Here is a 56,354-nt window from a genome sequence, read left to right as displayed (position 1 = left end):
GCGGTTCGGGCGCCCGGCTCGAAGGTGACATGAGCACCGCTGGTCCGGCCGGGCTCCTCGGCGGCAAACAGCGGGTCAAGGCGCACCGTGCCGGTGAACCAGTCTTCGGGGCCCTTTGCGGAAGGGGCGGAACCTGAACGGATAATTTTCATCAGAAGTCTCCTTTCGAACACGTTCAATCGTGCAGTTTTTCAAATCGATAGGTCAGCGCGGCGCCGCCGGGCTGGCCATAGGCAAGTTCGGCGGTGACCATGGCGAAGGGTTCAACAAAACGCCCGGTCTTCAGCCCGCCCGCCTCCAGAGGCTCAAAGCCGATATCGCTGATCAGCGAGCCCGCGATCTCCTTGGCTTCCCGGTCATCGCCATAGACCAGAAGATGCGGTCGCGGCTTCTGTTCGCGGCGCGCGAAGACGCCGGAAAGGCTTTCCGAGGGCGACGTGTTGAAGCAGGAGACCCAACGAGCCCGCGGGCGTTTTCGGGCCAGTTCCTCGGCGCCGGACGTACTCATTCCGACCACGATCTCTCTGTCGCTCTCGTCCAGCGGAACACAGCAATTGAGCACGACGATCCCTGAAAGGTCACCTGCCTGATCGAGTACATCTTCCACCCGCGACCAGTGGACGGCGAGCAGAACGGCATCCGCGCCCGAAACGGCTTCGGCGACCGTCCCCGACGCCGCATTCGCCCTGCCGGCCAGGCGTCGCAGCCTGGCGGGGCTTCGCGAATAGGCAAAGGTCACGTCATGACCGCATTCGGCCCAAAGCGTGCCGAGCTTCGCCCCCATCAAGCCGGATCCGAGAATGGCGATTTTCATGTCGATCTCCTTGAAAGCCGATATAGAGCGGGGAACAGGGCGGAAAAAGGCCGGTAAATTCCTTGCGGCCATGAACCTTATTCATGAATGAAGAAGAGGGCGACATGCGCCCCCTTCCCATCCCGGCGAATGCGAGGACCTTCAGCCGGCCCGCGTCTCAAACACTTCCTTGGCTACCGGCATAGCGGAGAAGACCTTCGGCCAGCCGGTGTAGAAGGCAAGGTGAGACAGAACGGCACCCGCCTCTTCCTGCGTGAGGCCGTTATCCATGGCCTTGTTGAGATGGAAGCTCATCTGGTCGGGCTGACCGGCGGCAATCAGCGCGGCGACCGTCACCAGGCTGCGGTCACGCGGCTCAAGCGCAGGGCGCAGCCACAGGTCGAGGAAGAGGAGCTGCTCGGTGTTGTCAACCACGCCCTGGCTGACATTGCCATAGGTGCTGGAGACCATTTCCTGGCGGGCAGCCTCGGCCTCTTCGTTCAGCGGCAGAAGCTCGGGATCCAACGCAGGCAGGTCCTCTTCGGCCACGCCGCGTTCGGAGAAGACGGGCTCCATCGCGGTCGCTGCGGCCGTGGCGTTGCCCCAGCCGGTGTAGAAGGCGAGATGAGTGATGGTTTCCGCAAGTTCGGACGGCTCGACGCCGGCATCGAGCGCCAGCGCGGTGAATTGCTCAAGCTCTTCGGTCTGATGCATGGTCATCAGCGCGGCGAAGGTGACGAGCGCCCGATCGCGCTTCGAAAGCTCCTCGCCCTCCCAGACCGTGCCGATCAGGTCATTGCTCGAATAGGCCTGCAAGGCAGGCGCCACCTTGCCGACGGCATCGGGAATTGTGGTTGAGACATCCTGTGCGGCAGCGCCGGTCGTCATGAGGGCAAAGGCGGAGGCTGTGATCAGTTTCTTCATGTCCGGTCTCCTTCAAGATCCAGTGTCGGTCGATGCGACCGTTGTCGCACTTCATGATCTGGGGCAGGAACGGCCGGTAATAATACCCGGTTCCATGAAAGCACTCATGTGCCGGGTTCATGAATGAGGTCAGCTCCGGTATCGCAACGCGTCCAGCACGACCTGAAAGGCCGAAGACGGCCGCTCGCGGCTCGGGTAATAGAAATGAAAGCCCGGGAAAGAGGGACAATATGCCTCAAGGCAGAGCTCGAGCTGCCCCTCGGCGATTTCCCTGCTGACAAGCCCTTCCGGCACAAGCGCGAGGCCGTAGCCATCCAGAGCGGCCCGGGCGACAGGGTTGATCGTGTTGAAGCAGACCTGACCGTCGACCTTCACCCTGATATCCTTGCCGTCCTTATCCTCGAACTCCCAGGCATAGAGCGCGCCGTGGGTGGAAAGACGCAGATTGATGCAGCGATGCTCACTGAGTTGCTGCGGCGTTTCCGGCCGGCCGCAAGCGGCGAAATAGGACGGCGCGCCAACGCAGATCATGCGCTCGTCCGGACCGATCCGGATCGAGATCATGCCTTCGCTCACTTGCTCGCCATATCGCACGCCGGCGTCGCACTGGGCAGACGCCAGATCCGTATAGCCATAATCAACCACGAACTCGACATTGACCTTGGGATGTTCTTCAAGCACCGGCGCAAGCTTCGGCCACATCAGCGTGTCGATGGCATAATCCGTCGAGACGATGCGGACCGTGCCGGAGGGTTCGCCCCGGCTGTCGGTCAGCGCCTGAAGCCGTGCTTCGATCGTGTCGAAACAGGGGCCAAGCGTCGACAGCAAGTCCTCTCCCTCGATGGTGGGCGCCACGGAACGGGTCGTGCGGGTCAAAAGCCTCAGCCCGAGCCGTGTCTCCAGCGCCTTGATCGTGTGGCTGAGCGCCGATTGCGAGACGTTGAGGCGCGCCGCAGCGCGGGTGAAGCTGCGTTCCTCGGCAACGACAGAAAGGGCGATCAGATCATTGATGTTTTCGCGCAGCATCGCAAAACTCCGGCTCGTTCGATGACTTATCCGGAACCTATATATGCACACCGCTCATGAAAACTCACATTTATGTGCGGAGAAGAATGAATGCCGAAGCCGAATACGCACAGACGAGCGGCTGTTGCGTGAGATCGATGATCTTCCTTCATTCCAGCAATGAAGCGTGTGACGTGGTCCAAAGACCGCCGTCACGCTAGGTTGGATGAAGATCAGTTTCGCACGAAGACTGGCGCGTGACGAAAACCAAAGAACAAGGGGGGCAAGCATCATGCAGAAACGCAGGCTTGGCACCGGACTGGAAGTCTCCGCCCTGGCGCTTGGCGCCATGGGCTATGGCAAGGGCCGCGAGATCGACGACAGGGAAGAGATGATTGCCCTCCTCAGGGCCGCAGTCGAACGCGGTATGGACTTTTTCGATACGGCGGAGGTCTACGGTCCCTGGAGCAACGAGGAAATGGTCGGCGACGCCCTTGAAGGGATCCGCGAAAAGGTCAAGATCGCCACCAAGTTCGGCTGGGATATCGACCAGCAGACCGGCGAGCATCGCGGCGGCGTCAACAGCCGTCCCGAGCAGATCCGTTCGGTGGCGGAAAAGAGCCTGAAACGGCTCAAGACCGATTACATCGATCTTTTCTATCAGCACCGCGTTGATCCGGACGTGCCGATGGAAGACGTCGCCGGAACGGTGAAGGACCTGATTACCGAAGGCAAGGTCCGCTGGTTCGGCCTTTCCGAGGCTGGAGCCGGCTCAATCCACCGCGCCCATGCAGTCCAGCCGGTCGCAGCCCTCCAGAGCGAGTATTCCCTCTGGACCCGCGAGCCTGAAGACGAAATCATCCCAACCCTTGAAGAGCTTGGCATTGGCCTTGTGCCCTATTCGCCGCTCGGCAAGGGCTTTCTTACCGGCAAGATCGGCGCCGATACTGAGTTCAGCGAAAACGACCTGAGGGGCAAGATCCCCCGTTTCGAGCCGGAGGCCAGAAAGGCCAATCTGGAGCTTGTCGCGCATTTGCGGCGGATCGGCAACCGCCACGGCGCAACGCCCGCCCAAGTGGCGCTCGGCTGGCTGCTGGCGCAAAGACCCTGGATCGTGCCACTTTTTGGCACACGCCGGCTCGAGCGTTTTGAGGAAAATATCGGCGCGCTTGACGTCAAACTGACGGCTGTCGACCTCGCCGAGATCGACGCGGCAGGCTTCACGCCGAAGGGCGCCCGCTACCCCGATGCGATCCTCAAACGCTCGGGCCTGTAACGGCAGCTCTCATGAAAGCGCCGGCCGCCCCCGGCAGGACGGGCCGGCTTCAGCCTCAAAACGCTGTCAGCGCTTCCTCTTGCCGTCGAGGCTGAAGGCCCCGGGGCCGGCGAAGACCATGTAGAGGAACACGAAGCAGAACAGGATGGCCGCGTCACCGCCATTCAACGCCGGGAAGAAACTGTTGGGGGCGTGGAACATGAAATAGGCGACCGCCATCATGCCCGACAAAACAAAGGCCGAGATACGAGTGTATAGCCCGACAATGATCAGTGCCCCGCCCACGATTTCGAGAATGCCGCCGAACCAGAGCAGCGAAAACATCGGCGGGTGCATGTCGGACACCGGAAAATGCAGGATTTTCTGGGTGCCGTGTTCGAGGAAGAGCAAGCCCGACACGACCCTGAGCAGGGCCAGGAAATAGGGCGCCATCGGCTGCAGCATTTTATTCATTTGTGACTCCATACGGTCTTTGAAAACGATCGGCGTCTACGCGAGACCGCCTGGTCTTGACACCAGAATACCTGAAAATACGGGGAGTGGAACATCTGTTGCTGTGAACAGTCAGTCGCCGCACAGCAAGTCATGGCAGGCGACGCGGCATTTTCTCAAGTCCGGATCAAATCCGTCCACGGTGCGACAACGATGGATTGAAGTTCGTGATGCGCGCAAATATAGTCGCCCGGCGTTGAGGAGGCCGGGCACCGGCGCCGGACAAGGAGAGAACAAGATGAGCGAACCCAAAGAAACCAAGGGCGCCGGAGAAGACTTGCAGCAACAGGCGCTTTTCTACCACCGCTATCCGCGGGCCGGGAAACTCGAAATCCAGGCGATCAAGCCGCTCGGCAACCAGCGCGACCTGGCGCTTGCCTATTCGCCCGGCGTCGGCGCGCCCTGCATCGCCATCCATGACAATCCGTCCGATGCGGCCAAATACACATCGCGCAGCAATCTCGTTGCCGTCATTTCCAATGGCACCGCCGTGCTCGGCCTCGGCAATATCGGACCGCTCGCCTCCAAGCCGGTCATGGAAGGCAAGGCCGTCCTGTTCAAGAAGTTTGCCGGCGTCGACGTCTTCGACATCGAGATCGACGCGCCGACCATCGACGAGATGGTCTCGACGATTTCCGCGCTGGAGCCCACCTTCGGCGGCGTCAACCTTGAGGATATCAAGGCGCCGGAATGTTTCGAGGTCGAGCGCATCCTGCGCGAGAAGATGCAGATCCCGGTCTTCCACGACGACCAGCACGGCACCGCCATCATCGTCGCCGCCGCCATTCTGAACGGGCTGGAGCTTGCCGGAAAGTCGATCGAGAACGTCAAGATCGTCGCTTCCGGCGCGGGCGCCGCAGCGCTCGCCTGCCTCAACCTTCTGGTCTCGCTCGGGGCAAAGCGCGAGAACATCTGGGTCTTCGATATCGACGGCCTCGTCTATCCCGGTCGCGAGACCAACATGGACCAGTGGAAGGCGGTCTACGCCCAGGAAAGCGATGCCCATGCGCTTGCCGACCATATCGAGGGCGCCGACGTCTTCCTCGGCCTTTCGGTGGCGGGCGCGCTGAAGCCGGCGCTATTGAAACAGATGGCCGAAAAGCCGATGATCATGGCGCTGGCCAATCCCGTGCCGGAAATCATGCCGGACCTCGCGCGCGCCGAGCGCGAGGACGCGATGATCTGCACCGGACGGTCGGATTTCCCCAATCAGGTCAACAACGTTCTCTGCTTCCCCTACATCTTCCGCGGCGCGCTCGATTGCGGCGCGCGTACCATCAATGAAGAGATGAAGATGGCCGCCGTCCGCGCGATCGCCGGGCTTGCCAAGGAAGAGGTCTGGGAGGTGCCGCACTCCTCCACCGGCGAGCCGCTGATCTTCGGCCCGGACTATCTGATCCCCTCCCCCTTCGATCCGCGCCTCATCCTGCGCATCGCGCCGGCCGTGGCGAAGGCGGCGGCCGAAAGCGGCGTCGCCGAGCGGCCGATCGAGGACCATGAGGCCTATTACGACCATCTGAACCGTTTCGCCTTCCGCTCGGGCCTCGTGATGAAACCGGTCTTCGCCGCCGCCAAGGCCGCCGAACCGAAGCGCGTGATCTTCTCCGACGGCGAGGATGAGCGGGTGATGCGGGCAGCGCAGGTGCTGATCGAGGAAGGCATTTCCCGCCCCATCCTGATCGGACGCCCCAACGTGCTCGAAACCCGCATGAAGCGCTACGGGCTCAGAATGCGGCCTCAGGAGGATTATGACATCATCAACCCGGAAAGCGATTCGCGGTTCCGGGAATATGTCGATGAATATCTGAGTTTTGTTGCGCGCAAGGGCGTGACCCCGGACCGGGCACGCACCATCGTGCGCACCAACACCACGGTGATCGGCGCGCTGGCCGTCAAGCGCGGCGATGCCGATGCATTGCTGTGCGGCGTGGAAGGCCGGTTCGACCGGCATCTGCGCGACATCGGCAACATCATCGGCAAGCACGAGGACGTGCGCGATTTCTCCAGCCTGGGCCTGCTGATCTCCAACCGCGGCGCCACCTTCTTCGCCGACACCCATGTGACCTATTGCCCGACGCCCGAGGAGATCGCGGAGACGACGATCCAGTCGGCCCGCGCGGTCTCGCGCTTCGGCATGGCCGCCAAGGCGGCGCTCGTGTCGCATTCGAATTTCGGGTCGCGGGATTCGGAAAGTGCCACGCGCATGCGCGAAGCGCTCGCCATCATCCGCGAACGGATGCCGGATCTGGAGGTCGACGGCGAGATGCACGGCGACACGGCGATTTCCGATATCCTGCGCAAGCGCGTCATGCCCAACAGCACGCTCTCAGGCGAGGCGAATCTTCTGATCTTTCCCTCGCTCGATGCGGCCCACATCACCATGACAGTGGTTCAGAGCATGCTGGATGCGTTGCATGTGGGGCCGATCCTGCTCGGCAGCGCCCTTCCCGCCCATATTCTCTCGCCATCGGTCACTTCGCGCGGCATCGTCAACATGGCGACGCTTGCCGTTGTCGAGGCCGATCTGGCTCAGGAGGAGCGGCGCAATGCGGTGTAGGAAAACTCAGGAGGCGTGAACCGGCGCCTCGGGTCTCTGTTCAATGAAAACAAGGGAATAGAGCGGCGCTTCCAATCGCGGCCCAACCGCTTCATCCCGCCGCATCGCTGGTCGACTCGCAGCCGGAACCGAAGGTAGATTCAGAACTGCTGCATGAGCCGTCCCGGCCCCGTCGCGGACGGCTTTTTCATATCCCTCGCAAGGGCTTTCCCTACGGTTGAACTTCTCACCGTCGCCCCCTTTTGTCTTGCCGCGGGCAGGCATTTCCGACACGCAGATTGCTACTCGTAAAAAGAGAATTTTTTCATCATTGCAACTCGACAACATCTTACGCGTATGTATATTGCCAGAGAGAGTTGTAAAAAGGATTCTTTGCCTTACAGCATCTTCTGGCGCACTGACAAGCAATGCCATGACCGGAGAAAATCTTTAAGTGTATGTAAAACATCGATAAAAATCACCAGGACGAAGGCATGACATCTTCTGGCGAAGACAAGCCAATTCAATTTAAGCGCGAAATCGACTCCGCTATGGACGCCGGTGCGGTTTACCGCATACTCGCACCGATTGCACCGTATTTCGGTCTGGTTCACTTCACCGTCATGGAGATCCCAAGACCCAAGGCAGCCATCGTCCCTGCGCTCGTTCACTGCACAACACTGCCGCGTTCCTTCGTCGAGATCCATGATCACGTGGGCTTGCTGCGCTTCGTGCCCCTGACCGAGACCCATCGCCGTCCGGGCGCTCCGCTGCAATGGTCGCTCGCCGATATCGAAAATCCGGATGATCCGGGCCGGAGCGATTTCGCCCAGCGAATGCGCGCCTTGCAGATCACCATGGGCATCGTGTTCACCTTCGCCTTCGACGCCAACCGCCAGACGGGACTTCTTTTCTTTGGCGATCGCAAACCGCTCGGCAGCAAGGAAGAATTCGCCCTCACCCGCATCGCCCGGCGCGCCCTCAGGCGGCACGCGGAGCTGCACAATCATCCAGGGCGGCCGATCGGCAATCTTTCAGCGCGTGAAACCGAAGTGATCCGCTGGACGGCGGAAGGCAAGACCTCGCACGAGATCGGGGGCATACTGGGCCTGTCGGACCATACGGTGAATGCCTATCTCGCCAACGCCATCCGCAAGATGGATTGCGTTAACCGGGCCCAGCTCGTGGCCAAGGCGATCCGCTTCAACATCATTGACTGAAGCAACGCGAACGCGGATGGCGGTCACAGGCCTGCTGATCTCCAATCGGTGGCCGCGCCGCAACGACGCCCCGGATTGGCAGCGGGAGCAAAGGCGCGTCACTTTCGCCCGGTCTTGTCTTTCCAGTGCTTGCGGCAGAACGAGACATAGCGCTCATTGCCGCCCACCTCGATCTGAGGGCCGTCCAGCAGCACATTGCCCTCGCCATCCAGGCGCACGACCATGGTCGCCTTGCGGCCGCAATGACAGATCGTGCGCACCTCCCGAATCTCGTCGGCCAGCACGAAAAGCTCTCTGGAGGCCGGGAACAGTTCACCGCGAAAATCAGAGCGCAAGCCGTAAGCCATGACCGGCAGGCCGAGCTCATCGACGATACGGGCCAGTTGCCAGACGTGGTCGGACGTGGCGAAATTCGTCTCATCGACAAACAGGCAGTCGATCTTCTGTTCGTTGTTCAGCCGCCCCGCGAGTTCGAAGAGATCGGTTTCGGGGCCGAATGTCACCGCGTCGGCAGTCAGGCCAATGCGCGACGAGACAATGCCCCTGCCGGCCCTGTCATCGAGTTCGGCAAGCAGGATAACCGCATGCATGCCGCGCTCGCGGTAATTATAGGCGGCCTGCAGAAGCAGGGTGGATTTCCCCGCATTCATCGTGGCGTAATAAAAGTGAAGCTTGGCCATGTTCCCGATCCTTCCGGCTTCCTTTTGCCGAAAAGGACGGGCGATAATAAAGTGCAAAAAAAACCAAATCACAGGAAAGATAGATCAGACGACCGCAGGGAGCGGCGATCCGCTTCCCACCAGCAGCGTACCCTTGTCGCAAAGGCCGGTTTGTGGAAGAGATCGCGGCCGGGCGCCGCATTGCCCGCTTCTTCGTCATCCGCTTCGAAAGTCTTTATCCATGAACAAGGCCCTCGAGCTCCGCAATATCGACATCGTTTTCGGCAAGCGCCCCGAACGCACGCTGCCATTGATTGACGCCGGCCTTTCCCGCGACGACATATTGAAGAAGACCGGCAACCTGGTCGGCGTCAGCGATGCGTCACTTTCAGTCAACGAAGGTGAAATCGTCGTGTTGATGGGGCTTTCGGGTTCCGGAAAATCTACCCTGCTGCGTGCGGTCAACGGCCTGGCGCCGGTCACGCGCGGCAATGTGGTTGTTCATACCGAAAGGGGCGCGATCAACCCTTACACCGATGGCAGCCGCGCCCTTCGCACGCTCAGGAACCGTTCGGTGTCGATGGTCTTTCAGCAATTCGCCTTGCTGCCATGGCGCAGCGTGGCGGAAAATGTCGGCTTCGGGCTCGAACTTGCGGGCGTGACGAAGAGGGAAAGGCGCGATCGGATCGAAGAGCAACTGGAGCTTGTCGGCCTTTCCGACTGGGCCGGTCAGCCCGTCCATACCCTTTCCGGCGGCATGCAGCAGCGGGTCGGCCTCGCGCGCGCCTTCGCCACGGGCGCGCCGGTTCTGCTCATGGACGAGCCGTTCTCGGCGCTCGACCCTCTCATCCGGGCCCACCTTCAGGATGAGTTGCTGTCGCTGCAGCGACGGCTCAGGAAAACCATAGTGTTCGTCAGCCATGATCTGGACGAGGCTATCAAGCTCGGAAACCGTATCGCCATCATGCAGGCGGGAAAGCTTATCCAGACCGGCACGGCGCGCGAGATCGTCAACCACCCGGCCACAGACTATGTCGCCGACTTCGTCGCGCACGCAAACCGCTTTGCCTTTCTGACTGCCGCCGACATCATGCGGCCTGTAACCGACCGCGCCCAGCTCTCAGCACCCATTTCGGCGACGGTAAAGCCGGAAACCAACGCAGCGGCGCTGCTGCGCGCCCTCGCCGAACGCCCGGGCACGATCGGCGTCATCGACCGCGGGCGGATCGCCGGAACGATCACCGAGCAGGACCTGATGGCCCGTCTGGCCACTTCCCGCTCGCCCGAACCTCAGGAGAGCAATCGATGAAAGAAAATGTCCTGCGCGAAACCGATGAGGCGGCAAGAGCGCTGGCGCGAAAACTCATTCGCGAAGCGCCCTTTGCCGCGCTTGCCGTTAACGAACCGGAGACCGGCTTTCCACTGGCCAGCCGCGTGCTGCTTGCGACCGATATCGACGGCGCCCCGGCAATCCTGATCTCGAGGCTTTCCGTCCACACACGCGCCATCGAGGCCGATAGCCGCGTCTCGATCCTGACGGGAGAGCCGGCCAAGGGAGATCCGCTGGCCCATCCGCGCCTGACCACGCGCTGCCATGCGCATTTGCTTTCGCGCGAAGGCGAACACCATTCACGGTTGCGTGAACGTTTCCTCAGCCGCCACAAAAAAGCCAAGACCTACATTGATTTTCCGGATTTCAACCTCTTCCGGCTGGAACCGGTCTCGGCCAATCTCAATGGTGGTTTCGGCAGGGCCTATGCACTCGATAAGGACGACATCGTCCGCCCCGACGCTCTGTCGGGCTATCAGTGGCTCGACCTTCCTTTCGTAAAAAAACATGCCGAAAGCATATTGTCTCAAGTTCAAATACAAGGACTTGCTTTAATAGACATCGATCCTGAAGGTATATATGTCCGGAACGGTCAAGAAATCTTCCGCCACGACTTTGAAAAAGTAGCAACTAATAACGATGAATTGCTTTCTTTTTTCCACGAACTGGTCGGAAAATACCCAAAATTTAAGATTACTTTTTAATTATAACTTGTGTAAGTTATTTCTCGATAAGAAACGTATGTAGCGTCGCTGTCCAGCAAAGGAAACACCACCGTGACAACAAACACACAATCGGACAAAACCGCTGTAGCAGCAGGCCTTCTCTCGGCCATGGCCAATCCCAAACGCCTCCAGATTCTCTGCGTTCTGATCGAAAGCGAGATGCCGGTCGGCGCACTCGCCAACAGGGTAGGATTGAGTCAATCGGCACTATCTCAGCACCTCTCAAAGTTGCGTGCACAGAATCTGGTCGAGACGCGCCGTGAAGCGCAGACGATTTTCTACAGCACCCACGCGGAACCGGTGAAAAAGCTCCTCGACACGCTTGATGACATCTACGACCGCTCGGGCTGGCGCGACACGCTTGCCGGGTAAGCTCCGGCTCCGACCCATTCGCCGGACCGACCACAACCAAGACGGCGCGGCCAGATGGGCGCCCGTCGGGTCCTTTAACGATCCGATGCATCAGGATCGCAGCGGGAACCTCTGGCGGGTTTCCGCGTCTGGGGCAGAATGTCTCGGCATCTGCGAGGCAGTTCTGGTGCATGCCTGATACCCTCCCGCCTTCCAGCTTGACGGCGCTCCATCCGCTGATAACGTGCTCCTCCGTATAATTCCAAAAAAGCATGACCCGGCAAACGGGTCGCTTTCTTCTGTGGAGCAGCTTATGTCCGACCGCGTCGCCCCCAACAATCTCGAAGCCTTCTGGATGCCGTTTACCGCGAACCGGCAGTTCAAGAAGGCGCCACGCATGTTCGCCTCGGCCAAGGACATGTATTACAAGACCGTCGACGGCCGCACGGTGCTAGACGGCACGGCCGGGCTGTGGTGCGTCAATGCCGGCCATTGCCGCCCGAAGATCACCGAGGCGATCCGCGCCCAGGCGGGCGAGCTCGACTATGCGCCGGCCTTCCAGCTCGGCCATCCAAAGGCCTTCGAACTGGCCAACCGTCTGGTCGATCTGGCGCCTGAAGGCATGGGCCATGTCTTCTACACCAATTCCGGCTCCGAATCCGTTGATACCGCGCTGAAGATCGCGCTTGCCTATCACCGCGCGAACGGACAGGGCGAGCGCTTCCGCCTGATCGGCCGCGAGCGCGCCTATCACGGCATCAATTTCGGCGGCACCTCCGTTGGCGGCATCGTCTCGAACCGCAAGATGTTCGGCACGCTTCTGACCGGCGTCGACCACATTCCCCATACGCACCTGCCGGAAAAGAACGCCTTCACCAAGGGCCAGCCCGATCACGGCGCCGATCTCGCCGACACACTGGAGCGGATCGTCGCGCTGCATGATCCTTCCACCGTCGCCGCCGTGATCGTCGAGCCCGTGGCCGGCTCCACCGGCGTCCTCATTCCGCCGAAGGGCTATCTGCAGCGGCTGCGCGAAATCTGCGACAAGCACGGCATCCTGCTGATCTTCGATGAGGTGATCACCGGTTTCGGGCGCATCGGCGCGCCGTTTGCCGCCGAGTATTTCGGCGTGACGCCGGACATCATGACCACGGCCAAGGGCCTGACCAACGGCGTCATCCCGATGGGCGCGGTTTTCGTCAAGGACGAGATCCACGACGCCTTCATGAATGGCCCGGAGCACATGATCGAGTTCATGCACGGCTATACCTATTCGGGCAACCCGATCGCGTCCGCCGCCGGCCTCGCCACGCTTGAAACCTATCAGGACGAAGGGCTGCTGACCCGGGCAAAGGAGCTTTCGCCCTATTGGGAAGAGCAGCTTCACAGCCTGAAGGACTGCCCGCACGTCATCGATATCCGCAATCTCGGTCTGATCGGCGCAATCGAGCTGGAGCCGATCGCCGGCGAGCCGACCAAGCGCGCCTTCTCCGCCTTCCTGAAGGCCTATGAGGACGGTCTTCTGATCCGCACCACCGGCGACATCATCGCCCTGTCGCCGCCGCTGATCATCTCCAAGGCCGAGATCGACGAATTGTTCGACAAGCTGCGCAAGGTGTTGATGAGCAATATCTGAGCGCAACTGACCCGAGACGCAGATCCATGGGAGCCCGATCATGACCGACGCCATCCGCATCGCCAACGAAGCCCTTGCCGTCACCGTCTCGCCGCTCGGTGCCGAGACGCAATCGCTGAAGACTTCCGACGGAAAGGACTGGCTGTGGAACGGCGACCCGGAATTCTGGACCGGACGCGCGCCGATCCTGTTTCCGATCGTCGGCAAGGCGCCTGACGATCGAGTGGAAATCGATGGCAAGACCTTCGCCATGAAACAGCACGGCTTCGCCCGGAAGAGCCTGTTCACGCTCGAAGAGCAGAGGGCGGCGCTCTGCCGTTTCGTTCTGACCGACACGCATGAAACACGAAAGTCCTACCCTTTCGCCTTCCGCCTTGCGATCGAGCATGCGCTGGAAGGAAAGACGCTCACCGTTTCGGCGACGGTCGAGAACAGGAATGACCGACCGATGCCCTTCGGCTTCGGCTTCCACCCCGCCTTCTGCTGGCCCATGCCCGGCATGGTCAAGGGCCACGTCCACCACATCTCGTTGGCGAACCGCAACGAACCGGCGATGATCCGGCTGCGCGGCGGACTTCTGGACCTGGCCCCTCTGCCCTCGCCCTTCTCCGAGGGCATCCTGGCGCTCGACCATGATTATTTCGAGGACGACGCGATGATCTTCCCGGAAGGCGCGGGCGACCGTCTGACCTACAGCGCCGAAGACGGACCCACGCTCCATTTTGCCTTTGAGGGCCTTCCCAACCTGGCACTCTGGACCAAGCCCGGCGCGCCCTATATCTGCGTCGAGCCCTGGCACGGCATGGCCGCGGCCAACGGCAAGGGCGCAGCCCTTGAGGCGCGACCCTTTACCAAGGTTCTCCAGGCGGGAGAAAGCGCGCGCTTCTCGTGGTCGGTTGAAATAGAGGCGTAGGGAAAACGGGCACGGATACCGTGCATTATCCACAGCCCACTCCAGGAAATATCGACGTCGAAAGATTCCCATTGCCGAAATCCTGACAATGCTGCATAGGTCGAGAAAAATCGGGTCGCTCAACCAATCGTAGCAAACTTCGGTCGGCCCGCCGGACACCTGAGCGCGCCGCCGTTTTCAGGGATCTCCAGATGAAAAAATTGGTAGCGGAATTTGTCGGAACGGCAGTTCTGGTTCTTTTCGGCTGCGGCGCAGCAGTGCTCGGGGGCGATTCTATCGGCCAGACGGGAATTGCGTTTGCCTTTGGCCTCGCGATCGTCGCCATGGCCTACGGCATCGGCCCGGTCTCCGGCTGTCATGTCAATCCGGCCGTCAGTCTCGGCGTATTCATCAGCGGTCGCATGTCGGCTGGCGAAATGATCCGGTACTGGATCGCCCAGTTTGCAGGCGCGCTCGCAGGCGCAGCCATCCTCGCCGTCATCGCCGGCTCGACCGCAAATCTGGGTCAGAATGGCTGGGGTCCGGGCTATCTCGGAGAATATGCCCTGCCTGCCGCCCTCATCTTCGAAGTGGTCTTCACCGCGATATTCGTCGTCGTCATTCTCGGCTCGACGGGCAAGGCCGCAGCCGCCGGCTTTGCCGGGCTCGCCATCGGCCTGACCCTGACGGCGATCCACCTCGTCGGCATTCAGGTCACTGGCGTCTCTGTCAATCCTGCGCGAAGCTTCGGCCCTGCCCTGCTCGCCGGAGGCCAGGCCCTTTCCCAGCTCTGGCTGTTCATCGTCGCCCCGCTGGCCGGCGGCCTGCTCGGCGCCCTCTTCTTCCGCTTCAAGCTGCTTGAAGACTGATTGAAAGGCCGGACGCCGCCACGTGCTGCGTCCGGCCGGCCCTCTCAGAGGCGGGCGCAAAATCCGTCAAAGGCGCCGAGGTCGACATGGGCGCCATTCAGGACGCCGGTCATGCCCGGCAGGTCAAGACTGTCGACATGCTCGAGCGCGACTTGCAACGGCACGGATTTCGGCGTGTCGGCGAAATTATAGACGAACAGCAGCGTCTTTCCGTTCTTCTGACGGGTAAAGATCAGCACGTCGTCATCATCGCTGTCCATGAAGGCGATGTCGCCATCGAAGAGCACGTCGTGTTCGGCGCGGAAGGACAGCACGGCGCGGTAGTGGTTGTAGACCGTGTCCGGCTCAGGCGCCTGCTCGAACACCGAAAGCGGCAGATGCTCCGCCGGCACCGGCAGCCAGGGCTTGTCGGCCGTGGTGAAGCCGGCATGCGGGGCGACATTGCTCCACGGCATCGGCGTGCGGCAGCCGTCTCGCCCCTTGAAGGAGGGCCAGAATCGGATGCCATAGGGGTCCTGCAGATCCTCGAAGGCAATGTCGGCCTGGGGCAGCCCCAGTTCCTCGCCCTGATAGAGGCAGATGGAGCCGCGCAAACTCGCGAGCAGCGAAATGGCGAGTCGCGCCACCGGCTCCCGCTCCGCTTCCGTTTTGGCAAAGCGCGAGACATGGCGGTCGACATCGTGATTGGAAAATGCCCAGCACACCCAGCCATCCTTCACCGTGGCGAAGAAATTCTCCACGCAATCGCGGATGTGCGCGGGCGAGAAATTTGGTCCGAGAAAGTCGAACGTGTAGCACATATGCAGCTTGTCATTGCCGGAGGTATAGGCAGCGACAGTCTTCAGGGATCGCGCGCCGTCGCCTACTTCTCCCACCGATGAGCGATCGTCATACTCATCGAGCAGTGCCCGGAAGCGCTGCAGAAAGGCGATATTCTCCGGCCGCGTCTTGTCGTAGATATGCTGCTGGAATCCATAGGGGTTCACATCGGGCGCATCGAGGCCGGCCGGTCCAAGCTCGCCGTCGACCGCCGGATTGTCGCGCAGTTTCGCGTCGCAAAAATAATAGTTCACCGTGTCGAGACGGAAACCGTCAACGCCGAGGTCCAGCCAGAAGCGCACGGTCTCAAGAAGCGCGTCCTGGACGGCCTTGCAGTGGAAATTGAGGTCCGGCTGGCTCGCCAGGAAATTGTGCATGTAGTACTGCTTGCGCGTACCGTCCCATTCCCAGGCCGGTCCGCCGAAGATCGACAGCCAGTTGTTGGGTGCGGTCCCGTCCGGCTTGGCATCGGCCCAGACGAACCAGTCGGCCTTGTCATTCACCTTGCTCTTGCGGCTCTCCCTGAACCAGGCATGCTGGTCGGAGGTGTGGGAAAGCACCTGGTCGATGATGACCTTGAGGCCCAGCCGATGGGCCTCGGCCACGAGCGCCCGGAAATCATCGAGCGTGCCGAACATCGGATCGACATCGAGATAGTCGGAGACATCATAGCCCATGTCGGCCATCGGCGACTTGAAGAAGGGCGACAGCCAGATCGCGTCGACGCCGAGCTCGGCGACATAGGCAAGCCGGCGGGTGATGCCCGGCAGGTCGCCGATCCCGTCACCGGTCGTGTCCTGGAACGAGCGCGGATAGATCTGGTAGATGACGCCGCCGCGCCACCATGCGCCGTTTTCGCTTTTCTCGCCGGTCATTGGAAAATCCTTGCCTGAAATCGTCTGAATTCACTGGCCGCCAGCCTATCGTCGCGCCCGCGGCAGGTAAATGGAGATCGCTCTTTATCCGCATCTGGCTTTTGCGCCGTCAGAGCGGTGTAATACGGCTGTAACATCGCTTGGATAACAGGTCCGGACTGGCGGCACGAGCCTGCGGGAGAATCGGAAGACGGAAGTGAACGACAAGGCGCTCAAGAGACTGACCCTCGTATCCGATGCCTGGCATCCGCAGGTCAACGGCGTTGTTCGCTCGATCGAGAGCACCAACCGCGAACTGGAAAAGATGGGGGTCGCGGTGACAATGATCACGCCCGACCTCTTCCGCAGCATGCCGATGCCGACCTATCCCGAAATCCGCCTGGCGCTTGCCACCTATGGGCAGGTTGCCCGCAAGATTGCCAAAAGCGCGCCGGACTATGTCCATATCGCGACCGAAGGGCCGCTCGGCTTCAAGGCGCGCCGCTATTGCCTGAAGCGCGGCATGCGCTTTACGACCAGCTACCACACCCGCTTTCCCGAATATGTCGCGGCCCGCCTGCCGATCCCGAAAGACATGCTCTATGGCATCGTCCGCCGGTTCCACAACTCCGGCAATGGCTGCATGGTGGCGACCGACAGCCTGGCGCGCGAGCTGGAAGAGCGCGGCATCAAAAATCTGATGCGCTGGAGCAGGGGCATCGACAACAGACTGTTTCAACCCCGCCCGAAATCGGAGGCCCCGTTCGGCGGACTCAAACGCCCGGTTTTCCTCACCGTTGCCCGCGTCGCAGTGGAGAAGAACCTTCCCGCTTTGCTGGAGCTCAAGCTTCCGGGCAGTATCGTGGTTGTCGGTGACGGTCCGGCCCGCAAGGCGCTCGAGGAAAAGTTTCCCGAGGCTTATTTCGCCGGCATGCTGCGGGACGAGGCCCTTGCAAAGGCCTATGCGGAGGCGGATGTTTTCGTCTTCACCTCGAAAACCGACACCTTCGGCAACACCATCATAGAGGCGCTCTCAAGCGGCGTTCCCGTGGCAGCCTTTCCGGTGACCGGCCCGAGCGATATTCTTGGCGGGCATGATCAGGCCGGCGTGCTTGACGACGATCTCGAGGCGGCCTGTCTGAAAGCTCTCGAATGCGAACCGGAAAAAGCCCGCGAACTGGCGTTGTCCTATACCTGGGAGGCGGCGGCCAGGCAGTTCCACGACAATATGGTCGCCGCCCACGGCGACTAATCAGCGCTTCTTCTTGCGCTTGTGCTCGAACGGGTTGTCGCCGGCGCGGAAATGAATGCGGATCGGCACGCCCGGCATGTCGAAATCATTGCGAAGGCCGTTGGTCAGGTAGCGGATATAGCTCTCCGGAACGGCATCCGGCCTTGTGCAGGAAATCATGAAACCAGGCGGGCGGGTCTTCACCTGCGTCATGTATTTCATCCTGAGGCGCCGGCCGGAAACGGCGGGCGGCGGATGGCTGACGGTCTGACCATCGAGCCAGCGGTTGAGCCGGGCCGTGGAAATCCTGCGGTTCCACACCTTGTCGGTATCGGCGACCGCCTGCATCAGCTTGTCGAGGCCGGTGCCCCGCTCGCCGGAGATCGGCACGGCGCGAATGCCGCGGGCCTGCGGCAGCAACCGGTCGGTCTTTTCCCGCAGGTCCGCAAGCACCTGCTGGCGGTCCTCGATCATGTCCCACTTGTTGAAGGCGATGACAGCCGCCCTGCCCTCGCGCAGCACGAGATCGACAATCTGCAGGTCCTGCTTTTCGAACGGGATCGTCGCATCAAAGACGATCACCACGCATTCGGCGAAGCGGATGGCGCGCAAGGCGTCGGAAACGGAAAGCTTTTCCAGCTTCTCCACAACCCTTGCCTTGCGGCGCATGCCGGCAGTGTCGAACAGCTTGATGGCGCGGCCGCGCCATTCCCATTCAACAGAGATGGAATCACGCGTAATACCGGCTTCGGGACCGGTCAGAAGCCGCTCCTCGCCAAGATAGCGGTTGATCAGCGTCGATTTGCCGGCATTCGGGCGGCCGACGATTGCCACCCGCAAGGGCTTGCTGTCGTCGTAAGGTGCGACCTCTTCCGGGTTCTCGGCTTCCTCGCGCGTCAGCATCACATCGGTTTCGGCTTCCGCGCCGTCATCGTCCTTGCCGAAGGCACGGTCTTCGCCGATCGCCTCGATGATCGCTTCGCGCAGGTCGTTCATGCCCTGGCCATGTTCGGCCGAGATCGGGCAGGGTTCGCCGAGCCCAAGCGTGAAGGCGTCGTAAAAGCCGGCATCCGAACCGCGGGCTTCCGCCTTGTTGGCAACCAGCACAACGGGCTTGCCGCGGCGACGCAGCAGTTCGGCAAGGGTCGTATCGGCGGGCGTCAGTCCAGCCTTTGCGTCGATGAGAAACAGAGACAGGTCCGCTTCGTCGATCGCCGCTTCCGTCTGCGCGCGCATGCGCCCCGGCAGCGTGTCGGCGGCGGCCTCTTCGAGGCCGGCCGTGTCGATGATGGTGAAGCGGAGATCAAACAGCCGCGCATCGCCCGGCCGGCGGTCGCGGGTCACCCCCGGCGTGTCGTCGACAAGCGCCAGCTTCTGCCCGACCAGACGGTTGAACAGCGTGGACTTGCCGACATTCGGCCTTCCGACGATTGCGACCTTGAAACTCATCTATTCCTCTCGGGCCGGCTTAGCCGGCATCCTGGATTTCACCGTTGGCGGTCATCACCTCGAGCAGGATCTGCGCGCGGTTCAGCACATTGCGCGGCGCTTCCGGATCGTTGGCGATTTCCTCGAACCATTCCTGGGCACGAGGATAATCCTGGTGACCATAGGCGGAAAGACCGAGGATTTCGCGGGCGGAGAAGCGGAACGGGTTGCCGTCATTGGCAAGTTCCTCCACTTCCGCCGAAACCTGCTCATAGGTCCCGGTATCGACCAGAAGCCAGCCGGCGCGCAGCTTAGCGGCGTCGCGGATGGCTGCCGGCACGCTGCGGTCCTTGCCGATCGAGGAAAAGGCGGAGACGGCGGCGGCCGTATCACCGGCTTCCGACAGAAGCGTCGCCGAGCGCAGTTCGGCGAGAACGGGATAGGAGCCGTGCCCCTCGGCTTCGAGCTTGGAAAGCGTCTCTCCGGCAGCATCCAGATTGCCGGCCTCGATCTCGTTCAGAGCCGTCAGGAAGATATCGCCGGATTCGGCCGCCTTGCGGGCCTGCCAGTATTCATAACCGCGCCAACCGGCGGTTCCGATAACGAGCAGCACGGCAGCCGCGATGAGATAACGCCCGAAGCGCCGCCATGCGTCCTTCATTCTGTCGGAACGCAGCTCCTCATTGACCTCGCGGATAAAACTGTCGTCCTGATTAGCCATTCCGTCACTCCGGCATGAATTTCTTAAAGTCCAGTGCCGCGCCTTCTAGCCGTTTTTTCTTCCCGTTGTAAGGGAAAAAGCCGCATGCGCCGGGCGATATTGCACCGTTTTTCACTTTTCACGCGGCGAATGAAACCGGAACTCCGATCAGCCAGACGTGAAGCTTCCAGATGAACAGCCCCCAGAGCGCGATCCCGACGACGAAGGCATAGGCATCATAGCGCGCGGAAACGAAAGGCTTGCGGCTGTAATTGCCGGCCCGCTCGCGCTTCGCCAGCGAAATCCTGAGAATGACCGCCCAGACGAGCAGGCCGGCAAACAGGATGACGGAGGCCGCCTCGCCATTGGCCAGAAGGTGGGCCAGGGCCCAGATCTTCACCGACAGCACCAGCGGATGCTTGGCCATGGTCGTGATCCGCCCCGGCGGAAAGAAGCTCGCGGCAAGACAGATCATCGCGATCAGCATCAAGAGAATGGTGATATGCGCCATCCAGAAGGGCGGCGCGTAGAGGACGATGCCCTGCTGGCGGGCATGGCCGAAGGCCCAGATCATGAAGATGAGCGCGGCAAGGGCCGCGATCGAGAACACGCCCCTCCAGGCATTCTCCCCCAGCCGATCGATCATCGCCTGGCGAAAGCCCGGAGCGAAGGTGTGAATGAGATGAATGCCGGTGAAGATCAGAACGGCAATGATGAGCATGACCATGGCGCTATTCCCCTTGAAGGCGCGAAGACATGCGCACAATAATCCCGAACCGCAGCGTTTTGAAGCCGCTCAGTCCGGATGCGTATCGGCCACGGCTCCACCCGGCTCCTGATAGTCCTCGCGGTCGATTTCCGGCAGGTCCATGCCAAAGATCGCGGCTTCGAAGGCCTTCAGACGTTTGTAGATCGAGATCAGCTCGATGATCGTCGTCCAGGAAAGAACCAGATACTGGAACGAACTCGACACCTGACCAAAGGCTGTCAGGATCTGCTGGACGATACCGTAGGTGATCTTGCCGGCGACCATGGTCGGCACCAGAATGAAATAGGCGAAGATGTTGTCAGCCTGCAGATAGAGGCTGCGGAACAGGTTGAAATAGGTGTAGTGCAGGTAAAGCCGGAAATAGTTGCGGCGCACATTGGTGAAGAGTTCACGCAGCGTGATCGGGTCGGCGCGGTCTTCGTGGTCCTCGCCATAGACCAGTTCCTTACGATAGGCAGCCTCCACGCGCTGGTTGCGGAATTCCAGCCCCGGCAACTTGATGCCGACGACGGCGAGCAGCACCGTCCCGAACAGCGACCAGAAGATCGCGGCATTGAACAGCGGCGCCGGGATTTCGCCGATGATCGGCAGATGCGTCACATAGCTTGAAAGCGAGAACAGCACGGGCAGGAAGGCGATCAGCGTCATCACCGAATCGATGATGGAGACGCCGAGCCCCTCCATGATCGAGGCAAAGCGCATCGTGTCTTCCTGGACACGCTGGGAAGCGCCCTCGATATGGCGCACCCGCTCCCACATACCGGTGTAGTAGTCGTTCATCGCCGTGCGCCAGCGGAAAATGTAGTGGCTGATGAAGAAACGCGACAGGATGAAGATGATGACACTGAGCGAGGTGATCTGGAAGAAGATCAGCATCAGCGAATAGAAATCACCTTCAGTAATGCCCTGATTGCCCTCGAGCGCCGCCTGCAGCGTATCGCCGAAAGGCCGCCGCCAGTTGTTGATCGCGACGGAGACCTGCACCGAGAAATAGGTGATGAAGATGATCAGCGACGAGCCCCATACCGACCAGGCCTGCCATTTTCGATTGTCGCCGAAAAACCACCAGAAGACGCCGAAAGCGACGGTGAAAGCGGCGTAATAGATGTAGAACCAGAGGAAATCGGGGGTGATGAAGTGCGCAAGCCCGATGGGCTGCTCGCCCTGCGGATATGGGGCAAAGCCTATGCCGACCCCGACCTCGCGCATGACCGTGTACCAAAGCAGAATGCCGATGAGAGACCAGATGACGGCGGAGGCGAAAAACAGTTTCGGTTTCGGAAAAAACGACTGAAACAATGGGTTGGCCTTCCGGAAAAGTCACGAATGAAAGGGTTCTTCGCCCATCTATGGCAAAAAACGGTCGAAAGAGAAATTAAACATTGTTCAGGTCGGCAAATCGGTTGCGCGCACGCAAACCGGATCGTGGCCTATTCGCCCTCGGGAAGCGTCAGGATCAGCGGCCCGTTGCGGGTTGCCACCAGCGTGTGCTCGAACTGTACCGTCAGCGCCTTCGGGATCGAATAGAGCACCCAGTCCTGATCCTCTTCTTCCTCGGCGAATTCGCCGCCGAGCGAGAGGAACGGCTCGACCGTGAAGACATGCCCTTCGGCGATGCGCCGCCGCTCGCTCCTGTCCGGCCATGTGGAGATCTCAGACGGTTCCTCATGCAGCGAACGGCCGATGCCGTGGCTGGCGAGGTTGCGGATCAGCGAATAGCGGTTCTTCTTGGCAAAATCGCCGATGGCGTTGCCGATATCGGCGAAATCGCCGCCGGGCTTCACCTGGTTGATCCCCGTCCACATCGCCCGCTTGCCGTCCCGGCAGAGGCGTTTGATCTTCGACGTCACCGGCGGGACGGCGAAGGACGCGCCGGTATCGGAGAAGAAGCCGTTCTTCTCGGCCGAAACATCGATATTGACGAGGTCTCCGGCGGCAATCACCCGGTCGCCCGGAATGCCGTGGGCGACCTCCTCGTTGACGGAGATGCAGGTCGCGCCGGGAAACCGATAGGTCACTTCCGGCGCCGACTGCGCGCCATTGTCGTCGAGGAACTTGCGGCCGATCTGGTCGAGTTCAAGCGTGGTGATGCCGGGCTCCAGCGCCTTCGACATGATCTCGACCGCGCCCGCGCAGATGCGGCCGATGTCCTTCAGGGCCTGAAGCTCTTCTTCCGTGGTAACGATCATCCAGGCCCTCTTTTCAACTTTCGAATTCTAAACCGGTTCGCCGTCGGCGAGCATTTCGCGCACCATCGGCGCGACCCTTTTGCCGAACAGCTCGATGGCATGCAAGACCCGGTCTTGCGGCACAAGCCCGACGGCGAACTGAATCATGAACCGGTCGAGGCCGAAAATGCGCTGGTGGGCGACGATCTTCTTCGCCAGATCCTCCGGTCCGCCAACGAACAACGCGCCTTCCGGCCCCATCGAGGCATCGAATTGCGCCCGGCTTTGCGGGCCCCAGCCGCGCTCGCGTCCGAGCCGGTCCATGACGGCCTTTTGTGGCTCGAAGAAGATGTCGGCAGCCTCTTCCGCCGTATCGGCGAGAAAACCGTGGACGGAAATGCCGCGCTTCAGCTTTGCCGGATCATGACCGGCCTGAAGCCCCGCCTGGCGGTGGATGTCGAAGAGCGGCGCAAACCGGCGCGGCTGGCCGCCAAGGATGGCGATGATCAGCGGCAGGCCGAGAAAGCCGGCGCGCGCCATCGACTGCGGCGTGCCGCCGGCGGCGATCCAGACCGGCAGCGGGTTCTGCACCGGACGCGGATAGACCGGCTGATCCTTGAGCGGCGCGCGCGTATTGCCTTCCCACGTGACCCTTTCGTTCTCGCGGATCTTCAACAGGAGATCGAGTTTTTCCGAAAACAGCTCGTCATAGGCCTCCAGCGGGTAGCCGAACAGCGGAAAGCTCTCGATGAAGGAGCCGCGCCCGGCCATGATTTCCGCCCGACCCGAAGACAGCAAGTCGACGGAGGAGAACTGTTGGAACACGCGCACGGGATCATCGGAGGACAGAATCGAAACCGCGCTCGTCAGCCGGATATTCTTCGTCGTCGTGGCGGCGCCGGCCAGCACGGTTGCCGGCGAAGAGACCAGATAGTCGACGCGGTGATGCTCGCCGACGCCGAAGACGTCGAGCCCGACATCATCCGCCAGCCTGATCTCCTCCATCAGGTCCTTCATGCGACGTTCGGCCTCGCGCCCGCGATCGATGCCGTCGGACGGATCGACATCGGCAAATGTGAAGACACCCAGTTCCATCAGTTCGTCCTTTCAAGCCAGAAGCTGAATTGCGTCGGACCCTGATATGGAGCATCGCCTGCCGCAAGTCACGGGATCGGCCGTCACCGCTTGCGAAACGCTGTGTTCACACCTTCCTCCAGATCACCACAGGCCGGGTGCATTTCTTGCCATCTCCCCGCGTGCAAGCAATTGCATGGCTTCCGGTTTGCGCATAACCTTTCTGGCAAATCGCAAACAACAACAAGAACGGGAATGGCATACATATCATGGCGCGCACAGTAGTGGTGACCGGTTCCACCAGCGGGATCGGCCTCGGCATTGCCGAAGGCTTCGCGAAGGCCGGAGACAATCTCGTCATCAACGGTTTCGGATCGGAAGAGGCGATCAATCAGGCAGTCGAAAGCGTCGGCAGCCTCGGCGAGGGATCGGTAATCTACCACCCCGCCGACATGACCAAGCCAGACGAGATCGCGGATCTGATTGCGACTGCCGACCAGACCTTCGGCGGGCTCGACGTATTGGTCAACAATGCCGGCGTGCAGCATGTCAGCGCAATCGAGGATTTTCCGCCGGAAAAATGGGATCAGATCATCGCCATCAATCTGACGAGTTCCTTCCATACGATCCATAATGCGGTTCCGCTGATGAAGAAGGCGGGCCATGGCCGGATCATCAATCTGGTTTCCGCCCACGGGCTGGTCGCCTCGCCGTTCAAGTCCGCCTATGTCGCGGCGAAGCACGGCATGATGGGGCTGACCAAGACGGTCGCGCTGGAGCTTGCCCGCCACAACATCACGGTCAACGCCATCTGCCCCGGTTATGTGCTGACCCCGCTCGTGCAGAAACAGATCCCGGATACGGCCAAAGCGCGCGGCCTGACGGAAGAACAGGTGAAGACCGACGTTCTTCTCGCCGCCCAGCCGACCAAACAGTTCGTGACCGTCGAGCAGATCGCCGCCGCGGCGCTTTATCTTGCAAGCGACGCCGCCAGCCAGGTCACCGGTACGCATATTTCGATTGACGGCGGTTGGACCGCCCAATAACCCCCGCCTCCGGGGTATGCTGAAGGAATTTTGATGACGATACGGTTCATCCTGAACGACAGGGACGTAACGCGCGACAGGTTTTCGCCGTCGGAAACCCTGCTCGACTATCTGCGCATCAAGCGCCGCCTGACGGGCTCAAAGGAAGGCTGCGCCGAGGGCGATTGCGGCGCCTGCACCGTGCTGGTCGGCAGGCTGACGCGCGGAAGGCTTGTCTACGAGACGGTCAATTCCTGCATCCGCTTCACCGCATCGCTGAATGCCACCCATGTCGTCACCGTCGAGCATCTGGCCGCCAAGGACGGTGCGCTCCATCCCGTCCAGCAGGCCATGGTCGACATGAACGGCTCGCAATGCGGCTTCTGCACGCCGGGCTTCGTCATGTCGCTTTATGCGTTGTGGATGGAAAACGAAAAGCCGTCCCGACAGGCAATCGAGAAGGCATTGCAGGGCAATCTCTGTCGCTGCACCGGCTACGAGCCCATCATCAAGGCGGCGGAAAAGGCCTCTGCCATACGCCCGGATGCCGCTTTCGATGCGCTGGCGCGGGAACGCGAAAGCGTGATGGCAAGGCTTGCGGCAATGAAGACCGGCGAGACCATCACCATCGGCACCGAAAGCAAGCGCGGTATCATTCCGGGCTCCGCCGAGGCCCTTGCCGAGGTGCTCGCCGAATATCGCGACGCGACGATCGTAGCAGGCTCGACCGATGTCGGTCTTTGGGTCACCAAGCAGATGCGCGAACTGAACCCGATGGTGTTCATCAACCATCTGGAAGAGCTGCAGACGATCACCGAGACGGAGAAGAGCTTCATCATCGGCGCGGGCGTCACCTATACTGAAGCGTTCCCGGCGCTTTCCGGCAAGATCCCGGCGCTCTCCCGGCTGATCGACCGCATTGGCGGCGAGCAGGTGCGCAATATGGGCACGATCGGCGGCAATGTCGCCAATGGCTCGCCGATCGGCGATACGCCGCCCGCCCTGATCGCGCTCGGGGCGACGCTGACGCTGCAATCGAAGGACTGCACGCGCTCCATCGCGCTTGAGGATTATTTTCGCGACTACGGCAAGCAGGACCGGCGACCGGGCGAATTCGTCCTCTCGCTCACCGTTCCGAAGCCGGCCGAGGGCGCGCATTACGCGGTCTACAAGGTTTCCAAACGCCGCGAAGAGGATATTTCCGCCCTTTGCGGAGCCTTCTATCTTGAGCTTTCAGCCGACGGCACGGTCGACAAGATCCGCATCGCCTATGGCGGCATGGCCGGCATTCCGAAACGCGCGGCCCATGTGGAGGCCGCCCTTTCCGGCAAGCCGTGGACGACCGAGACCGTGGAAGCGGCCCGGCCCGCCTTTGAGAGCGACTACCAGCCGATGACCGATATGCGCGCGACAGCCGAATATCGCATGCTCGCGGCCAAGAACCTTCTCTCCCGCCTGCTCATGGAAACCGGGGGCAGCCCGCAGGAACTCTCACGCTTCGAACGCGAGGAGGCGTAAGATGGACAAGCAGACCAATGACGCGCTTTCCCTGAAGACCGAGATTTCCGGCGGCATGCACAAGCCCCGCGTTCACGATTCCGCCCACAAGCATGTGGCCGGCACCGCTGAATACATCGATGACATTCCGGAACCCGCAGGCCTTCTGCATGTCGGCCTCGGCCTTTCCGAACGTCCGCACGCGCGCATTGCCGGAATGGACCTGTCGGCGGTGGCGGAAGCCCCCGGCGTGGTCGCCGTGCTGTCGGCGAAGGATGTCCCAGGCACCAATGATATTTCCTCGGGCGGCAATCACGACGAGCCGCTCTTTGCCAATGAAGAGGTCGAGTATCACGGCCAGATCATGTTCGCGGTGATCGCCGAAACCCGGCATCAGGCCCGCGCGGCAGCCCGGCTGGCGAAGATCACCTATGATGACCTGCCCTTCTGGACCAATGTGCGTGACGCGATTGCCCATGACGCCCCCAATGTCATCACGCCAATGACGCTTCAGCGCGGCGATGCCAAAGCCGCGCTCGACAAGGCGCCGCGCAGGATCACCGGCGAGATGGAAATCGGCGGACAGGAACATTTCTACCTCGAAAGCCAGATCGCGCTCGCCATTCCCGGTGAGGATGACGAGGTGGCCGTCTGGTCATCAACCCAGCATCCAAGCGAGATCCAGCACATCGTCGGCCATGTGCTCGATATTCCGTCAAACGCCGTCACCGTCTATCAGCGGCGCATGGGCGGCGGTTTTGGCGGCAAGGAGACCCAGGGCAACGGCTTTGCCGCGATCGCGGCCCTTGCGGCCAAGAAGCTGAACCGCGCCATCAAGGTCCGTCCCGACCGCGACGAGGACATGGTGATCACCGGCAAGCGTCACGATTTCGTCGCCTTCTACGATATCGGCTTCGACGACGACGGCGTGATCGAAGGCGTGGACGCGACCTTTGCCGGGCGCTGCGGCTTTTCCTCCGACCTTTCCGGTCCGGTGACCGACCGCACGCTGTTTCACGCCGACAGTTCCTATTATTATCCGAACGTGCACATGGTCTCCCGACCGTTGAAGACGCATACCTGCTCGAATACCGCCTATCGCGGTTTCGGCGGGCCGCAGGGCATGCTGGCGGGCGAGCGCTTCATCGAGGAGATCGCCTACGCGCTGCAGAAAGACCCGCTCGATATCCGCAAGGCGAATTTCTACGGACCCAACGGCTCCGGCCGCGATGTGACGCCCTACCACCAGACGGTGGAGGACAACATCATCCTGCGCGTGGTCGAGGAACTGGAACAGACCTCGGACTATCGCGCCCGCAGGCAGGCAATCATCGACTTCAACAAGACCAGTCCGATCATCAAGAAGGGCATCGCGCTGACGCCGGTGAAATTCGGCATTTCCTTCACCATGACCGCCTTCAACCAGGCCGGCGCCCTCGTCCATGTCTATCAGGACGGCTCGGTGCAACTCAATCACGGCGGCACGGAGATGGGTCAGGGGCTCTACATCAAGGTTGCCCAGGTGGTCGCCGACGTCTTCCAGATCGACCTCGAACGGGTGAAGATCACCGCGACGACGACCGGCAAGGTGCCGAACACCTCGGCTACCGCCGCCTCGTCCGGCTCCGACCTCAACGGCATGGCAGCCTGGAACGGCGCGATGCAGATCCGCGACCGGCTGGTCGCCTTTGCCGCCGAACACTGGAATGTCGCGCCGGAGGAAATCGAGTTCCTGCCGAACCGGGTGCGCATCGGAAAGGAAGAAATTCCTTTCCCCGATCTGATCAAGGCCGCCTATTTTGCCCGTATCCAGCTTTCGGCCGCAGGCTTCTACAAGACGCCAAAGATCCACTGGGACCGCGCGGCAGGCAAGGGCCGACCGTTCTACTATTTCGCCTATGGCGCGGCCTGCACCGAGGTCTCGATCGATACGCTGACCGGCGAATACCTGTTCGACCGGACCGACATCCTCCACGATGCCGGGCGGTCGCTGAACCCGACCATCGATATCGGCCAGATCGAGGGCGGCTTCGTGCAGGGTCTCGGCTGGCTGACGACGGAGGAATTGTGGTGGGACGACAAGGGGCGGCTTCGCACCCATGCGCCGTCCACCTACAAGATCCCGCTTGCTTCCGATCGGCCGAAGATCTTCAACGTCAAGCTCACCGATTTTTCCGAAAATCTGGAACCGACTATCGGCCGTTCCAAGGCCGTCGGCGAACCGCCCTTCATGCTGGCAATCTCGGCGCTGGAGGCGATCTCCATGGCCGTTGCCAGCGTCGCCGACTACCGCGTCTGCCCGAGGCTTGATGCCCCGGCAACGCCCGAGCGCGTGCTGATGGCGGTGGAGCGGATGAAGAAGGCGTGAGGCATGAGCGAGGTCGCGACATTCCGGCGTTTTTTCGAGGCCCATCCGGCCGCCGTCATTGTCACGGTGACCGAGATCAAGGGCTCGACGCCGCGCGAGGCAGGCGCGGTGATGGTCGTTTCAAGTGACGCCACCTGCGGGACGATCGGCGGCGGCCAGCTCGAATATATCGCGATCGATCATGCCCGGCGTCTGCTGAAAGGACATGACGCACCGCTGCGGCTCGACATTCCCCTCGGCCCCGAGATCGGCCAATGCTGCGGCGGGCGGACGGTTCTCGGCTTTGAGGTCGCGGAAACCGGCACAGTCGATCGCCTGCTGAACTTGCTTGCGGAGAAGGCGGCATCCAACCCTTCGGTCTATATTTTCGGCGGCGGGCATGTCGGCGTGGCGCTCGCGCAGGCGCTTGCTCCTCTACCCTTCAACACGACTGTGATCGAGACCCGCCCGGAAATGGATGGGCCGCTGCCGGAGACCGTCGCGCTTCGCCTCTCGCCGATGCCGGAGGCCGAAGTCGCACGCCTGCCGTCCGGCAGTGCCGCCGTCATCCTTACCCATGACCATGCGCTTGATTTTCTGATCGCGACGGAAGCGCTGAAACGCGACGATCTTTCCTATTGCGGCATGATCGGCTCGAAGACCAAGCGGGCGACGTTCCTGAATTTTGCGCGGAAGGAGGGCTTGAGTGAAACAGAGCTCTCGCGGCTGACCATGCCGATCGGCGCCGGCGTTGCCGACAAGCGTCCGGCCGTGATTGCCGCCCTGGTTGCAAGTGAACTTATCCACGTCATTTCTGCCGCAAAAGCAGGCAGGCTGCCCGCAGAACGAGCAAAGAACTGAAAAGGCTCAACTAATTTGTCTTCTTTGCGCTCCGGCACTTTTTTTTCGCGGCAAAATTTCGCATCATTCCCGCATCTGACGTTTGGGGGCACAATTTATGTTTGAACTGGCCATTTTCTGGGAATGGGCGCAATTTGCCGTGCGCTGGCTGCATGTCGTCACGGCAATTGCCTGGATCGGCTCATCCTTCTATTTCATCGCGCTGGACCTGGGACTGATCGCGCGTCCCGGCATGCCGGAAGGGGTGAGCGGCGAGGAGTGGCAGGTCCACGGCGGCGGCTTCTACCACCTGCAGAAATACATGGTCGCGCCTTCGAACATGCCGGAGCATCTGGTGTGGTTCAAATGGGAATCCTACATGACGTGGGTTTCCGGCTTCCTGATGCTGGTTCTGGTCTATTACGGCGGCGCGGATCTGTTCCTGGTCAATCGCAGCGTCCTCGATGTCTCCGCCCCGGTCGCCATCCTGATCTCGCTCGCCTCGCTGTCGATCGGCTGGCTGTTCTATCACTATCTGTGCAAATCGCCGCTCGGCAAGCACACGGTCGGGCTGATGCTGCTGCTTTACGTGCTGCTGATCCTGATGGCCTGGGGCTATACCCATGTCTTCACCGGCCGCGCCGCCTTCCTGCATATGGGCGCGTTCACCGCGACGATCATGACGGCGAACGTGTTCTTCGTCATCATCCCGAACCAGAAGATCGTGGTCGCCGATCTGAAGGCGGGCAAGATCCCTGATCCCAAGCTCGGCAAGGAGGCCAAGCAGCGTTCGACGCATAACAACTACCTGACCCTGCCGGTCATCTTCTTCATGCTGTCGAACCACTACCCGCTGGCCTTTGCCACCACCTTCAACTGGGTGATCGCGGCCCTCGTCTTCCTCATGGGCGTCACGATCCGGCACTATTTCAACACCATGCATGCCCGCAAAGGCCAGCCGAACTGGACATGGCTGCTGACGGCGATCATCTTCATCCTGATGATGTGGCTTTCGACATCGCCGAAACTGTTTACGGCAGAGGATCCGAACATGGCCGTCGCACCCGCCTTCGAGAAGTTCGCGCAGGACCCGCACTTCGCCTCGGCGAAGGAGATCGTCTCCTCGCGCTGTTCCATGTGCCATGCGGCGGAACCCGTATGGGAAGGCATTCACCGTCCGCCGCTCAACGTCCGCTTCGAGACCGATGCGGAAATTGCCTCGCGCGCCGGACAGATTTACCTGCAGGCTGCCCGCAGCCATGCCATGCCGCCCGGCAACGTTACCAGCATGACGGATGACGAGCGGGAAAAACTGGTGGCCTGGTACAGATCCAGCACCAGCGGAAAGAAGGCTGAATGACCCCACCACGCATCCTGAGGGGCCGGCTCCTGAGCTTCAACCGCCGGCCTCTGTCGATTTCGGACACCGAAAGCTATGTGTATGAGGACGATGGCGGCCTGCTGATTTCAGGGGGCCGCATTTTGGCGTTCGGCCCGTTCGAAACCATCCTGCTCGATGCGCCGGAGGGCGCGGAAATCGTCGACCATCGCCCAAACCTGATCCTGCCGGGCCTGATCGACACGCATCTTCACTTTCCGCAGATGCAGGTGGTCGGCTCCTATGCCGCCAATCTTCTGGAATGGCTCAACACCTACACCTTCGTCGAGGAGCAGCGCTTCGCCGATCCCGCCCATGGCGCCCGCATTGCCGTTTCCTTTTTTGACGAGATGATCCGCCAGGGTACCACTACGGCGGTTGCCTATTGCTCGGTGCACAAGGCCTCGGCAGATGCCTATTTCGCCGAAGCTTCGAAGCGCAACATGCTGATGCTCGGCGGCAAGGTGCTGATGGATTGCAATGCGCCGGAAGTGCTGACTGACACGCCGCAATCAGCCTATGACGACACCAAGGCGGTGATTGCCGACTGGCACGGCAAGGCGCGCAACCACGTGGTCATCTCGCCGCGTTTCGCGCTGACCTCCTCGCACGAACAGATGGAAGTGACCGGAGCGCTGGCGCGGGAATTTCCCGACCTGCATATCCAGACGCATCTTTCCGAAAACACGGCGGAAATCGAACGCGCGCTGGAGCTTTATCCGGAAGCGCAGGACTATACCGATATCTACGCCCGCTATGACCTTCTGGGCGCAAAGACCCTTCTCGGCCACGCGATCCACCTTTCCGAACGTGAACGCGACGTGCTCAACGAGACCGGCGCGGTCGCCGTCCACTGCCCGACCTCCAACCTCTTCCTCGGCTCGGGCCTGTTCCCGTTCAAGGATTACGAGACCCGCGAAAAGCCGGTGCGCATCGCCGTTGCGACCGATATTGGCGGCGGCACCAGCTATTCCATGCTGAAGACCATGGACGAGGCCTACAAGATCCAGCAATTGCGCGGCGAACGCCTCAACCCGCTGGAGAGCTTTTTCGCGATGACGCTGGGCAATGCCGAGGCGCTTTCGCTTGCAGACCGGATCGGGACGCTGGATCCTGACAGCGATGCCGACCTGGTGGTGCTCGATGCGCGCGCGACGCCCGCCATGGCGCTCAAAATGGACGCCGTCTCCACCCTTGCGGAGGAGCTGTTCCTGTTGCAGACAATGGGCGACGACAGGGCGATCGCGGAGACCTATGTGGCCGGCAACCCGGTCAAATCCGGTTTGTAGGTGCATCGCGCAAAAGCCGGTTGGCAGATATATATTCATATGTAATAAGAGCATTCATATTTGATGTGGGAGGAGCTCATGTTTTCAGAGCCGTTGACCATTGCCGACCTGAAGAAGCGCGCGAAATGGCGCGTGCCGAAGATGTTTTACGACTATGCCGACAGCGGTGCCTGGACGGAAAGCACCTACCGCGCCAACGAGACGGATTTTGCCAGGATCAACCTTCGCCAGCGCGTGCTGGTCGACATGACCGACCGCTCGCTGGAAACGACGATGATCGGCCGCAAGGTGTCGATGCCGGTTGCGCTGGCGCCGACCGGCCTTTGCGGCATGCAGCATGCCGACGGCGAGATTCTGGCGGCACAGGCGGCGGAAGAGGCCGGCGTTCCCTTCACGCTCTCGACCATGAGCGTCTGCTCGATCGAGGATGTGGCAGAGCACACCAAGGAGCCCTTCTGGTTCCAGCTTTACGTAATGAAGGATCGCGGCTTCGTCGGCGATCTGATCGACCGGGCAAAGGCTGCCAATTGCGGCGCGCTGGTGCTGACGCTTGACCTGCAGATCCTCGGCCAGCGTCACAAGGACCTCGTCAACGGCCTGTCGACTCCGCCGAAATTCACGCCCAAACATGTCTGGCAGGTCGGCACGCGGCCCTTCTGGGCGCTGGAGATGCTTCAGACCAAGCGCCGCACCTTCCGCAACATCGTCGGCCATGCGCCGGCCTCGTCCGACCTTTCCTCGCTTGCCGTCTGGACGGCCGAACAGTTCGATCCGAAGCTTTCCTGGGCCGATGTCGACTGGATCAAGGAACGCTGGGGCGGCCCGCTGATCCTGAAGGGCGTGCTCGATGCCGAGGACGCGAAGATGGCGGCAAAGACCGGCGCGGATGCGATCATCGTCTCCAACCACGGCGGTCGCCAGCTCGACGGCGCACGGTCCTCGATCTCGGTTCTGCCGGAAATCGTCGATGCGGTTCAGGGCGATATCGAAATCCACATGGATGGCGGCATCCGCTCCGGCCAGGATGTGCTGAAGGCCCGCGCGCTCGGCGCCAAGGGCACCTATATCGGCCGCCCTTATCTTTACGGCCTCGGCGCCATGGGCAAGAAAGGCGTCACCCGCGCCCTCGACATCATCCGCAAGGAGCTCGACGTGACCATGGCCCTTTGCGGCAAGCGCGACATCGAGGAGATCGATCGGGAGATTATCGCGAAGGTGGGGTTCTAGGACGGAAAAACCGCTTGAAAAACAAACCCGACGCCGGCGATAAAGCTTAGGATCGATAGAAAAAAGAGAAGAAAGCCCGCCGCAGCAAAAAAGGCTTCACGCCGGTATTTTTCATTCGCGAACGATTGAGCTGCTGCGGCGGCGGTAGCCCAAGCCAATAGCCCCAACACAATACCTGCTACCCAGCAAATGAAAGAGGCTTTTAAGCAAGGCCCATTCGATGGGTCTTTGAGGCTTGAGAGTTGCGAGACAAGAGCAACCAAGGCCCCGGAATTTACGGTAACTACGGCCGTGAGCCCCCCACGCGCGAAGCTTCTATAACCTTCATTGTCCGCATCTTTCATTTTACGATGCCCCAACCAGCGTGGCAGCCAATCTGTTATTCCACCCGCCCCGTCCCGATCACGCGCGCCCAGTCCTCATAACCCGCCTCGCGCGCCAGCGCGGCCATGCGGGTCGTGTCGTAGCGCACCTGATGGAAGGTCGGCTGCCAGCCGTCGCTGGTTTTCTCGATGATGGCGTAGCAGGCGAACGGGTGTGCCGTTTCCAGCTTGTGGTCGACAGGAACGTGGTAGGTAAAGCCGGGACAGCCGACGGAGCCTGGATTGACGAGGATCCGGTTGCCGGAAAGCAACACCGAGCGGGCAATGTGGGAGTGGCCGCACAGGATCAGCGGATAGGAAATGCCTTCCCCGAGCGCCTCAACCTCCGCCTGTTCCTTCAGCGCGAAATGTCCGGACGGCAGCAGTTCCTCGGTCCACATCACGTCGTCCTGCTGCGGCGTGGCGTGGCAGAGATAAACTTCGCCCTCGACCACCAGAGCGCTGGGCATATCGCGGATCCACTGCAGGTGTGCGGGCGAAAGCTGACGAAAGGCCGGAGCCTCCCAGTCGCCCATCTCGCTTTCCGGACGGTCGACGAGACAACGGTCATGATTGCCGCGCACCGTGGGCAGCGACATCGGCAGAAGCCGCTCGGCCGTCTCGCCGGCGGCGAGCGGCGATGACAGGCTGTCGCCGAGATTGACGATCGTGTCCGGCTTGTGGCGCTCAAGATCGGCCAGCACCGCCTCCAGCGCATCGATATTGCCATGGATATCGGCGAGTGCTGCGATCTTCATCGGATCAGCTTCCGCGATAGGTCGAAAAGGCGTGGGCGGACAGCAGCAGCGGCACGTGATAATGCGCCGTTACATCGGCGATGGCGAAACGCAGCGGAATATCTTCCAGGAAGGCCGGCTCCGTCAGCGTCGCGCCGCTGCGCCTGAGATATTCGCCGGCGTGGAAGACCAGTTCATACTGCCCGACCTCCAGGTCATTCCCGGCAATGATCGGTCCGCCGTCGACGCGGCCGTCATCATTGGTATAGACCGTCTTGATGAAGTCTCGTTTCTCGCCGTGCAGACGGTAAAGATCGATCTTCATATCCGAAGCAGGCTGCCCAAGTGCGGTGTCGAGAACATGTGTTGTCAGGCCGGTCAAAACGCAGTCTCCTCGATGGTGAACAAAGCGGGATAGATATATTCCTCCAGATTGTCGCCGGGACCGCCCCGGTCGACAACCAGAAAATCGCTCGTTTCGCCAAGCGCCATCAGCGGATGATGCCAGACATTGGCGCGGTAATTGGCCCCCTGCCCGTTCTCAGCGAGAAAAACGCGCGGCTTGGCCGGCGTGCCGCCATGATCCTCGGCAACGATGACGAGGAAGGGCCGCGGCGAAAGCGGCGAAAAGCTCTGGCTGCCGAGCGGGTGCCGCTCCATCATGTCGACCTGATAGGGGAAACGGCGCGGGCTCCCGCGGAAGATATTGATGATCACCTCGGCATCCGTGCCAAGCGCCTCGCAGGTCGCCAGCGCATGGAAGCGCGTGGTCGTACCGCCGTTGATCGACTTCGCCGTCGCCGGATCGGGCGCGATCACCGTGCCGAAGGGCGCGAAGGCTTCCGGGGTCAGTTTCTCGACGGGCAGCCTGATGCTCATCTTATGCCTTCACTCCGTAAAGCCGCAGGCGGCTGATCCCGCCATCGGGGAAGATCGCCAGCCGGACATGCGTTACCGGACCGATATTGTTCACCGAAGCGCCGGAGAACTCATGGATATTGTCGGCCTGGAGCTTGGTCTGTTCCAGGATCGGTTCCCAGTTCTCCGAAGCGGCAAGGTCTTCCGCGCTGAACACGTCATTCTGCTCCGGCAGGTTGGCGCCGAGCAGCATGCAGGTATCGGGGAAATTGCCCTTGAAATGCGCGGTATCGACGACGATCCGGCGGATGATGCCCGGATGGCCGAGCTTCAGGATCATCCAGTCATGGCCGGGACCGCGCCGGCGGGCGGTCTCCCAGCCGTCGCCCATGTTGACGCCGCGTCCGGGCGCAAGGGTGCGATCGGGATGGCCGTAATGGGCATCCGACCAGTGCAGCGCGTGGGTGCCGCCGAAGATATAGGCGAGATCAACCTCCTCGCCGTCGCCGACCTTGTCCCAGTTGAAATAGGCCGAGCCGTAGGCGCGCAGCCGGGCAATGCCGCCATCGGGATAGATATGAACCCTGAGATGCGTGAAGACCCTCTGACGGGTATCCTGATCCATCTCGAAATAATGATGGCTGTTCGGCCCGAGGTCGCACTTTGCCAGCACTTCCTGCCAATCGGCATTCTCGTCCGGATCGCCGCTCTCCATGTAGCAGCCCTCGATCGAACACTGCGGCGGGTAGTTGCCGGTGAAGTGCGAGGTATCGACATCGAAGCCGCGAATACGGCCCGGCATGGCAAGGCGGATAATCGCCCAGTCATGGCCCGGCACGCGTTTTCTGCGGCTTTCCCAGCCGTCCATCCATTTGCCGTGCTCGTCATATTCGCCGGGCAGGAAGACGGGCGAATCATCCTTCAGCATGCGCGCCAGCGGCGCGAAGAACTGGTCTGTTGCGTAGATCGCGCGCGCGCCAAGGCGCGCCGAGGCAAGGTTGATGGCGCCCACGGCAAAATCGGGCAGGGCCACACTCGTTTCTTGTTCGGACATCAATTACTCCGCGAGAAGGGATTGCAGGCGGAACCCGGCGATCTTCTCCACCTGTAAACAGGCGGTAGCCAGCTCCTCCTCGGCGGAATTGTCGATCCGGCTTCTGAAGGCGGCGAGAATATCGTCCTTATTGAGCCCGCTGACTGCAATAATGAAAGGAAATTGGAATTTCCCTATATAGGCGGAATTGAGTCTCGTAAACTCCGCATGCTCGTCCGGGCTCAACCGGTCCAGCCCGGCGCCGGCCTGCTCGCGCCTGCTTTCCTCCGTCAGTTCGCCGGAAACGGCGAGTTTCCCTGCAAGATCCGGATGCTCGCGCAAGACGCCGAGGCGCTCCTCATCGCTTGCCGCGCGAAACACCGTGCATAGCGCCTGATGCACGCCATCGGCCGTCAACGGCTCTGAGACAAGGCCCTGATCATAGGCGCGTTCGGCGATGAAGGGGGAATATTCGAAAACGCCGCCGAACCGGCTGACAAATTCTTCGCGGGCGATCATGGGGCGTCTTCCTTCGGCAAATGATGGTCGTACCAGTGGCGGGCGATGTCGATGCGACGGGGTATCCACACCTTGTCATGGGTCTCGATATATTCGAGGAAGCGTTTCAGCGCCGCAGCCCGGCCCGGCTTGCCGACGAGACGGCAATGCAGGCCGACCGACATCATCTTTGCTGCCCCCTCCCGCCCTTCGGCATAAAGCGTATCGAAGGCGTCCTTCAGATAGGCGAAGAACTGCTCGCCGGAATTGAAGCCCTGCGGCGTGGCAAAGCGCATGTCGTTATTGTCGAGCGTATAGGGAATGCGCAGGAAGGGCTTGCCGTCCGGCGTCCGCATCCAATAGGGCAAGTCATCGGCATAGGTGTCGGAGGAGTAGAGAAAGCCCCCCTCCTCCATCACCAGATCGAGCGTGTTGACCGAGGGCTTGCCCTGGTAAAGCCCGTAGGGCCGTTCGCCCGTCAGTTCCGTATGCAGCCGCACTGCCTCGCGGATGTGGGCGCGCTCGGTCTCGATATCGAAATCCTTGTATTCGAGCCAGCGCAAGCCGTGGCTGGCGATCTCCCAGCCCGCTTCCTTCATCGCGGCGACGGCTTCCGGATTGCGCTCCATGGCGCGCGTGACGCCATAGACCGTGACCGGGATCTTCAACCCCGTAAACAGCCGGTAAAGCCGCCAGAAGCCGGCGCGCGACCCGTATTCGTAGAGCGATTCCATGTTGAGATTGCGTTGGCCGGGCCAGCGTTCGGCGCCGACGATCTCCGACAGCAGGTTCTCCGATGCGGGATCGCCATCAAGAATGCAGCTCTCGCCGCCTTCCTCGTAATTGATGACGAATTGCACCGCGATGCGGGCATCTCCGGGCCATTTCGGGTCTGGCGCATTGCGCCCATAGCCAACCAGTTCGCGCGGATACCCGCTCGTTACAGCACTCATGCAAGCCTCATTTCCAGTATCGCCCGACGGTACTCCACCGGCCGGGATACAGAAAGAGGAAAGGTATAAAAGTCACAGAAATCAAGTCTCTCAGGCGATCCGCCGGGCCGGAAGCGCGCCCATGGGGTGAAGCGAATGGACACAGAACGGCGCGCCCGGCTCCTCCTCGACGAAGAGCGCGATGTTCTCGAACTCCACGGGTTCGGCGAGGATCGGGCCGAAGAACTCCAGCGCCGCGCGTTCCATCCGCTCCATGTCGCGCGGCTGAAGCGGGCCGGTGAGCGGCATATGGAAGGCGAAGGCCGACATCACGTCCGGCTCTCCCCAGCGGTGGAGATTGGCAAACTGCACCGGCGACAAGCTGCCGGCGTCGCGCCGCTCCAACTCCGCCTCGCTCAAAGGCGCGCGGAACGGATCGAACTCGCAAACCACGGCGGCGGCGAGCTCATCGAGCGCGGGCACGGCAATGGCGGGGGCAAAGGCCAGGCTGTCGCGCCGCCGCACGACCTTCAGAGGCGGCAGAAAGAACGGCTTCCAGCCCGTGGCGAACCGCATCAACGCATTCAGCAGCTGCGCCTCGCTCGTACCTTCGGCAAGATGAAACGGCGATTTCAGCATGCCCTGGAAGCCGTAGCGTCGCGGAAGCGCGGTGTGAAAGGCAATTTCCGACAGCGACATGCCGCCAATCATCGGCGGCTCGATCGACTGGCCGGAATAGGCATTGCGGCCGATCCAGTTGGCCCCGACAATGCCGAGCGCCTCATGCGGCGCCGGGGTGAAGCTGATGGCATAACGTGGCTGGTCGGAGGGCATCGGGATCACGCGAGAATACAGATGAACATGACCTGCGATACGTGATTCCGATGACACTGATACGACGAAAACCCGGCCTTTACTGAATTAACCGAGGTTTTTATTGGCGCGCTGCAAGTAGATTTCAAGGTTATAAATGTCCGGCAAGTCCTGCGCGCAAGGGGTGTTACCGCTGGCAAGACCGATCGCATGGCCGGCAAGCCGGTTTGCCACGCCGAAACTCGTCTTGAAGCCGCCGCCAAGCGCAATCACGTCGGGCACGGATTGCAGCGCCCCGATCATCGGTTCGCGATGGACGCCGCGCGGGCGAAGCCCCGCCCAGCGCTCGATGACCGGAGCATCGCGGAGTGCGGGGATGGCGGCGCGGGCAGCGGCGATCAGGGCTTCAAGCTTGTCATCCGTCGCGTAAGCCGCGTCGAATTCATCTTCCGAGGTGGAGCCGATCGCGACCCGGCCACCTGGATGGGCGATGACATAAAGGCCGTTGTCGAAGAAAATCGGCAGTGCCGGATCGCAATCGGCGGCAAGCAGCGCCGCCTGCCCCTTGACCGGACGACCGAGCGGCTGGCCTTCAGGCGCCCACAAAGGCTGTAATAGCGAAAACGCTTCCACGCCGGCCGAGACGATGGCCTTGCCGAAACCAATGCGCTCCCCGTCCGAAAGCACGATGCCATTCGCTCCGGCATCGATTGCGGCGACCTCTGCGCGGATGATCCGGATATGGCGGGCGGTCGCGAGAAAGGCCTTGAGAGCGGCAACGACGCCGCGCGGGGCGACATGGGCGGCAAGCGTTTCATGGACATAGGCGAGCGCTCCCTCGCTCCATGACGGCCAGTCCGGATCCGGCGGTTCCTCGATCACTTTCCATTCGAAGCGATGATCGCCGAGCCGCCAGTTAATCGCCGCCTCGTCGGCGCGAAGCTGCGCCGTCTTCAACTGCCGCTCCTGATAGAGCGGCATGACCCGGCCCGAACGGCGATACCCCGTTTCCAGCCCCGTCTCCTCTTCCAGCAGCCGGAGTTGATCCTCAAGCGCCGCCAGCGCCTCGAACTGGAACTGCTTCTTCTCGTCCCACTGGTCCGGCATATAGGCCATCAGCGCGCCGAGAAGCCCGTTGCTGGCGCCGCGACCGGGGGCGTCGCGATCGATCAGTAGCGTCTCGATTCCCGCCTTCTCTGCGTGATAGGCCGCCCAGAGCCCCATGATTCCGCCGCCGATGATCACAAGATCTGCGGATGTCTTTTGACGCGCGGTCATATTCGTATTATCGCCATTCATCATGGGCGATGCGGACCACAAACACGACGCTGATGCAAGCAAAACCGGCGCGGAGACGCTTGTCTGGCACGAAAGCGACATGCCGTTTTCGAATGCCTTCCAGGACCATTTCTATTCGAAGGCCGACGGACGGGCCGAGTGCGATCATGTCTTCATCGCCGCGAACCGCCTTGCGGAGCGGTGGCAGGCGGGCGGAACCTTTGCCATCGGCGAACTCGGCTTCGGCACGGGGCTCAATTTCTGCGAAACCCTGCGCCAGTGGAAGCGCCTCCGCCCGGCTGACGCGCGGCTCTCCTTCACCTCGTTCGAGCTCTACCCGATGAAGCCCTCCGAGATTGACCGCGCCCTTTCGCACTGGCCGGAAATCGGGGAAGAGCGGCGCGCGCTCGTCTCGCGCTGGCCGGACGAGCCTTCGGATACAATCGTGATCGACTTTGACCCGCAGACGCGGCTTGCCGTCCATTGCGGCGACGCGCTCACCTCGCTCACCGCATCTGCCGGGCGTATCGATGCCTGGTATCTGGACGGCTTCGCGCCATCGCGCAATCCCGACATGTGGTCTGCCGCGCTGCTGCAGGCTGTCTTCGACCATACGCGACCTAGCGGCACGTTCGGCACCTACACGGCAGCCGGTTTCGTGCGCCGCAACCTTCAGGCTGCGGGTTTTTCGGTCACCCGCGCGCCCGGTTTCGCGGACAAACGGGAGATGCTTTGCGGCAGACGGCCGGACGCGCCCTGATTTCCGGCCAAACCAACTTGCAGCTTGACTTTTGCCAGACCAGGCCTCATGTACTGCCTAGGCTTTCCACCTGTTCGCATGCCGCGTGAGCATGCCCGCCACAATGAACCTGAACGGTTCGGGCAAGGTCAGGTCAAGCGCTTGATGAAAGACCGGGCTCCCACCCGGCGCGCGGAAGGCATTTTCCACCCATAAGATCCCACTTCACGCGGGGTTCTTGAAACCGAAATCACCGGCTGTGGCCATGAGGGCCAGGCTCAGGTGGCGTTTCGGCATGCCTTGAAAGGCGCACTTGATTTGACAGATTTTTCCGCACTCGGCCTCTCCGCCCAGATCGTTTCCCGCATCGCCAGGGAAGGCTATGAAAAGCCGACCCCGATCCAGGAGAAGGCGATCCCGCTGGTGCTTGAGGGCCGTGATGTCATGGGCCTTGCCCAGACCGGCACCGGCAAGACGGCCGCCTTCGGCCTGCCGCTGATCGACATGCTGCTGCAGAACGGCAAGAAGCCCGATCCGAAGACGGTCAAGACGCTGATCCTCGCCCCGACGCGCGAACTGGTGAACCAGATCGCCGAGAACCTGCGCATCTTCGCGCGCAAGACGCCGCTGAAGGTCAACATCGTCGTCGGCGGTGCCTCCATCAACCGCCAGCAGCACCAGCTTGCCGCCGGCACCGACATTCTCGTCGCCACCCCCGGCCGCCTGCTCGACCTTCTGGACCGCCGCGCGCTCCGGCTTGACGCCGTGCGCTTCCTGGTCCTCGACGAGGCCGACCAGATGCTGGACCTCGGCTTCATCCACGATCTGAAGAAGATCGCCTCGCTGGTTCCCGACGAGCGCCAGACCATGCTGTTTTCGGCCACCATGCCGAAATCGATCGCCGATCTGTCGCAGCGCTTCCTCACCAATCCGCAGCGCGTCGAGGTTTCGCCCCCCGGCAAGACCGCCGACAAGGTGGACCAGGCGGTTCATTTCGTCGCCGGCAAGGCCGACAAGGTCGAGCTCCTGCGTCAGGAACTGACCAGCCATCCGGAAGGCCGGGCCATCGTCTTCCTGCGCACCAAGCACGGCGCGGAAAAGCTGATGAAGCATCTCGACAGCCGCGGCTTTGCCACCGCTTCGATCCACGGCAACAAGAGCCAGGGCCAGCGCGAGCGCGCGCTGAAGGCCTTCAAGACCGGCGAGATCAACGTTCTGGTGGCAACGGACGTCGCCGCGCGCGGCATCGACGTGCCCGGCGTCACCCATGTCTACAATTACGACCTGCCGGAAGTAGCGGACGCCTATGTCCACCGTATCGGCCGCACCGCGCGCGCCGGCAATGACGGCAAGGCAATCGCCTTCTGCACGCCCGAGGAATCGGGTCTCCTGCGCGATATCCAGCGCCTCACCGGCATCGAGATCGCGATTGCCTCCGGCGAGCCGCATGCCCATGCCGACCGTCCGGCAAAGGGTCGCGGCGGCCGCGGTCGCGGCGGCAATGCCTCCGGCAAGCCGGCACGTCGCGCACGCCCCTCCGGCGGCAATGGCGGCCAGCGCCACGCAGGTGATGCCCGCGACGGCGGTCATCGCGACAGCGCCAACCGCAACGGCCCCGGCCGCGACGGTCAGGCGAAATCGCGTCCGCGCCGCCAGCGCAACCGCCAGAATGATCGTCGCCAGAGCGCCTGATCACACGGCAAGGAACTGATGCGAAAGCCCCGCCGGCAAAACCGGCGGGGCTTTTTTCTTTTGGGCCAGGGGACAGCCTGAACGAACCAGCCCATTCATGAACCTCAGCGATAAGTGCATCCCGTCTGCCGGCATAGTCGGCGGGAACAACGGCCCTACCTAAAATGTTGTGTTTTATCAAAGCAATCAGGCACGGCCCCAATGACGGTCGCTCCACAGCCGGCAGGAGAGACGAGAGAATGACCCCACCCATTGACTTTGAAATCCGCAGACGCACCCTGATGGTGGGCACGGCTGCATCCGCCCTCAGCGCTGCTTTGCCACCGGGAGCGGCCGCCCAAACCACCCCGCAAGAGGCGCCCATTCCCACGCCACGGGGAGCAATGACGTCAAACGTCAGCTTCACCGTCAACGGCAACCAGACGGATCTGGAACTCGACAACCGCGTCACCCTGCTTGACGCCATGCGCGAGCACCTGAAGCTCACCGGCACCAAGAAGGGCTGCGACCACGGCCAGTGCGGTGCCTGCACGGTGATGGTCAATGGCGAACGCATCAATTCCTGTCTCTCCCTCGCCGTCATGCATGAGGGCGACGAGATCACGACGATCGAAGGCGTGGGCACGCCCGACGAACTCGATCCGATGCAGCAGGCCTTTCTCGATCACGACGGCTTCCAGTGCGGCTATTGCACGCCGGGCCAGATCTGTTCCGCCAAGTCGGTTCTGGAGGAAATTGCGGCCGGCATCCCCTCTCATGTGACCGGCGACCTGACGGGACCGATCGCGCTTTCCGACGCGGAAATCCGCGAACGCATGAGCGGCAATATCTGTCGCTGCGGGGCCTATTCCAACATCCTGGCAGCCATTCACCAGGTCGCGGAGGAACGGGCATGAGACAGTTTTCCTATGAACGGGCAAACAATCCCGCAGAAGCCGCAAGCCGCGCCGCCGAAATAGAGGGCGCGAAATTCCTCGCCGGCGGCACCAATCTGCTCGACCTGATGAAGCTTGAGATCGAAACGCCGGTGCACATCATCGATGTCAACGGCCTCGGTCTTGATGAAATCACCGAGACGGATGACGGCGGCCTCAGGATCGGCGCGCTGGTCAGCAATACCGATCTGGCCGCCGACGCGCGCATTCGCCGCGACTATGGCGTTCTGACGCGCGCGCTCGTTGCCGGCGCCTCCGGCCAGTTGCGCAACAAGGCGACAACGGGCGGCAATCTCCTGCAGCGCACCCGCTGTCCCTATTTTTACGACACGGCTCAGGCCTGCAACAAGCGGGTTCCGGGTTCGGGCTGTTCCGCCTTGTCGGAGGGGGCGTTCTCGCGTCAGCTCGGCATTATCGGCACCTCGGAGAGCTGTATCGCCACCCACCCGTCCGACATGGCCGTTGCCATGCGCGCGCTCGACGCGGAGGTGGAAACGGTGATGCCTTCGGGCGAGACGCGTACGATCGCGCTTGAAGATTTCCACCGTCTTCCGGGCGAAACGCCGCATATCGAGACCGTGCTTGAACCAGGCGAGATCATCACGGCAGTGAAACTTCCCGCTCCCGTCGGCGGACGCCAGGCCTATTACAAGGCCCGCGACCGCGCATCCTATGCCTTCGCCCTCGTCTCCGTCGCCCTCATCCGCCAGCCCGACGGCACGGGCAGCGTCGCGCTCGGCGGCGTCGCGCCGAAACCCTGGCGCTCGGCCGAAGCCGATGCCGAACTGCCGAACGGAGCGCGCGCCGTCATCGCCAAACTGCTCGATGGCGCAACGCCCACGGAAGAAAACGTCTTCAAGATCGCGCTTGCCGAACGCACGCTTGCGTCCATGCTGAAGGAGGAATGACCGATGGAGTTCAACAAGCCAGCAGGCGAGAACGTCTTCGACAACGGCAAGATCGTCGGCAAGCCGATGAAGCGGATCGACGGTCCGCTGAAGGTCACCGGCACCGCCCCTTACGCCTATGAACGCAATGACGCGGCACCGGATGCCCTTTACGGCTATCCGTTGGCCGCCGGCATCGGCCACGGCCGCATCATCTCCATGGATGCGGAGGCTGCCCGCGAAGCGCCCGGCGTGCGCGCCATCGTGACCACGCTCGAGATCGATCCGCTGGAAAAGGGCATGAACAATGTCGCCCGCCTGTTCGGCGGCGCCGATATCCAGCATTATCATCAGGCGATTGCTGTGGTTGTCGCCGATACGTTCGAACAGGCCCGGGCCGCCGCAGCAATGATTACGGTCGAGTACGAGGACGGCGCGGAGGTCAATCTCGACCTCGACGAAGCCTTCCGCAATGTCGAGGGAACCGGCGAGCCGGATACACTGGTCGGCGACATCGAAGCCGCCTTCCGCGATGCGGCCGCCGTGATCGACAACATGTACCACACGCCCGGCGAAAGCCATACGATGATGGAGCCGCACACCTCGACCGTCGACTGGTCGGATGGCGAGGACATGACGGTGTGGACCTCGAACCAGATGATCAACTGGAACCACGGCTCGATCGCCACCACCTTCGGCATCGATGCCGAACGCATCCGGGTGGAAAGCCCCTATGTCGGCGGCGGTTTCGGCGCCAAGCTCTGGCTTCGGGCGGATGCCGTGCTGGCAGCGCTCGGCTCGCGCGCGGCTGGCGCGCCGGTCAAGCTGGCCCTGCCCCGCCCGATGGTGATGAACAACACCACGCATCGCTCGGCGACCGTCCAGCGCATCCGGCTTGCAGCCGACAGCGACGGCCGGCTGAAAGGTATCTGGCACGAGGCGGCATCCTACTGCCTGCCGGGCGGACGCGGCGAGAACGCAACCGCCCAGACCCCGATCTTCTATGCCGGCGAAACCCGGCGGGTGAAAAACCATGTCATCGACATGCCGCTGCCGGAAACCGCCGACATGCGCGCGCCGGGCGAGGCCTCCGGGCTGATGGCGCTGGAAATCGCCATGGATGAGATGGCCGAGGCGCTCGACATGGACCCCGTCCAATTCCGCATCGTCAACGACACGCAAGTGAACCCGTCGAACCCGGATATTCCCTTCAGCGACCGCCACTTCGTCGAATGTCTGGAACGCGGCGCGGAAGCGTTCGGCTGGGAGGACCGCAACAGAACCCCGGGCGGCATGCGTGACGGCGACTGGCTGATCGGCCATGGCGTTGCCGGCGCCTATCGCGGCGCGCTGGTGCTGCCCTCGGGCGCACGCGCCATCCTGTCCGGCGGCAAGCTGATCATCGAGACCGACATGACCGATATCGGCACTGGCTCCTACACCATTCTGGCGCAGACGGCGGCAGAGACCATGGGCATGGATGTCGATGATGTGGAAATGCGGCTTGCCAACAGCGCCTATCCGGTTTCCTCCGGTTCCGGCGGCCAGTTCGGCGCGCCGAGCTCGACCTCCGGCGTCTATGCGGCCTGCATGGCGCTGCGGGAAAAGATCGCCGGCAATCTTGGCGTCGAAAATCCGTCATTTGCAGGAGGCCGCATTACCGCAGGCGACACCGATATCGCCATTGCCGACGTCAATGAGGAAGTCTCCGCCGAAGACGCGATCCAGTGGGGCGATTTCCAGAAGGGCTATGCCATGGGCACATTCGGCGCCCATTTCGTCGAGGTCGGGGTTCATGCCTATACTGGCGAGACCCGCGTGCGCCGCATGGTCGCCGTCTGTGACGCGGGCAGGATCATCAACCCGATCACCGCGCGCAGCCAGGTGATCGGCGGCATGGCGATGGGCATTGGCGCCGCCTTGTCCGAGGACATGGCGCTCGACAGGGCGCGCGGTTTCTTCGCCAACCACGACATGGCGGGCTACGAGGTCGCCGTCCATGCCGATATCCCGGAGCAGACCGTGATCTTCCTCGACACCACCGATGCCGTGGCGACGCCGCTGAAAGCCAAGGGCGTCGGCGAGCTCGGGCTTTGCGGCGTGGCGGCGGCGATTGCCAATGCGGCCTATAACGCCACCGGCATCCGCGTACGGGACTATCCGGTCACCCTTGACCGCATGATCGACCGCCTGCCGGCGATCTGAAGCTTCGGAGACAGCGTATGAATGACATGCTGAGCAACCACCGGAGCGCGACCAGATTGGCCTCAACACTGACATCGGTGCAGGTGTCGGAAACGGATTTCCCGCTTGACGCCGCCCTTGACCGGGAAGGCTGCTCCATCGCCGTGATCACGGCGGTGGAGGGCGCCTCCTATCGCCCGCTCGGCGCGGCGATGGTCATCGGTCCCGATGGCGAAACGACAGGAAGCCTTTCCTCCGGCTGCATCGAGCGCGACGTGGTGACCCACGCCCGCAAAGCGGCACGGACCGACCGCCCGAAGAAGCTGCGCTACGGCAAGGGCTCGCCCTTCATGGACCTGCAACTGCCCTGCGGCGGCGGCCTCGAAGTCACGCTGATCCCCAATCCCTCGCAGACCGTGCTGAAACGCGCGGACGCGGCCCTTCGGGATCGCCGCAATGCCGGGATCGCGATCGGCGAGGACGGCCGGTTGACCGACATGCTGAAGGACGGCGATCTCATGATCCAGGTGGTGCCGCGCCTGCGCTTCCTCGTCTTCGGCAAGGGGCCGGAACCGAAAACCTTCGCGAGGCTTGCAAGGGCAGCCGGACAATCCGTAGAGCTTCACTCCCCCGATGCCGAAACGCGCGAAGGCATCGACAATGCCCGGCCGATGACGGCGCCCGAATGGCCCGAAGACGTTGCGCTCGACCACCGCACGGCGGTCGTCCTGTTCTTCCACGATCATGACTGGGAACCGCCGCTGATCAGCCATGCGCTTGCAAGCCCGGCCTTCTATATCGGCGCGCAGGGCAGCGCGGGCGCGCATGAAAAGCGCATCGCGGCGCTTGAAGCGATCGGTGTGCGTCGCGGCGCTATCGATCGCATGGCCCGCCCCTTCGGTCTCGTGACCCGTGCGCGCGACCCGCATTCGCTGGCCTCGGGCGTGCTCGCCCAGATCCTCGATGATGCCCGCCTTGCGTGAGAAGCGTGCCGTCATCGTCCTTGCCGCCGGCGCGTCACGGCGTTTCGGCGACAACAACAAGCTTTTGGCGGACCTTGGCGGCGAACCGCTCGTCGCCCGCGCCTTTCGCCTTGCCGCGGGACTTTGCCTTGCAGACCGGCTTGCGGTCGTCTCGGATCCCAAGGTGGCGGAGCTTGCCGAGGCAGTCGGACTGAGGTCGGTCACGATCGAGGCAGGCGGCACGCAATCCGAGAGCCTGAAAGCCGGCATTGTCGCGCTGTCGCCGGCCTGCCGCGCGGCGCTGGTGATGCTCGGCGACATGCCGCATCTTGACCCGCGCCGTCTGGCAGAGCTTGCGCAAGGCCCCTGCCCCTCGGCGGCAAGCCTTAACGGGCAGACCATGCCGCCGGCGCTGTTGCCGGCGGAGTGGTTTGCCGAGATCATGAGGATTTCCGGCGATCGCGGCGCGGGCGCGCTGCTGAAACGCATCCCCGGTGAAAACCGTCATGCCTTCCCGGCGGAAAGCCTTGCCGACATTGACAGCCGCGACGACCTTGCCGCCCTGCGGAACGATTGATGAGCAGGGCTCATCAACGCCAGTTTCAAAACCGCCTTTCGCCGGACGGCGCCCGTTCCCAAATCATGGAGAGGGTCAACGAGCCAAGGAGAACATGATGAACTGGACACCGGAAGAGCTGAGCGAAATCGCCGCCGCGGATGATTTCCGCATCGCCCCTTTCAGGGAAGACGGCAAGACCTATGGCACGCCGACCTTCATCTGGTCGGTGGTCGCCGATGACGCGCTTTACGTGCGCGCATACAATGGAACACGATCGCGCTGGTATCAGGCCGCACTTGAGCAGAAGGCGGGGCGCATCAGCGTCGCCGGCAAGACGCACGAGGTCCGCTTCGAGCCCGTGTCCGACGATGCCACAAACGATGCCGTCGATGATGCCTATCGCGCCAAATACGCCAGAAGCAGCTACCTCGCGCCGATGATATCGTCGCGAACGCGCGCGGCGACCGTCAGGGTCACGCCGCGCGAAGGATAGGCATCCACGGTCAAAGCCGGCCGCAACAGTGCTTGTATTTCAGGCCACTGCCGCAGGGACAGCGGTCGTTGCGACCGGGTCTGGCCGATGCCGCCGACGGGCCGGCAAGCCTGCCCGTACGCCGCAACTCCATGATGTCCGATGCCGGCCGTCCTGAACGGACAAGATCGGCCATCACCTTCATGGCAGGACCTGCATGTTTCACAAAACGAGAGGTTGAGCGGCAGTAATAGTTCAGCCCCGGTTCCCCGTCCTTCGTCCTGGCGAAGCGGTGTTTCGGACAGCCGCCATTGCAGGCGAAACGGATATCGCAGTTCCTGCACTGGCCGGGCAGCGCATCGCGCTTGTCCAGCCCGAACTGCCATTGCGCATCGGACCCCATCATCTCAGCAATCGGCGTTTCCATGATATTGCCGAGCCGGTATTCGGGATAAACATAGTGGTCGCAGGCATAAAGGTCGCCATTGTGCTCCAGCGCCGGTCCCTGGCCGCAGGTTTCCGCGAACCAGCACATGGTCGCCGGAGCGCCCATCCACAGGCCAAGCTGAAGGTCGAAGAACTGGACGAAGACGCGGCCGACATCCTCTCTGATCCACTCATCGAAAACGCCGCAGAGGAAATCCCCATAGCCGCGCGGCAGCACGCTCCAGGGCGTCACGTCATAGGAAACGCCGTCCTCGTCGATCTGCGGCGCAGGCGCCAGCGAATGGCCGTCGGCGGTGCGCTCGACGATCGGGATGAATTGCAGATAGGTGGAGCCGATGTCCTTGAGGAAGCGATAGACTTCTTTCGGGTGGGCCGCATTCTCGCGGTTGACGACGGAAAGCGTGTTGAACTCGACGCCATGCGCCTTCATCCGCTTAATCCCCGCCATCACGGCATCATGGCTCGGCCGACCATTGCGATAGGTGCGGAAACGGTCGTGGAGTCGCGGAGGGCCGTCAATGCTGACGCCAACGAGAAAATCATTGTCCTTCAGGAAGGCGCACCATGCGTCGTCAATCAGCGTGCCGTTGGTCTGGATGGTGTTGGCGACCGTCTTGCCGCGCGGCAGATATTTTCGCTGCAATTCAACGATGCGGCGGAAATAGTCGAGGCCGAGCATGGTCGGCTCGCCGCCCTGCCAGTTGAAGCGGATTTCCCGGGCGGGAAAGCCGGCCTGCGAGGCGAGGTAGTCGCGGATATAGGTCTCAAGCACCGCATCGGACATATTGAAGCGCTTGGTATCCGGATAGAGATTTTCCTTCTCCAGATAATAGCAATAGGTGCAGTCCAGATTGCAGCGCGGACCGATCGGCTTGCCCATGACCTGAAACGGCAAATGTTCGGTCATCCGCTTTCCTCTCCCTCAAACCGCCGGCGCGGCCAGGAACCGGGAAGATGCGCCGCTCATGGACCCGAATAGAATGTCGCCGAAGACCTTTCCTTGATCGAAATCATTTTTGCGGACGGCCTGCGCGCCCTGGTTGCTGGGAATGCCGCATCTCACTCTTCCTCAGCGGAAGCTGTCGCGGTAGCGGCGGCGAGCTTCACGCTGAATGTCCTGGTAGGTTTCGAAAATGTCGTGAATGCCGTGGGCCAGACGAACAAGGGGATTGTGTGCGCGAATGGCCTCCGTCGCACGCCTGCCTACTCGTCCAAACGCTTGCACAAGACGCAACAGTAATACCATTATTTGCATTATCCTCACCCGTTATCCTGTTCTATCATCCCCGCGGTACTGAGGAGAGGTGCCGAAAGGGAGGAACAGATGACATATTTCAAGAAAAGCGCGTTTCTTGCGGCGGGGCTGATGGCCAGCGTCGCCTTCACCGCGCCCGCTTTTGCCGGCAAGGCCGACGATACGCTGAACGTCGCCATGGCCGAGGAAATTCTCAATCTCGACTATAACTACACGACCAAGCGCGAATACATCATCCTCGCGCAATTGACCGACACGACGCTGTTCGATCTCGATCCGGCGACCCAGGAGTTCAAGCCGGCGGTCGCGACCGGCTATGAATTTCTCGATGACAAGACTGTGGACATCACCCTGCGCGATGACGTCAAATTCCACGACGGTTCGACCCTGACGGCGGAAGACGTTGCCTACACCTATAACTGGATCATCAATCCCGAGAGCGAATCCAATGCCAGCGGCACGATCGGGCGCTGGCTCGACAATGCCGAGGTGACGGGGCCGAATACGGTGCGCTTTCACCTGAAATCGGTCTATCCGCTCGTCCTGCGCGACATGGCACAGCGGATCATGCTGCGCAAGGCCGGCACCTATGACGAGGGCGGCGTTATCGACCGCGATGCCATGGCAAGCGACCTGATCGGCACCGGCCCCTACAAGGTCGTTTCCTTCGAGCCGGGCCAGGAACTCGTGCTGGAACGCTTCGAGGACTATTTCGGCGAGAAGCCCGCAATCGAGAAGATCGTGGTGCGCAGTCTGCCGGACATGGGCACGCAGCAGGCCGAACTGATGTCCGGCGGCGTCGACTGGATGTTCAAGGTGCCGCTCGAGCTCGCCGAAAACCTCGGCTCCACGCCGATGGCGGAGCATCTGAGCGGGCCGGATCTGCGGATCGGCTTCCTGGTGCTTGACGCCGGCGGCCTCACCGATCCCGACGGACCGCTGACCAAGCTGAAGGTGCGCCAGGCCATCAACCATGCGCTGAACAAGGGCGACATGGCCGAATATCTGATCGGCGGCTCGGCTGAGGCGATCCACACCGCCTGCCATCCGGCGCAATTCGGCTGCGACCAGACCGTGACGGACTATCCCTACGACCCGGAACAGGCCAAGGCGCTTCTGGCCGAGGCCGGCTATCCGGACGGTTTTCCGCTCGAGATCTGGGCCTATCGCGACAAGCCCGCGGCCGAAGCGATCGCAGCCGACCTTGAAGCCATCGGCATCGACGTCGACCTGCGCTATGTGAAGCTTGCAAGCCTCAACCAGGCGCGCGCCGACCAGGATATCCCCGCCTATTTCGGCACATGGGGCTCCGGCGGCACGGCAGATACGGCCGCCATCGCCCGCATCCATTTCTCCATGGACACCGACCGCAACCTCTCCGGCGACGAAGCGCTGGCCGAGACGGTTCTGGCCGCCGAGCAGACGGTGGACCAGGAAAAGCGCAAGGAACTCTACAGCGAGGCGCTGGGCAAGATCGCCGACGAGGCCTACTGGGCGCCGCTTTTCACCTATTCGGCCAACTACCTCGTTTCGCCGGATCTTGAATTCCCGCTCGATCCGGACGGCCTGCCGCGCCTCCAGAATTCAAGCTGGAAGTGATAATTTCTCCCGGCGGGCGCAGAAAGCGGCCGCTGGGGATGGAGGATCTTCAACATGCTGCGTTATATCGGGCTGAGGGCCGTCATGGCCCTGGCAGTCGCCTTTGCCGTATCGCTCGCCGCCTTTTTCCTGCTCAACATCGCCACCGATCCAGCGCATGCGATTGCCGGCGAGGACGCCACGCAGGAGGTCGTCGAGGCGATCCGCGCCCGCTACGGCCTCGACCAGCCCTTGCCGGTCCGCTATTTCGAATGGCTCGGCGGCGTGCTGCGCGGTGATTTCGGCGAGAGCTATTACTGGCACAAGCCGGTTGCCGAACTGGTCGCAAGCCGCGCCGGCGTGACGCTGACGCTCGCCTTCTCGGCCCTTGCCGTCACAATCGCCATCGCCATCCCGCTCGGCGCGCTGGCAGCGCTCAATCCCAACAGCTGGATCGACCGGTTCGCGCTCGGCGTCGCCGTTTCCGCGCAGGCCGTGCCGAATTTTTGGCTGGGGCTGATCATGATCATCATCTTCGCGGTGACGATCCCGCTCTTCCCGGTCTCCGGTGATGACAGCTGGCGGCATTTCGTCCTGCCCGCCATCGTCCTCGGCGCATCGTCCGTACCGGCGGTCATGCGGCTGACGCGCACCGGACTTCTCGACGTCATGAGCGCGGACTATATCCGCACCGCCCGCTCCAAGGGCTATCGCGGCTGGAGCCTGCTCTACCGCCATGCGCTGCGCAACGCGCTTCTGCCGGTGATCTCGGTTCTCGCCGTCCAGCTCGGCCAGAAGTTCGGCGGCTCGGTGATCACCGAAAGCATCTTTGCCATCAACGGCCTCGGCCGCCTCGCGCTGGAATCAATCCTCGGAGCCGACATTCCGACGGTGCAGATGCTGATCTTCATCTTCGCCATCGTCTTCGTTGCCATGAACCTTCTCGCCGACATTCTCAATGCGGCGCTCGACCCGAGGATCAGAATCGGATGAGTGACACGGATATCGCCTATTCGGCCGCGGAAACCGGCCCCGAAACGGAAGGCCTGACGCCCGGCCAGATCATGCGCCAGCGCGCCTTCGGCCACACCGGCTTCCTGATCGGCGCAGGCCTGATCGTGGTGCTCGCGCTGATCGCCATCACCGCGCCGCTGATCGCCCCGCACGATCCTTACGTCCAATCGCTCAGCCAGCGCATGCTGCCGCCGGTCTGGAACGAAGGCGGGACCTGGGACCACATCTTCGGCACAGACCAGAACGGCCGCGACTATCTGAGCCGCCTCATCTACGGCACGCGGATCTCGATCACGATCGGCATCGGCGCGGCCAGCATCGGCCTCCTCATCGGCGTCACGCTTGGCGTGCTCGCCGGCTATTTCGGCGGATGGGTCGATCACGCCATCAGCTTCGTGCTGACCGCCCAGCTCGCGCTGCCGTCGCTGCTTCTCGCCATGGCGCTGGTTTTCATCATCGGCCCGTCGATCTGGGTGGTGATCGGCATTATCGGCGTGCTGCACTGGACCTATTATCTGGTGGTCACGCGCGCGGCGACACAGCGGATCAAGAACCTCGACTTCGTCGCCGCAGCCGCATCCGCCGGCGCCAGTCCCCGGCAGATCATCTGGCACGAAATCCTGCCCAATCTCGTCTCGCAGATCATCGTCATCTTCACCTTCGAACTCGGCATTGCCATCCTGGCGGAATCAAGCCTCTCCTTCCTCGGCGTCGGCATCCAGCCGCCCACGCCCTCCTGGGGGCTGATGATCGCCGAGGGCAAGCAGGCGATCTTCTACCGGCCCTGGCTGGTGGTGCTTCCGGGTATATGCCTGTTCCTGCTGGTGATCGGCGCCAATCTGATGGGCGACGGCATGCGCGACATCACATCGCCGGAGGGCCGCAACTGATGACCGCGCTTCTCGATATCCAGAATCTCGAAATCACCCTCGGCGTTCCCGGCGGCACTCTCTTTGCCGTGCGCGACGTGTCACTCACGCTCGAGCGCGGCCAGTCGCTCGGCATTGTCGGCGAAAGCGGCTCCGGCAAATCGATGACCGCGCTTGCCCTCATGCGGCTTCTGCCGCGCGTCGCCAATGCCACGGCGGACCGCATGGGTTTCGACGGGCGGGAGCTTCGCGAGCTGAGCGATGCGGCCTTCGCCGCCGATATTCTCGGCACCCGCATCGCGATGATCTTCCAGGAGCCGATGACCTCGCTGAACCCGGTCTACACGATCGGCCGGCAGATGACCGAGGCAGCCGTCATGCGTGGCGCGCTGTCCGCACGCAAGGCCCGCGAACGCGCCATCGCGCTTCTCGAGCGCGTCGGCATTCCCGATCCCGTGAGCCGCATGAGCCAGTTCCCGCACCAGCTTTCCGGCGGCCAGCGTCAGCGGGTGATGATCGCCATGGCGCTGATGCTGGAGCCGGAACTCTTGATCGCCGATGAGCCGACAACGGCGCTCGACGTCACGGTCCAGGCGCAGATCCTCGACCTGCTCGACGATCTCAGGCGCGAATTCAACATGGGCCTGATCCTGATTTCTCACGATCTCGCCGTGGTCGCCGAGCGCACTGACAAGGTCGCCGTCATGTATGGCGGCGAGGTGATCGAACAGGGCAAGGCGGCGGATGTGCTGAGAACGCCCGCCCACCCCTATACGCAGTCGCTGCTGCTGGCGATCCCGCGGCTTGACCAGCCGCCGCGCCGGCTCGGCGCCATCCCCGGCATTGTCCCCTCGATCATGGAACGGCCGGAGGCCTGCATCTTCGCGCCGCGCTGCGCCCACCGGCGCGAGGCCTGCGTCGAGAAGAGACCGCCGGAAAAGAGCACGATGGCGGATCACCGCTATCGCTGCATTCTGGAAACGCCGCCGGCGCCGCGCATCGAGGCGCTTCCCGCCCATCTCGCCAAAGTGCCACAGGCCGAGACCGATATTGTCATCGAGGCGCGCGACATCACCCAGATCTACACTTCGCGCCGGGGGCTGTTCGGTCCCAAACGCGAGCTGAAAGCGCTCGACAATGTGTCGCTGACGGTCCGGCGCGGCGAAACGCTGGCGCTGATCGGCGAAAGCGGGTCGGGCAAGTCGACGCTGGCACGCATTCTGCTCGGCCTCAACGAGCCGACAGCCGGCAGCGTGACCATGCTCGGCCGCGCCATCTCCGAACTGTCCCATATCGAACGGGCCTCCTTCGTCCAGCCGATCTTTCAGGACCCCTATTCCTCGCTCAATCCCCGCCGCCGCCTGTCGGAGATCATCGCCCGGCCTCTGGAGCTTTCCGGCAACGGCCATGCGGCCTCCCGCCTTGCCGCCGTGCGCGCGGTGATGGATCTCGTGCGCCTGCCGAAGCGTCTCCTGCACGCCTATCCCTCGCAGCTTTCCGGCGGCCAGCGACAGCGGGTCGCCATTGCCCGCGCGCTGGTGACACGACCCGAGGCGCTGATCTGCGACGAGCCGACCTCGGCGCTCGATGTTTCGGTCCAGGCGCAGATTCTCAATCTGCTCGACGACCTGCGCGCCGAGATGAACCTGACGACGCTTCTGATCACCCACGACATGGCGGTCGTGCATCAGGTGGCCGATCGGGTCGCGGTGATGCTCGACGGTAAAATCGTCGAGGAAGGCCGGGCCGCCGACGTGCTGCACGCGCCGAAGAACGACTATACGGCGCGGCTTCTTTCCGCCGCGCCGCAATTTCATGACGCAGACCCCGAAGCGGAGATGGCCCGATGACCAAGACCGGGACGGCACTGACGCCGGAAACGCTGTTTGCCCGCGAAACGCTCTGGCAATCCTGGCTTGATGTCGAGGCGGCGCTCGCGGAAGTGCAGGCCGACATGGGCACCATTCCGCAATGGGCGGCGCGCGATATCCGGGCTGCGGCGAAGCTCGAGACAATCGGAGCCGCGGCGTTGGAGGCGGATATACGCAAAACGCTGGCGCCGGTCATGTCGCTGACGCGGCTTCTCGGCAAGGCCGCGGGCAAGGCGGGCGATTATGTGCATTGGGGGGCGACGACCCAGAACGTGATGCAGACCGGCCGCATCCTCCTGATCCGCGAGGCGGATCGGGCCATTCGCGGGGAGATCGCACGCGCGATGAGAAGGCTTGCATCGCTTGCCGAAGATCATGCCGGCACGGTCATGGCGGGGCGCACCAACCGCCAGCACGCCCTGCCGATCACCTTCGGCTTCAAGGTCGCCGGATGGATCGAAGAGATGGGCCGGGCGGTGGAACGGCTGGATGACGGCGGCAAGCGGCTGTTCTCCCTGCCCTTCGGCGGCGCTGTCGGCGCCATGCACGCCTTCGGTCCGGACGGGCGGGAACTGAACCGGCGGCTTGCCGCGAAGCTCGACCTTCGCGAACTGCTGGTGCCGGGGCGAACCATCAACGACATCTTCGCCGACTATATCGTGCAGCACTGCCTGATGGCGATGACGGTGGAGCGCATCATGGCGGAGGCCTATCTGCTGATGACCGAGGAGATCGGCGAGCTTTCCGAAACGCTCGACGCCGGCACGGTCGGCTCATCCACCATGCCGCACAAGGTCAATCCGAAATTCGTCGTCAGGGTTCTGGCGGAGGCTGCGGAGCTGCGCGGCCTTGCGGCAAGCGCGATGGAAACCGGGCGTTCCAGCCATGAGGGGGATGCCGCGACCAACCAGTTGCTCTCATCCGTGCTCGACCGCGCCGTGCCGCTCTCCTGGCGGATGACGCGCGGCTTTGCCGATACGCTCCACCGCATCCGCGTCGACCCGGACGCGATGATGCGCAATGCC

Annotated in this window: 55 protein-coding genes (2 of these 55 running past the window's edge); 31 read left to right on the top strand and 24 right to left on the bottom strand. The window is 62.3% G+C overall.

What is annotated here, in order from left to right; translation table 11 throughout:
• The 4 genes from GGR30_RS06230 to GGR30_RS06215 form a co-directional block, all read right to left on the bottom strand.
• Window positions 1–152: the beginning of a (R)-mandelonitrile lyase gene (locus GGR30_RS06230; RefSeq protein WP_183483659.1), read on the bottom strand. Its footprint begins 244 nt before the window's first position; only the first 152 of its 396 coding nucleotides appear in the window; the start codon lies at window positions 150–152; its stop codon lies off the left edge, out of view.
• Between the two features lie 23 nt (window positions 153–175).
• Window positions 176–814 carry an NADPH-dependent F420 reductase gene (locus tag GGR30_RS06225; protein ID WP_183483656.1) on the bottom strand — a complete coding sequence of 213 codons (639 nt, stop codon included), beginning with the start codon at window positions 812–814 and terminating at the stop codon, window positions 176–178.
• A gap of 141 nt (window positions 815–955) precedes the next feature.
• The gene (locus tag GGR30_RS06220; protein WP_183483654.1) at window positions 956–1,717 is read right to left on the bottom strand and encodes a carboxymuconolactone decarboxylase family protein; all 762 of its coding nucleotides are present in this window, start codon (window positions 1,715–1,717) and stop codon (window positions 956–958) included.
• Between the two features lie 129 nt (window positions 1,718–1,846).
• Window positions 1,847–2,743, bottom strand: a complete 897-nt coding sequence (locus GGR30_RS06215; protein ID WP_183483652.1) for a LysR family transcriptional regulator — start codon at window positions 2,741–2,743, stop codon at window positions 1,847–1,849.
• A 271-nt stretch (window positions 2,744–3,014) separates the two neighbouring features.
• Here GGR30_RS06215 and GGR30_RS06210 point away from each other — a divergent pair, with 271 nt between their 5' ends.
• Window positions 3,015–3,998 (top strand): aldo/keto reductase, encoded by a 984-nt coding sequence (locus tag GGR30_RS06210; protein WP_183483650.1) that lies wholly within the window; start codon window positions 3,015–3,017, stop codon window positions 3,996–3,998.
• Between the two features lie 66 nt (window positions 3,999–4,064).
• Here the strand turns inward: GGR30_RS06210 and GGR30_RS06205 are convergent, their stop codons facing one another.
• Window positions 4,065–4,451, bottom strand: coding sequence for a DoxX family protein (locus GGR30_RS06205; RefSeq protein WP_138748721.1), 387 nt, complete (start codon window positions 4,449–4,451; stop codon window positions 4,065–4,067).
• Window positions 4,452–4,728: 277 nt separating this feature from the next.
• Here GGR30_RS06205 and GGR30_RS06200 point away from each other — a divergent pair, with 277 nt between their 5' ends.
• Window positions 4,729–7,047: an NADP-dependent malic enzyme gene (locus GGR30_RS06200; RefSeq protein WP_183483648.1), complete on the top strand. Its 2,319-nt coding sequence runs from the start codon at window positions 4,729–4,731 to the stop codon at window positions 7,045–7,047.
• A 6-nt stretch (window positions 7,048–7,053) separates the two neighbouring features.
• Here GGR30_RS06200 and GGR30_RS06195 read toward each other — a convergent pair whose 3' ends face one another.
• Window positions 7,054–7,461 (bottom strand): hypothetical protein, encoded by a 408-nt coding sequence (locus GGR30_RS06195; protein WP_183483647.1) that lies wholly within the window; start codon window positions 7,459–7,461, stop codon window positions 7,054–7,056.
• Window positions 7,462–7,577: 116 nt separating this feature from the next.
• On the opposite strand from GGR30_RS06195, the gene GGR30_RS06190 reads away from it, so the two are divergent.
• Window positions 7,578–8,246, top strand: coding sequence for a helix-turn-helix transcriptional regulator (locus GGR30_RS06190; protein WP_183483645.1), 669 nt, complete (start codon window positions 7,578–7,580; stop codon window positions 8,244–8,246).
• 98 nt (window positions 8,247–8,344) lie between these two features.
• Here GGR30_RS06190 and GGR30_RS06185 read toward each other — a convergent pair whose 3' ends face one another.
• Window positions 8,345–8,926, bottom strand: coding sequence for a thymidine kinase (locus tag GGR30_RS06185; RefSeq protein WP_183483643.1), 582 nt, complete (start codon window positions 8,924–8,926; stop codon window positions 8,345–8,347).
• A 220-nt stretch (window positions 8,927–9,146) separates the two neighbouring features.
• On the opposite strand from GGR30_RS06185, the gene choV reads away from it, so the two are divergent.
• The 6 genes from choV (at window position 9,147) to GGR30_RS06155 (ending at window position 14,708) form a co-directional block, all read left to right on the top strand.
• Window positions 9,147–10,214 carry a choline ABC transporter ATP-binding protein gene (choV, locus tag GGR30_RS06180; RefSeq protein WP_183483640.1) on the top strand — a complete coding sequence of 356 codons (1,068 nt, stop codon included), beginning with the start codon at window positions 9,147–9,149 and terminating at the stop codon, window positions 10,212–10,214.
• A complete protein-coding gene (locus tag GGR30_RS06175) occupies window positions 10,211–10,939 on the top strand; it encodes a HugZ family pyridoxamine 5'-phosphate oxidase (protein ID WP_183483638.1) in 729 nt (242 codons plus the stop codon). The genes choV and GGR30_RS06175 overlap by 4 nt, the downstream gene beginning before the upstream one ends.
• A 72-nt stretch (window positions 10,940–11,011) precedes the next feature.
• A complete protein-coding gene (locus tag GGR30_RS06170) occupies window positions 11,012–11,332 on the top strand; it encodes a metalloregulator ArsR/SmtB family transcription factor (protein ID WP_183483636.1) in 321 nt (106 codons plus the stop codon).
• Window positions 11,333–11,624: 292 nt separating this feature from the next.
• A complete protein-coding gene (gene aptA / locus GGR30_RS06165) occupies window positions 11,625–12,947 on the top strand; it encodes an omega-aminotransferase AptA (RefSeq protein ID WP_183483633.1) in 1,323 nt (440 codons plus the stop codon).
• Window positions 12,948–12,987: 40 nt separating this feature from the next.
• Entirely contained in the window at window positions 12,988–13,860 is an 873-nt protein-coding gene (locus GGR30_RS06160) for an aldose 1-epimerase family protein (protein WP_183483631.1), read from the top strand.
• 191 nt (window positions 13,861–14,051) lie between these two features.
• Entirely contained in the window at window positions 14,052–14,708 is a 657-nt protein-coding gene (locus GGR30_RS06155; RefSeq protein ID WP_183483629.1) for an aquaporin, read from the top strand.
• 44 nt (window positions 14,709–14,752) lie between these two features.
• Here GGR30_RS06155 and bglA read toward each other — a convergent pair whose 3' ends face one another.
• On the bottom strand, window positions 14,753–16,402 hold the full coding sequence (gene bglA, locus GGR30_RS06150) for a beta-galactosidase BglA (protein ID WP_183483627.1): 1,650 nt from the start codon (window positions 16,400–16,402) through the stop codon (window positions 14,753–14,755).
• A 196-nt stretch (window positions 16,403–16,598) separates the two neighbouring features.
• On the opposite strand from bglA, the gene GGR30_RS06145 reads away from it, so the two are divergent.
• Window positions 16,599–17,633 (top strand): glycosyltransferase, encoded by a 1,035-nt coding sequence (locus GGR30_RS06145; RefSeq protein ID WP_183483625.1) that lies wholly within the window; start codon window positions 16,599–16,601, stop codon window positions 17,631–17,633.
• Here GGR30_RS06145 and der read toward each other — a convergent pair whose 3' ends face one another.
• The 6 genes from der to GGR30_RS06115 form a co-directional block, all read right to left on the bottom strand.
• Window positions 17,634–19,061 carry a ribosome biogenesis GTPase Der gene (der, locus tag GGR30_RS06140; RefSeq protein ID WP_183483623.1) on the bottom strand — a complete coding sequence of 476 codons (1,428 nt, stop codon included), beginning with the start codon at window positions 19,059–19,061 and terminating at the stop codon, window positions 17,634–17,636.
• A gap of 19 nt (window positions 19,062–19,080) precedes the next feature.
• Window positions 19,081–19,761: a tetratricopeptide repeat protein gene (locus GGR30_RS06135; RefSeq protein ID WP_183483620.1), complete on the bottom strand. Its 681-nt coding sequence runs from the start codon at window positions 19,759–19,761 to the stop codon at window positions 19,081–19,083.
• A 118-nt stretch (window positions 19,762–19,879) separates the two neighbouring features.
• On the bottom strand, window positions 19,880–20,467 hold the full coding sequence (locus tag GGR30_RS06130) for an NnrU family protein (RefSeq protein WP_183483618.1): 588 nt from the start codon (window positions 20,465–20,467) through the stop codon (window positions 19,880–19,882).
• Window positions 20,468–20,536: 69 nt separating this feature from the next.
• Window positions 20,537–21,808 (bottom strand): peptide antibiotic transporter SbmA, encoded by a 1,272-nt coding sequence (gene sbmA / locus GGR30_RS06125; protein ID WP_183483615.1) that lies wholly within the window; start codon window positions 21,806–21,808, stop codon window positions 20,537–20,539.
• A gap of 131 nt (window positions 21,809–21,939) precedes the next feature.
• Window positions 21,940–22,698 (bottom strand): type I methionyl aminopeptidase, encoded by a 759-nt coding sequence (gene map, locus GGR30_RS06120; RefSeq protein WP_183483612.1) that lies wholly within the window; start codon window positions 22,696–22,698, stop codon window positions 21,940–21,942.
• A gap of 27 nt (window positions 22,699–22,725) precedes the next feature.
• Window positions 22,726–23,772: an LLM class flavin-dependent oxidoreductase gene (locus GGR30_RS06115; protein ID WP_183483610.1), complete on the bottom strand. Its 1,047-nt coding sequence runs from the start codon at window positions 23,770–23,772 to the stop codon at window positions 22,726–22,728.
• A gap of 248 nt (window positions 23,773–24,020) precedes the next feature.
• On the opposite strand from GGR30_RS06115, the gene GGR30_RS06110 reads away from it, so the two are divergent.
• From GGR30_RS06110 to GGR30_RS06080, 7 genes are all read left to right on the top strand, one after another.
• Window positions 24,021–24,797, top strand: a complete 777-nt coding sequence (locus tag GGR30_RS06110; protein WP_183483608.1) for a 3-hydroxybutyrate dehydrogenase — start codon at window positions 24,021–24,023, stop codon at window positions 24,795–24,797.
• A gap of 33 nt (window positions 24,798–24,830) precedes the next feature.
• Window positions 24,831–26,294, top strand: a complete 1,464-nt coding sequence (xdhA, locus tag GGR30_RS06105) for a xanthine dehydrogenase small subunit (protein WP_210287959.1) — start codon at window positions 24,831–24,833, stop codon at window positions 26,292–26,294.
• 1 nt (window position 26,295) lies between these two features.
• A complete protein-coding gene (gene xdhB, locus GGR30_RS06100) occupies window positions 26,296–28,641 on the top strand; it encodes a xanthine dehydrogenase molybdopterin binding subunit (protein WP_183483606.1) in 2,346 nt (781 codons plus the stop codon).
• 3 nt (window positions 28,642–28,644) lie between these two features.
• Window positions 28,645–29,481 (top strand): xanthine dehydrogenase accessory protein XdhC, encoded by an 837-nt coding sequence (gene xdhC / locus GGR30_RS06095; protein WP_183483604.1) that lies wholly within the window; start codon window positions 28,645–28,647, stop codon window positions 29,479–29,481.
• Between the two features lie 97 nt (window positions 29,482–29,578).
• The gene (locus GGR30_RS06090; protein ID WP_183483601.1) at window positions 29,579–30,820 is read left to right on the top strand and encodes a urate hydroxylase PuuD; all 1,242 of its coding nucleotides are present in this window, start codon (window positions 29,579–29,581) and stop codon (window positions 30,818–30,820) included.
• A complete protein-coding gene (gene guaD / locus GGR30_RS06085) occupies window positions 30,817–32,127 on the top strand; it encodes a guanine deaminase (protein ID WP_183483599.1) in 1,311 nt (436 codons plus the stop codon). Before GGR30_RS06090 ends, guaD begins: the two co-directional genes overlap by 4 nt.
• A gap of 78 nt (window positions 32,128–32,205) precedes the next feature.
• Entirely contained in the window at window positions 32,206–33,354 is a 1,149-nt protein-coding gene (locus GGR30_RS06080; protein WP_246413622.1) for an alpha-hydroxy acid oxidase, read from the top strand.
• Here the strand turns inward: GGR30_RS06080 and GGR30_RS06075 are convergent.
• From GGR30_RS06075 to GGR30_RS06035, 9 genes are all read right to left on the bottom strand, one after another.
• Window positions 33,351–33,698, bottom strand: coding sequence for a hypothetical protein (locus GGR30_RS06075; RefSeq protein ID WP_183483595.1), 348 nt, complete (start codon window positions 33,696–33,698; stop codon window positions 33,351–33,353). The genes GGR30_RS06080 and GGR30_RS06075 overlap by 4 nt on opposite strands.
• 35 nt (window positions 33,699–33,733) lie before the next feature.
• The gene (locus GGR30_RS06070; protein ID WP_183483593.1) at window positions 33,734–34,474 is read right to left on the bottom strand and encodes a metallophosphoesterase family protein; all 741 of its coding nucleotides are present in this window, start codon (window positions 34,472–34,474) and stop codon (window positions 33,734–33,736) included.
• A 4-nt stretch (window positions 34,475–34,478) separates the two neighbouring features.
• Window positions 34,479–34,835: a hydroxyisourate hydrolase gene (uraH, locus tag GGR30_RS06065; protein WP_138748746.1), complete on the bottom strand. Its 357-nt coding sequence runs from the start codon at window positions 34,833–34,835 to the stop codon at window positions 34,479–34,481.
• Window positions 34,832–35,332: an ureidoglycolate lyase gene (locus tag GGR30_RS06060; protein ID WP_183483591.1), complete on the bottom strand. Its 501-nt coding sequence runs from the start codon at window positions 35,330–35,332 to the stop codon at window positions 34,832–34,834. The genes uraH and GGR30_RS06060 overlap by 4 nt, the downstream gene beginning before the upstream one ends.
• A 1-nt stretch (window position 35,333) precedes the next feature.
• Window positions 35,334–36,365, bottom strand: coding sequence for an allantoicase (alc, locus tag GGR30_RS06055; RefSeq protein WP_183483589.1), 1,032 nt, complete (start codon window positions 36,363–36,365; stop codon window positions 35,334–35,336).
• A gap of 3 nt (window positions 36,366–36,368) precedes the next feature.
• The gene (gene uraD, locus GGR30_RS06050; protein ID WP_183483587.1) at window positions 36,369–36,863 is read right to left on the bottom strand and encodes a 2-oxo-4-hydroxy-4-carboxy-5-ureidoimidazoline decarboxylase; all 495 of its coding nucleotides are present in this window, start codon (window positions 36,861–36,863) and stop codon (window positions 36,369–36,371) included.
• A complete protein-coding gene (gene puuE / locus GGR30_RS06045; protein ID WP_183483585.1) occupies window positions 36,860–37,795 on the bottom strand; it encodes an allantoinase PuuE in 936 nt (311 codons plus the stop codon). The genes uraD and puuE overlap by 4 nt, the downstream gene beginning before the upstream one ends.
• Before the next feature lie 90 nt (window positions 37,796–37,885).
• Window positions 37,886–38,608: a DUF1045 domain-containing protein gene (locus GGR30_RS06040; RefSeq protein WP_183483583.1), complete on the bottom strand. Its 723-nt coding sequence runs from the start codon at window positions 38,606–38,608 to the stop codon at window positions 37,886–37,888.
• An 87-nt stretch (window positions 38,609–38,695) separates the two neighbouring features.
• On the bottom strand, window positions 38,696–39,889 hold the full coding sequence (locus GGR30_RS06035; RefSeq protein ID WP_183483581.1) for an NAD(P)/FAD-dependent oxidoreductase: 1,194 nt from the start codon (window positions 39,887–39,889) through the stop codon (window positions 38,696–38,698).
• Between the two features lie 76 nt (window positions 39,890–39,965).
• Here GGR30_RS06035 and mnmC2 point away from each other — a divergent pair, with 76 nt between their 5' ends.
• The 8 genes from mnmC2 to GGR30_RS05995 all read left to right on the top strand — a co-directional run bounded on the left by mnmC2 (window position 39,966) and on the right by GGR30_RS05995 (window position 48,316).
• Window positions 39,966–40,625, top strand: a complete 660-nt coding sequence (mnmC2, locus tag GGR30_RS06030) for a tRNA (5-methylaminomethyl-2-thiouridine)(34)-methyltransferase MnmC2 (RefSeq protein ID WP_425488340.1) — start codon at window positions 39,966–39,968, stop codon at window positions 40,623–40,625.
• 297 nt (window positions 40,626–40,922) lie between these two features.
• Window positions 40,923–42,296: a DEAD/DEAH box helicase gene (locus tag GGR30_RS06025; protein WP_183483577.1), complete on the top strand. Its 1,374-nt coding sequence runs from the start codon at window positions 40,923–40,925 to the stop codon at window positions 42,294–42,296.
• 239 nt (window positions 42,297–42,535) lie between these two features.
• Window positions 42,536–43,192, top strand: coding sequence for an aldehyde dehydrogenase iron-sulfur subunit PaoA (gene paoA / locus GGR30_RS06020; RefSeq protein WP_183483575.1), 657 nt, complete (start codon window positions 42,536–42,538; stop codon window positions 43,190–43,192).
• The gene (locus GGR30_RS06015) at window positions 43,189–44,139 is read left to right on the top strand and encodes an FAD binding domain-containing protein (protein ID WP_183483573.1); all 951 of its coding nucleotides are present in this window, start codon (window positions 43,189–43,191) and stop codon (window positions 44,137–44,139) included. The genes paoA and GGR30_RS06015 overlap by 4 nt, the downstream gene beginning before the upstream one ends.
• Before the next feature lie 3 nt (window positions 44,140–44,142).
• Window positions 44,143–46,323 carry a xanthine dehydrogenase family protein molybdopterin-binding subunit gene (locus tag GGR30_RS06010; RefSeq protein WP_183483571.1) on the top strand — a complete coding sequence of 727 codons (2,181 nt, stop codon included), beginning with the start codon at window positions 44,143–44,145 and terminating at the stop codon, window positions 46,321–46,323.
• A gap of 56 nt (window positions 46,324–46,379) precedes the next feature.
• On the top strand, window positions 46,380–47,285 hold the full coding sequence (locus tag GGR30_RS06005) for an XdhC family protein (RefSeq protein WP_183483569.1): 906 nt from the start codon (window positions 46,380–46,382) through the stop codon (window positions 47,283–47,285).
• Entirely contained in the window at window positions 47,278–47,841 is a 564-nt protein-coding gene (locus GGR30_RS06000) for a nucleotidyltransferase family protein (RefSeq protein WP_183483567.1), read from the top strand. The genes GGR30_RS06005 and GGR30_RS06000 overlap by 8 nt, the downstream gene beginning before the upstream one ends.
• 97 nt (window positions 47,842–47,938) lie before the next feature.
• Window positions 47,939–48,316, top strand: coding sequence for a DUF2255 family protein (locus tag GGR30_RS05995; RefSeq protein ID WP_183484064.1), 378 nt, complete (start codon window positions 47,939–47,941; stop codon window positions 48,314–48,316).
• A gap of 10 nt (window positions 48,317–48,326) precedes the next feature.
• Here the strand turns inward: GGR30_RS05995 and GGR30_RS23350 are convergent, their stop codons facing one another.
• Window positions 48,327–49,649, bottom strand: coding sequence for an anaerobic sulfatase maturase (locus GGR30_RS23350; protein WP_183483565.1), 1,323 nt, complete (start codon window positions 49,647–49,649; stop codon window positions 48,327–48,329).
• 93 nt (window positions 49,650–49,742) lie between these two features.
• Between GGR30_RS23350 and GGR30_RS05985 the strand changes: the two genes are divergently transcribed.
• From GGR30_RS05985 to GGR30_RS05960, 6 genes are all read left to right on the top strand, one after another.
• Window positions 49,743–49,982: a hypothetical protein gene (locus tag GGR30_RS05985; RefSeq protein ID WP_183483563.1), complete on the top strand. Its 240-nt coding sequence runs from the start codon at window positions 49,743–49,745 to the stop codon at window positions 49,980–49,982.
• Window positions 49,983–50,066: 84 nt separating this feature from the next.
• The gene (locus GGR30_RS05980; RefSeq protein ID WP_183483561.1) at window positions 50,067–51,596 is read left to right on the top strand and encodes an ABC transporter substrate-binding protein; all 1,530 of its coding nucleotides are present in this window, start codon (window positions 50,067–50,069) and stop codon (window positions 51,594–51,596) included.
• Window positions 51,597–51,650: 54 nt separating this feature from the next.
• Window positions 51,651–52,568 carry an ABC transporter permease gene (locus tag GGR30_RS05975; RefSeq protein ID WP_183483559.1) on the top strand — a complete coding sequence of 306 codons (918 nt, stop codon included), beginning with the start codon at window positions 51,651–51,653 and terminating at the stop codon, window positions 52,566–52,568.
• Entirely contained in the window at window positions 52,565–53,479 is a 915-nt protein-coding gene (locus GGR30_RS05970; protein ID WP_183483558.1) for an ABC transporter permease, read from the top strand. The genes GGR30_RS05975 and GGR30_RS05970 overlap by 4 nt, the downstream gene beginning before the upstream one ends.
• Entirely contained in the window at window positions 53,479–55,308 is a 1,830-nt protein-coding gene (locus GGR30_RS05965; protein WP_183483556.1) for a dipeptide ABC transporter ATP-binding protein, read from the top strand. The genes GGR30_RS05970 and GGR30_RS05965 overlap by 1 nt, the downstream gene beginning before the upstream one ends.
• Window positions 55,305–56,354, top strand: partial view of a lyase family protein gene (locus GGR30_RS05960; protein WP_183483554.1) — the 5' portion only. The gene runs 297 nt beyond the window's last position; the window shows 1,050 of its 1,347 coding nt (coding positions 1–1,050); the start codon lies at window positions 55,305–55,307; its stop codon lies beyond the right edge, outside the window. Before GGR30_RS05965 ends, GGR30_RS05960 begins: the two co-directional genes overlap by 4 nt.

The sequence above is a fragment of the Martelella radicis genome (genome assembly GCF_014196625.1).
Classification (GTDB): domain Bacteria; phylum Pseudomonadota; class Alphaproteobacteria; order Rhizobiales; family Rhizobiaceae; genus Martelella; species Martelella radicis.
Note: the sequence above shows the minus strand (reverse complement) of the source record. Positions and strands in the feature narration are given on the sequence as shown.

What these genes read in the sequence shown, in the direction of transcription:
- GGR30_RS06225 (WP_183483656.1), bottom strand. Translation starts at nt 814, where the DNA reads ATGAAAATCGCCATTCTCGGATCCGGCTTGATGGGGGCGAAGCTCGGC.
- GGR30_RS06220 (WP_183483654.1), bottom strand. Translation starts at nt 1,717, where the DNA reads ATGAAGAAACTGATCACAGCCTCCGCCTTTGCCCTCATGACGACCGGC.
- GGR30_RS06215 (WP_183483652.1), bottom strand. Translation starts at nt 2,743, where the DNA reads ATGCTGCGCGAAAACATCAATGATCTGATCGCCCTTTCTGTCGTTGCC.
- GGR30_RS06210 (WP_183483650.1), top strand. Translation starts at nt 3,015, where the DNA reads ATGCAGAAACGCAGGCTTGGCACCGGACTGGAAGTCTCCGCCCTGGCG.
- GGR30_RS06205 (WP_138748721.1), bottom strand. Translation starts at nt 4,451, where the DNA reads ATGAATAAAATGCTGCAGCCGATGGCGCCCTATTTCCTGGCCCTGCTC.
- GGR30_RS06200 (WP_183483648.1), top strand. Translation starts at nt 4,729, where the DNA reads ATGAGCGAACCCAAAGAAACCAAGGGCGCCGGAGAAGACTTGCAGCAA.
- GGR30_RS06195 (WP_183483647.1), bottom strand. Translation starts at nt 7,461, where the DNA reads ATGGCATTGCTTGTCAGTGCGCCAGAAGATGCTGTAAGGCAAAGAATC.
- GGR30_RS06190 (WP_183483645.1), top strand. Translation starts at nt 7,578, where the DNA reads ATGGACGCCGGTGCGGTTTACCGCATACTCGCACCGATTGCACCGTAT.
- GGR30_RS06185 (WP_183483643.1), bottom strand. Translation starts at nt 8,926, where the DNA reads ATGGCCAAGCTTCACTTTTATTACGCCACGATGAATGCGGGGAAATCC.
- choV (WP_183483640.1), top strand. Translation starts at nt 9,147, where the DNA reads ATGAACAAGGCCCTCGAGCTCCGCAATATCGACATCGTTTTCGGCAAG.
- GGR30_RS06175 (WP_183483638.1), top strand. Translation starts at nt 10,211, where the DNA reads ATGAAAGAAAATGTCCTGCGCGAAACCGATGAGGCGGCAAGAGCGCTG.
- aptA (WP_183483633.1), top strand. Translation starts at nt 11,625, where the DNA reads ATGTCCGACCGCGTCGCCCCCAACAATCTCGAAGCCTTCTGGATGCCG.
- GGR30_RS06160 (WP_183483631.1), top strand. Translation starts at nt 12,988, where the DNA reads ATGACCGACGCCATCCGCATCGCCAACGAAGCCCTTGCCGTCACCGTC.
- GGR30_RS06155 (WP_183483629.1), top strand. Translation starts at nt 14,052, where the DNA reads ATGAAAAAATTGGTAGCGGAATTTGTCGGAACGGCAGTTCTGGTTCTT.
- bglA (WP_183483627.1), bottom strand. Translation starts at nt 16,402, where the DNA reads ATGACCGGCGAGAAAAGCGAAAACGGCGCATGGTGGCGCGGCGGCGTC.
- der (WP_183483623.1), bottom strand. Translation starts at nt 19,061, where the DNA reads ATGAGTTTCAAGGTCGCAATCGTCGGAAGGCCGAATGTCGGCAAGTCC.
- GGR30_RS06135 (WP_183483620.1), bottom strand. Translation starts at nt 19,761, where the DNA reads ATGGCTAATCAGGACGACAGTTTTATCCGCGAGGTCAATGAGGAGCTG.
- GGR30_RS06130 (WP_183483618.1), bottom strand. Translation starts at nt 20,467, where the DNA reads ATGGTCATGCTCATCATTGCCGTTCTGATCTTCACCGGCATTCATCTC.
- map (WP_183483612.1), bottom strand. Translation starts at nt 22,698, where the DNA reads ATGATCGTTACCACGGAAGAAGAGCTTCAGGCCCTGAAGGACATCGGC.
- GGR30_RS06115 (WP_183483610.1), bottom strand. Translation starts at nt 23,772, where the DNA reads ATGGAACTGGGTGTCTTCACATTTGCCGATGTCGATCCGTCCGACGGC.
- GGR30_RS06110 (WP_183483608.1), top strand. Translation starts at nt 24,021, where the DNA reads ATGGCGCGCACAGTAGTGGTGACCGGTTCCACCAGCGGGATCGGCCTC.
- xdhA (WP_210287959.1), top strand. Translation starts at nt 24,831, where the DNA reads ATGACGATACGGTTCATCCTGAACGACAGGGACGTAACGCGCGACAGG.
- xdhB (WP_183483606.1), top strand. Translation starts at nt 26,296, where the DNA reads ATGGACAAGCAGACCAATGACGCGCTTTCCCTGAAGACCGAGATTTCC.
- xdhC (WP_183483604.1), top strand. Translation starts at nt 28,645, where the DNA reads ATGAGCGAGGTCGCGACATTCCGGCGTTTTTTCGAGGCCCATCCGGCC.
- GGR30_RS06090 (WP_183483601.1), top strand. Translation starts at nt 29,579, where the DNA reads ATGTTTGAACTGGCCATTTTCTGGGAATGGGCGCAATTTGCCGTGCGC.
- guaD (WP_183483599.1), top strand. Translation starts at nt 30,817, where the DNA reads ATGACCCCACCACGCATCCTGAGGGGCCGGCTCCTGAGCTTCAACCGC.
- GGR30_RS06080 (WP_246413622.1), top strand. Translation starts at nt 32,206, where the DNA reads ATGTTTTCAGAGCCGTTGACCATTGCCGACCTGAAGAAGCGCGCGAAA.
- GGR30_RS06075 (WP_183483595.1), bottom strand. Translation starts at nt 33,698, where the DNA reads ATGAAAGATGCGGACAATGAAGGTTATAGAAGCTTCGCGCGTGGGGGG.
- GGR30_RS06070 (WP_183483593.1), bottom strand. Translation starts at nt 34,474, where the DNA reads ATGAAGATCGCAGCACTCGCCGATATCCATGGCAATATCGATGCGCTG.
- GGR30_RS06060 (WP_183483591.1), bottom strand. Translation starts at nt 35,332, where the DNA reads ATGAGCATCAGGCTGCCCGTCGAGAAACTGACCCCGGAAGCCTTCGCG.
- alc (WP_183483589.1), bottom strand. Translation starts at nt 36,365, where the DNA reads ATGTCCGAACAAGAAACGAGTGTGGCCCTGCCCGATTTTGCCGTGGGC.
- uraD (WP_183483587.1), bottom strand. Translation starts at nt 36,863, where the DNA reads ATGATCGCCCGCGAAGAATTTGTCAGCCGGTTCGGCGGCGTTTTCGAA.
- puuE (WP_183483585.1), bottom strand. Translation starts at nt 37,795, where the DNA reads ATGAGTGCTGTAACGAGCGGGTATCCGCGCGAACTGGTTGGCTATGGG.
- GGR30_RS06040 (WP_183483583.1), bottom strand. Translation starts at nt 38,608, where the DNA reads ATGCCCTCCGACCAGCCACGTTATGCCATCAGCTTCACCCCGGCGCCG.
- GGR30_RS06035 (WP_183483581.1), bottom strand. Translation starts at nt 39,889, where the DNA reads ATGATGAATGGCGATAATACGAATATGACCGCGCGTCAAAAGACATCC.
- mnmC2 (WP_425488340.1), top strand. Translation starts at nt 39,966, where the DNA reads ATGCCGTTTTCGAATGCCTTCCAGGACCATTTCTATTCGAAGGCCGAC.
- paoA (WP_183483575.1), top strand. Translation starts at nt 42,536, where the DNA reads ATGACCCCACCCATTGACTTTGAAATCCGCAGACGCACCCTGATGGTG.
- GGR30_RS06015 (WP_183483573.1), top strand. Translation starts at nt 43,189, where the DNA reads ATGAGACAGTTTTCCTATGAACGGGCAAACAATCCCGCAGAAGCCGCA.
- GGR30_RS06010 (WP_183483571.1), top strand. Translation starts at nt 44,143, where the DNA reads ATGGAGTTCAACAAGCCAGCAGGCGAGAACGTCTTCGACAACGGCAAG.
- GGR30_RS05995 (WP_183484064.1), top strand. Translation starts at nt 47,939, where the DNA reads ATGAACTGGACACCGGAAGAGCTGAGCGAAATCGCCGCCGCGGATGAT.
- GGR30_RS23350 (WP_183483565.1), bottom strand. Translation starts at nt 49,649, where the DNA reads ATGACCGAACATTTGCCGTTTCAGGTCATGGGCAAGCCGATCGGTCCG.
- GGR30_RS05980 (WP_183483561.1), top strand. Translation starts at nt 50,067, where the DNA reads ATGACATATTTCAAGAAAAGCGCGTTTCTTGCGGCGGGGCTGATGGCC.
- GGR30_RS05975 (WP_183483559.1), top strand. Translation starts at nt 51,651, where the DNA reads ATGCTGCGTTATATCGGGCTGAGGGCCGTCATGGCCCTGGCAGTCGCC.
- GGR30_RS05970 (WP_183483558.1), top strand. Translation starts at nt 52,565, where the DNA reads ATGAGTGACACGGATATCGCCTATTCGGCCGCGGAAACCGGCCCCGAA.
- GGR30_RS05965 (WP_183483556.1), top strand. Translation starts at nt 53,479, where the DNA reads ATGACCGCGCTTCTCGATATCCAGAATCTCGAAATCACCCTCGGCGTT.